Source organism: Flavobacterium sp. (assembly GCF_036405015.1).
GTDB lineage: Bacteria > Bacteroidota > Bacteroidia > Flavobacteriales > Flavobacteriaceae > Flavobacterium.
Map to the genome: position 1 here is coordinate 1 of NZ_DASWYK010000055.1, position 51,926 is coordinate 51,926.

Sequence of the window (51,926 nt, forward strand, 5' to 3'; positions counted from 1 at the left end):
TGCCGAAGTTTTAATTAACGAATTAGTCAAATATGATAAAATGTTCAATCTAATGATTTATCCCAATCGTTCTCACAGCATTTCTGAAGGAGAAGGAACAAGAAAACATCTTTTGGATACCTTTATCAAATACATAAAAGAAAAATCTCCTCCTGGAGCTAAATAATTATAAAATAGTAAAGCCTAATTATTCTGAAAAATAATTAGGCTTTTTTATTTCTGTTACAGATTAAAAGATTTTCACTGATTTATTTTAAACTTTCAAAAAAATCTGAACTTCTAAATTTTATTTCAAGCAATTTCTCAAAATACTAACTGGATGCTGCGCTTCACGTTTTGTTCCATCATAAATTTGATGACGACAGCTTGTTCCTGCTGCTGCGATTTTTACGTTTTCTGCAGTATTTCTCACTTTTGGAAATAAAGTATCTTCTCCCATTTGCATACTTACCTGATAATGTTCTTTTTCATAACCAAAAGAACCTGCCATTCCGCAACAACCTGAACTGTAAATAGTAACTGTATTGTTTTTAGGAAGATTCAGCATGGCAAAAGTCGCTTCAACAGAACTTAACGATTTTTGATGGCAATGTCCGTGAATTTTAATTTCTTTGGTTTCTTCTGAAAATGAATCTTGTTTTATTTTTCCGTCGATAATTTCTTTTTTGAAAAATTCTTCGATTGTAAATGCATTTTGAGCTAATTTTTCGGCCGCTTCTTTATTATCAGCCAAACGAAGGTATTCATCTCTAAAAGTCAAAATCGCTGAAGGTTCAATTCCAACCAAAGGTGCATTTGATAGCACCAAATCTTTAAAAATGTTGACGTTATGATTGGCAATTTTCTTTGCCTCTTCCAAAAATCCTTTTGAAAGATAGGTTCTTCCGCTTTCTTCATGGTCCACAACTAAAACCTGATAGCCTAATTTTGTCAATAATTCGACAGCATCAATTCCGATATTAACGTCGTAATAATTCGTGAATTCATCTACGAATAAATACAATCTTCCATTTGGAAAATATGTTGTTTCAGGTTTAAAATTCTGATACCATTTCCTAAAAGTCTTTTTCGCTAAAAGCGGCACCTGTCTTTCAGGAGCAATTCCCATTGATTTTTTCACCAATGCCTGATTCGAAATAAAATTTGTAATCGAAGGGAACTTGCTTCCCATTTTATTCAGTTTGGCGTTATTGGCAAAAATCTTATTTCGGGTTGAAAATCCGTTTGCTTTTTGGTATTGGTATAAAAATTCTGCTTTTAAAGTTGCGACGTCAACATTACTCGGACATTCGCTTGCACAGGCTTTACAGCTTACACACAATTCAAAAACTTCATATAATTCTTTCTGATCAAATTTGTTTTCTTTTTCAGAATACGTTAAATATTCTCGTAATGCATTGGCTCTCGCGCGAGTTGTTTCTTTTTCGTTTCTAGTGGCACGATAACTCGGGCACATTGCTCCTCCTGCAGATGGCAATTTTCTACAATCACCAGAACCGTTACATTTTTCAGCTGCACGTAAAATGCCTAAACTGTCTGAAAAATCCTGAAATGTTTTAATATCCGGTTCTACTCTTCCTGAAATTACACGATGATTTTCGTCCATTTTCAGTGCGTTTACAATCTTTCCGATATTCAAAACCGAATTTGGATCGAATGCTAATTTGATTCTTTTCAGCAATTCGTAATTCTTGTCTCCAATCATAAACGGAATAAATTCTCCGCGTACAATTCCGTCACCATGTTCACCACTTAATGAACCTCGATATTTTTTAACCAAATGCGCCACATCAGTCGCAATAGTTCTAAACAATTTCAAATCTGATGTTTTTTTCAAATTCAAAACCGGACGAAGGTGCAATTCTCCCGCACCAGCATGCGCATAATAAATCGCTTCTTGCCCGTGACTTAACATCATTGCCGAAAACTCTGCAATATAAGCTGGCAAGTCACTTAACTCAACCGCTGTATCTTCAATAGAATCTGCCGCTTTATCGTCGCCTACAATACTTCCTAAAAGTCCTAAACCTGCTTTTCTAAGTTCATTAGCTTTATCAATATCTGGACCGTAGATTTTTACACTTGCATAACCAAAATTATGTTTTTCTAAATCAGCAATTAAAGCATCGGCTTGTTTTTCGGCATCTTCTAATGTGTTTGAAGCCACTTCAAACAACATAATTGCTTTTGGCTCACCAACCAAAAAGAAACGGTTTTTAATGTGTTCCCGATTGGTTTTGGTACAATCTAAAATCGTGTCGTCGATCATTTCGCAAGTGTACAAATGATGTTTCATTGCAATCACAACAGATTCTAACGATTCTTGAATCGTATGATAATGCGCCACCACCATAATGTTGTGCACTGGAGGTAAATCGTCAACTTTTAATGTAATTTCGGTTGTAAAAGCTAAAGTTCCTTCACTTCCGCAAAGCAATTTTCCTATATTAATTGTAGGTTCTGTCCCGCCAAACAATTCTGATTTTAATAGAATATCAACAGCATAACCCGTATTTCTTCTGTGAATTTCTGGTTTTGGGAACTCTTTTATAATTTCGTCTTGATGTTCTTTTATCGAAAGTTCATCATAAACACTTTTATAAATTTTATTTTCTAAAGAATCTCCTTTGGTTTTTTCAATAAATTCTGCAGAAGTCAATTCGCCAAACGCAACTTCAGTTCCATCACTTAAAATCGTTTTTACCTCAACAATTTTATCACGTGTTACACCGTAACGAATCGAAGTAGTTCCTGAAGAATTGTTTCCCACCATTCCTCCAATCATAGCACGATTGGAAGTCGAAGTAACAGGAGAAAAGAAAACGCCATGAGGTTTCAAGAATAAATTTAATTCATCTCGAATTACACCAGGCTGTACCGTTACCGTTCTTTTTTCAGCATCATAACCCAATATTTTTGTAAAATGCTTCGATACATCAATTACCAGTCCGTCTCCTACTGCCTGCCCTGCTAATGAAGTTCCGGCAGTTCTTGGAGTAACCGAAATATTATGATCAGCCGCAAATCGAATTAACTTACTGATATCTGCAGTCGTCTTAGGCAAAGCCACAGCATTCGGCCGAATTCTGTATACCGAAGCATCGGTCGAATAAAGTGTTTTATGAAGATCATCATATAAAAGTGTTCCTTCTAATGATTCTGATAACTGCTGTAACTCTTGGTTTGACATTATATTCTAATTTGTTGTCTAAAACTGTTTTTATTTTCTTTTGATGAGATTACAAAATTACTGTAATTTCAATAGTTATATTCTAATATGTTTGATTAAAATAAAGCATTTGAAATAGCTTTTTAATCTTTTCAGATATTTTTAATACAGTAAATATTTCTGACGCATTATTTTAAAAGCTTTTAAATCCTTTTCCCAGCTTTTTCTAATTTCTTCTTCAGAAATTCCTGCTTCAATTTGCTGCTGTAGTTTTTCATTTCCTGCGCGAATAGCAAATTTTCTTTTATCAAAAAACTTAGACTTATCCGATGTTGTTTGATATGCTTTTATCAGCCATTTAATCTCCAGCCTGTTTATTCTTGGTATAGAAGACAAATCTTCACCATTACATTCTATACCATTGTACAAAGGATCTTTATCTCCAAAATTAGGTTTTGGAATAAACGAAAAATCACTTTTTGGAAGATATGGTGAACCATAAATTTGAAACTGTTTTTCAGTTCCGCGTCCCATACTGACGTTTGTACCTTCAAAAAGACATAAACTTACATACAAATTAATCGCCTGATCGTTTGGCAAATTGGGTGAAGGTCGAACAGGTAAACTATAAGAACTTTTTCTAGTATAATTTAAACATGGAATCACAGTCAATTTACATTGAATTCCGTCTTTCAGCCATTTTTGTCCGTTGATCATTTTTGCTTCTTCGCCCAAAGTCATTCCGTGAAGCAGTGGAGTTGGATGCATTCCGATACCGCTTTTAAAAGCAATATCCAAAACCGGACCGTCGACAATCGCAATATTAGGATTCGGACGATCCAAAACGATTAGTGGAACATTATTTTCCGCACAAGCTTCCATTATTCTATGCATTGTAGAAACATAAGTATACAATCGCGTTCCAACATCCTGTAAATCAAAAATCATAATATCAATTCCTTTCAATTGCTCTGGAGTTGGTTTATTGTTTTTCCCATAAAGTGAAACAATCTGCAAACCTGTTTTGGAATCAGTTTCATCAGATACATGTTCGCCTGCATCCGCTGTTCCTCGAAAGCCGTGTTCTGGAGCAAAAATGCTTTTTATTTTTACTTTTTGTTCGACTAAAAAATCGACTAGATGTTTTTCTTTGGTTATAATTCCAGTTTGATTGGTGACAATTCCAACGGTTTTTCCTTTTAGTAGAGGAAGATACTTTGCAGAATTCTCAGCTCCTGTTTTAATTTGCTGTGCAAAAGAAACTGCTGAAATCATCAAACAGATTATTATATTTTTCATGGTAATTATTTTTTTTTATTTTTTTTCCGCCACGAATTACTTCGTCTATTCGCTATCGCTCGGGTCACGAATTATTTTTTTTATAATCTGTGTGAAAAATAATGCGTAGAATTACACTAATTTATTTGAAATAATTTGTGAATTAAAGACAATGCATTGAATTAAAAATTCGTGGCAGAAAAAAAACTCTTAATATTTTTTAATTTCCTTCCAGATTTTAGCACTAAAATCATCTTTGTACATTAATCTGTTGGTTCTTGTTGGATTTACGCGATTTGTTAGAATAATAAGAAATCGGTTTGTTTTTCTATTCATAAAGAAAAAAGTTCCTGTAAAACCCGTATGTCCAAAATCGTCTTTTGTAAAAAACTCGTCTGGTTTTCTTTTGTCAAAACCTAAACCGCGATAAATGCCGCTTTTAGCTAAAGGCGAATCTGTAAACTCTTTTACGACATTGGCTTTTAGAATTTGTTTTCCTTTATAAGTCCCATTATTCATCAGCATTTTACAGATCACTGCAATTGATTCTGCGTTGGCAAATAAACCTGCATTTCCAGAAACACCTCCAAAAATAGCTGCCGCTTCATCGTGCACATAACCTTTAATAGTGTCCTTTCTGAAAAGATTATCTACTTCTGTTGGCATTACATTATCAACAGAAGTCCATTTTAACGGATTATAGCCAATTTTTGAAATACCTAATTCCGAATAAATTTCATTTGTAAACTGATCTAGTTTCTTTCCTGTTTTGGTTTCTATCATTTGTTTCACTAAAAGCAAATTCAAATCGCTATACAAATATTTCCCTCTCGGATTTTTATTCGCAGTTGCAATCCTCTCATAAACTGATGGATAAAATTCTGGATTCAGCCACATATTTTTATAAATCTGAATCCAATTTTCTTTTCGTTGAAAAGAAAGATATTTTGAATCGTAAACAATGTTTTTATTAACAAACATAACATCAAAAGGCTCAACATATTGCTCTGATTTTTCTTTGCTCAATAAAGGCGAATTATCTGGTGTAGAAAGTAAAGCTTGATAAAAAGTAATACTTGGTGTTAATCCAGAAGTATGCGTTAGCAATTCAAAAAGCGTTAAATCGGAAATTGCTGTGTTTTTGTACATCGGAACAATTTCGCCTACTTGATCTGTAAGTTTTAATTTCCCATTGCCAACTAAACGCATAGTTACCAATGTTGCTCCTAAAACCTTCGACATTGAAGCCAAATCAAAAACATCTTCTGATTTTACCAATTGCTTTTTAGTATAATCATGATAACCGTAGTTTTTAGAAATCAAATTAAAATCTCCTGTACCAACAATAATTTGCGCTCCAGGAAAAAAACCATTTTTAAGCGCATTCTGCATCATTGAATCAATGTACTTTTCGTTTTCTTTATTGTCACCATCAATATTTATTTTTTTAGACGAATGGAAACCCATTCCCAAAAAAACAAAAGAAATAAGGACAATACTGAATGTTATCTTTTTCATGATTTACGGATTAATTTTTAAGTCTTGTCCTGCCATTAAAGGCTCATTATTGGTTCCTGTAATTTTAATTCTAACGGCTTTTACAGGTTGTTTCGGATAAATTGATGCATTGCCGTAATCAAAATTATCGCCTTTTATATAATCTTTTCCATTGTATGAATACTCCACAAAACCATTATTAATGATAAATCTCGGATGATGCGGAATTCCAGTCAAAACATCTATTTTAGAAGAAGTTACAGGATTAGTAAAGGTATACAAAATCCAGTCTCCATCTTTGCATGCCACATCGGTACGTAAATAGGTTTCTTCATTATAATCTTCAAGATTCGCAATCGGGAACTTCGGGTTTTCTATCATAGAAGAAGTCACTTTAACTTCTGGTTCCTGATAAGGTGAACAATTGAATTTTACATTCGCAGCCGACTTTTTCTCTTCTTTATTTTCAACCGTAAAATCTAATCGATACGTGTTTTTTTCGTTGTAATTATCAATGACAAATCTTAAACGAGGTTTTGATTTTAGAGCTTTTTCATCTGAATACATTTGTAGTAATTTACCATTTTCAAAAAGTGAAACATTTTTAATTATTCCATTTGTTCCATCGTCAATTGAATTAAAAGTCAAATACCAGATTCCTTTTTTGTCAACGTGTTCTGAGATATTTTCTGAAATCGTTAAAACTTCTACTTTTGAAGTATTCCAATTGGCAACAGGTAATTTCTCTACTTTCACCGCTGGACTTGCAGAAGTTTCATTAAAGAAAACCCTAAACATATAATTTTCGTAATTTTTCGTCGAAATTGGTCCTGTGTACAAAGGCGATTGTCTCGTTGGCTCATTACCATCTTTATCAAATCGTATAACAGCATTTTCGTAAGGAGGAGTTACGGTAATAGTTCCATTTTTATAGATTGCCGTTGGAGGAAAATCTCTAAAAGCAATTCCCATATCAGCCAATCTTTGCAAATGGCTGTTCGTTAATCTTCCATAAAAATCGTCCCAGTTTTTATACTCTTTTTTAGACCAGCCAATCTCTGACAAAGCACAAATTCTCGGATAACTTTGATATTCCATAATTCTTGCTGGACGATCCAAATATTCACTCCACAAAGCACCTTGAACTCCTACTATGTTTTTCTGTTCTTCTGGTGTTAATTCAGCATCTGGAATTGGTTCAAATGAATAGGCACGTTTTGTATCGGTAATTGCCGCCCAACGATGACCCCGTTCTGTTTCGGTTTGCGCCATATCATAATAAGTAAATTGACCTGGCATCATAACTGTTTTAAATCCTTTTTTAGCAGATTCTATTCCGTAACTAATTCCTTGCCAAGCAGAAATCAGTGTATTGGGATCGATTTCTCCGCCTTTCAAAATTTCATTCCAGCCGTCTGTTTTTTTATGATATTTATCTACAATTTTTTGAACCCTTCTAAAGAAATAATTCTGAAGCTGAAAACTATCTGTAAAGCCTTCTTTTGCCATCAAAGCTTGACACTTTGGGCAATGTTCCCAATTGGCACGATTAACCTCATCTCCAGCAATATGAATGTATTCGAATGGAAACAATTCGGAAACTTCTTTAATAATTGAATCCAAAAGATCGTAATTTTCTTCACGTCCCACACACCAAACGTTTTTTACTTCTCCCTGAACACTTTTCAATTCCTGTGTGATAGTACAACCTACTTCTGGATATGAAGCTGTTACGGCACGTGAATGTCCCGGAATTTCAATTTCTGGCATAACAGATATTCCACGATCAGCTGCATAAGCCACTACTTCTTTAATATCTTCTTGTGTATAAAAACCTCCGTAACGCTTGTCTCCTGAACCATACGATGGAAGTAAAACTTCTCCTGGACCTCTCCAAGCGCCTTTTAAAGTTAAATCTGGCAATGATTTGATTTCGATTCTCCAACCGTTATCATCTGTTAAATGCCAGTGAAAAACATTCATTTTATGCGCAGCCAACCAATCAATATAATTTTTTACGGTTTGTTTGTCAAAGAATTGCCTCGAGCAATCGAGCATCATACCACGCCAATCAAAACGAGGATAATCTTCAATTTTCACAAACGGAACGGTTCCTTTTTTAACTTCTTTTGCAGAACAAATTTGTACTAAAGTCTGCAATCCGTTTAAAACTCCGTTGGTTGTTTTTCCTTTTACGAAAATTCCTTTTTCATTTATTTCTAATTGATAAGCTTCATTTGGAAGATCTAATTTCTTATCAACTAAAAATGAAATAGTATTTTTTCCTTGTTTTTTTCCAATCGAAACAATCGGGTTAATTCCTGTATTTTTTGAAAGACTTGTTGAAATATAATCAGTACTATTTTTTAGTTTTTTGTCTACAACAATTTTTAATATTGAAGGTAAAACCAATTGTCCTGCACTTTGCTGAACTGAAACGGGTTTTGGAATTAAATCTAATTTTTGAGCTTTTACAAAACTGATAGAACTTAGAAACAGGGCTAATAGAAGAATACTTTTTCTCATTTCTTTACATTTTTATTTTACTAAAAATTCTATCGGACTACTTTCTGTCTGGGTCTGACTCAAAGCGGTGAGCGCGTAAACATAGTTTTCCAAATCGGCATTTGGAACTTCTAGTTTTAAGGCTGTGGTTACATAATAAATATTTTCAGGATTTGAGAAATCGGTTATTTTTCTTTTTGGAAATCTGTAAATCACATATTTTTTGTCGTTAAATCCTGCTTTCCAAGTCAACACTGCGTTATTGCCTTTTTTAGCAATTACAGCATTTGTTGGCGGTTCTGGTTTTAATCTTGTAATTCTGTTAGCCTCAGGAGTTAAAGCGATATATTTGTATTCTTTTTGAATCAAAGGCTGCCTTAAAGTATCTCCTTTTTTCAGAAAAGTCGAAGCTGTAAAATGCATTGAACCCTCAATTTGAGGCATTTTACGAATCATTTCAATCTGTTTCACGATTTGATCAGGGCTTCTCCATTCTGGTTCTTTCGCAGAAGTCGAAATTTTGTAATCGCCATGACCAACATAAACATTTGCGCCGTATTTATGTTCTGCCCACCATTTTGCCAGAACTTCAAAATTGGCTCTGTCAAAACCAATGTGCCAGTATAATTGAGGCGTAACGTAGTCGATCCAGTTTTCTTTCTGCCATTTTAAAATATTGGCATATAAATCGTCGTAGTTTGTAGCTCCAGCAACGGTTTTAGAACCTTGAGAATCTTTCGCGATATTTCTCCAAACTCCAAAAGGCGAAATTCCGAACTCAACTTCTGGTTTATTGGCAACAATAGTATCTCTAATTTGTTTAATGATTAAATCGACATTGTCTCTTCGCCAATCGTCTTTGTCTTTGAATTGGCGTGGCTCTTTAGCGAAAGCTTTTTCATCTGGAAATTCTTGTCCAGCAATTTTATACGGATAAAAATAATCATCCATGTGAACGGCTTGAATATCGTATTTACGAACAATTTCACCTACAACAGAAGCAACAAAATCTCTGGTTTCTTGCAAACCTGGATTAAAATATCTCGTTTTTCCGTAAGTCAGAAAAAGGTCTGGTCTTTTAAAATATAAATGCTTTTTCGAAAGAACATCTCTAACCGTATCTTTCTGCACACGATACGGATTCAGCCAAACGTGTACATTCATACCTCGTTTTCCTGCTTCGTCAATCATCATTTGCAATGGATCAAAACCGGGCGCAACGCCTTGAGTTCCTGTTATCCAATGCGAAGCGGGTTCTTTTGTCGATTTGTAAAAAGCATCGGCTGTTGGACGAATTTGAAAAATTACAGTGTTCAAATTATATGAACGAAGATTGTCCAAAATAGTAATCATTTCGGCTTTCATTTCTTTGTCTGACAAACCTGGTTTAGATGGCCAGTCGATATTTTCTACTGTAGAAATCCAAGCGGCTCGCATTTCTCTTTTTGGAGACTGCTGACTGAAAATTTTGGTATGGATCAGCAAAAGCAGAATTATAATTTTTATACTTTTCATAGGTTACATTTCTTTGTTAGTTTTCTAAAATTTAACCGCAAAGAGCGCAATGATTTACGCTAAGTTTGCAAAGGTTTATACTTATATTTTGTCTCTTTTTCTCTAGCAGATTCTCCAGATTTAATTCATGGAAATTTGTGGAAAAAAATCATTTTAATCTTTTAATCTTCGGCTAAAAAAATACCTAACAGGTTTTAAAAAACCTGTTAGGCTAGGTAACCAACCTATTTTTATGTGCTACTTATTGTAAATAGCAACACACAATTATTTATTTATTTTTTCAGTAAAAAAATTATGAAAGAATAGTAATTGAAACTTTAAAGAGTTTTCCCAATACTTTAGATCATGTTTTCCTGGGCGTTCTATATAATCGTGATTGATTTTTAAGGCTAACATTTTAGCATGAAGCTCTCTGTTTACTTCCATAAAAAAATCATCCACACCACAATCTATAATTAATCTTAAATTGTTGTCTTTTACCAAATCAAGCATATTGGTAACGGTATTTTTATTCCAGTTTTCTGGGAATTCGGCAAATGTTCCTAGACGTTTTTTTATATCCCAATTCTCCGGAAAAGGTCTAAAATCGACACCACCGCTCATACTTCCGGCAGCACCAAATATATCCTGATGTTTAAAAGACAAATACAAAGCTCCATGTCCTCCCATACTTAATCCTGAAATAGCTCTATTTTCACGGTTGCCAATTGTCTTATATTTTTGGTCTATGTAAGGTACTAATTCATTGATGACATAAGTTTCGTATCTAAAGTTAGGATCTACTGGACTATCAAAATACCAGCTTGAATAATTGCCGTCTACACCTACTACAATAAAATTATATTGATCAACCTGATTTTTAAGTTCTCTAAAATCTTTTGCCCAAGAAGCATAATTACCGCTGTATCCGTGAAGCAGATACACAACTGGAAATTTTTTATCTTTCTTTTTATAACTTTCTGGAAATATGATACAGCTTTTGATATTCTTATTCATTGAAGAACTAAAGACCTGAATAGTATCGACAGTTGCAGCTTTGGCGCTAAAAAATAAGAAAGTTATATAAAATGTGTAGAGTATCTTTTTTTTAACTCTTCTGTTTTGCGAACTATTACTTTCGAAGATTTTTAAAAATTGCAGTAGAATGCTATTATGAGAAGAAGTAGTGCTTTTCATATAGTTTGGTTTAGTTTGAAAATAGTTTCAACAAATATATACAAAAAACAAATTGATTACATTATTTTGCGTTATTTAATAAAAATAAATATTAAAAACGCAAAAAAACGCAAAAACACATTTAAAACAACTTAATCTAGAGTATAAAAACACCTGATTTTCGATATTCTTCAAGACTTTCGTCGTTTGGATCTAGATTTGTAACGATAGTATCTAATTGTTTTAAATCGCAAACAACATGAGGCATTTTAGTATTTAATTTATCCGAAGAAAACATAGAAACAACTCTATCTGAAGCTTCTATCATAGCTTTTTTGACAATTGAAATCTCATAACCAATTTCTGTAAGCCCTTGTTTGATATTGATACTACTGGCTCCAATAAAACAAATATCTGCTTTAATTTTTGAGACTACCTGAATTACATCCATACCAATTGTTACCATTGCATTTTTCTGCATTTTACCTCCAATAAAGATCAAATCAATATTAGGATGTTGTGATAACTGCATTGCTATTGGAAGACTATAAGTGTATATCGTAGCTTTTAAATCGGCCGGAATTAACTTGGCAAAAACGAGATTTGTACTTCCTCCGCTCATTATAATCACCTGGTCATCACGCAATAAAGACAATGCTTTTGTAACAATTTGCTTTTTTTGTTCTTCTGCCGATATATAAATATTGAAAACATCTGCCGATTTTTCAGTTACTTGAACTGCACCGCCATAAACTTTCTCTAAAAGTTTTTTACTGTCCAATTCATTTAAATCTCTTCTAATAGTATCTTCTGATAAATCGAGAGCCAAAGCCAAATCGGTTGTGACAACTTTTTGTTCTTCAACAAGTTTAGTCATGATGTATTTATGTCTTTCGGCTTTCAGCATTTTCTTAAAAGTTAAAATTCAGGACAAATATATCAAATAATTCTATTTAAAATAAACAAGAACTACAAGGAATCGCAACAGTCTGCATGATTTGACTTCAAAATTAAAATCAGAAAAAATACACATGCAAAATTTGCGTTTTTTTGCGTTTTTTGATTGAATTTTTAAAAATATTTACAAAATAATGCATTTGTATGCAATAAATAAATATATTTGCTCAACAACCATTATAAAAAACCAAGTAATCATGAAAAAACTATTTCTTATTTCATTGTTGGTTTTGTTCATTCAAGTAACTTTTGGGCAAACAAAAACAATCACTGGAACCGTAAAAAACAAAGCAGACGGAATTCCAATTCCTGGAGTTAGTGTTCTAATTCAGGGAACATCCAATGGCACAACTACCGATTTTGATGGAAACTACAGTATTAGTATTGCTCCGGGCCGAAGTCTCGCTTTTAGCTACATGGGATATGAAACTTATGTTGTAAAAGTAGAAGGACAGCAAAAAATTAATGTAAGTCTCTCAGAAAGCACTTCTAAACTAGACGAAGTTGTCGTAGTAGGATTCTCTTCTCAGAAAAAAACAAACTTAACTGGTGCAGTTGCTTCAATTGATGTTGCCAAAACAATAGGAAGCCGACCTTTAACAGATGTTAGTAAAGCATTACAGGGAACCACACCTGGTGTAAATATTGCTTTTAACTCAGGAAATATCAACCGTGCCGCAAACATAAATATCCGTGGGGCTGGTACTATTAATGGTTCTGATGCTCCTTTAATATTAGTAGACGGAGTTCCAACAGATTTAGCCTTAATTAATCCGAATGATGTTGCAACAATGTCTGTTCTTAAAGATGCCGCTTCTGCTTCTATTTATGGAGCTCGTGCAGCATTCGGTGTGGTTCTTATTACTACCAAAGGAGGTAAAACAGGAGAAGGAAAAGTACGATTCTCTTATAGCGCAAACACTGCTTTCGTTAATCCGATTTCTACATTAAAATTCTTAGATCCAACTGATGAAATCCCTGGCTTAATTGCTGCAGGAACCCGTACAGATGGTTCTACTCCTGAGATATTTGGTCAGAATTATAATATCTTACTAGAGGGAATCAAAAACTGGAAACAGAAATACGCAAATAATCGTACCAGTCACGAAATGGTTTATGGTGAAGACTGGGAAATTAGAAATGGTACTCCCTATTTTTACAGAGTTTGGGATGCGAATAAAGAATTGTATGCAAAAGATGCACTTCAAGTCACCCATAACATTTCTGCTCAAGGAAATTTAGGAGAAAAAAGTTCTTTCTTCGCTTCATTTGGGTATACAAATCAAGATGGAATGCTGAGAGTAAATCAGGAAGAAAGACGAAGAATAAATATCAACTTAGGATTTACAACAAAACTAGCCGACTGGCTTACTGGTGATTTCAAAGTAATGACAATCAACAATAAGTATGATCAGCCATTTAACTATTATGGAGGTTCAGGAACAGACGATACAAGTTACGGAGGTTACTTTGGTTATGCACTTCGTTGGGGACAATATTTTCCAAATTTCGGAACGTATAGAGGATACAATTTCCGTACAGCAGGAGGATATATTTCAAATGCATCAAGAAATGAAAACGTTAAACGTAATACTAGGTTAAGCGGTAAATTTACAGCAGATATTACTAAAGATTTAAATCTTATTGCCGAAGTAAGCAGTGTAAATGAAACCTACAACCGAAAACAAAATGGTGGTAAGTTCTTAGCATGGGATAGCTGGTCTGCAATGCCTTATGATGCTACTACAATTCAAACCGCTACTCCTGCAACTCTTGAAGCAGGAAATGATTATGTAGCACAATCTAAATCTGAATCGGTTACCAATGTAGTGAACGTTTATGGTAATTATAAAAAACAATTCGGAAATCATAACTTAAAATTCTTAGCAGGTTTTAACTCTGAGTGGCAAAATTTCTCTCGTAATTACGCACGAAGAAATACACTTTTAGACAAATCAAAACCTGAATTCAATCTGGCAGTTGGAGAACAATTTGTTTCAGGGGCCACAAATACTTCTCTTAACCCTGCAGAAACAGAATACTCAATCGCCGGTTTCTTTGGCCGTATAAATTATGATTATAACGGAATCTATCTTTTAGAATTAAATGCTCGTTATGATGGTTCTTCAAGATTCCCTACAAACGAACAATGGGGATTTTTTCCATCTGCTTCTTTTGGATATAAAATCGTAAACGAAAAATTTATGGAAAATACACGTAGCTGGTTAACAGATCTTAAACTACGTGGTTCTATTGGAGCAATTGGAAATCAAAATGTAGGAAACAATGCTTTCTTATCTGTATTAAACTCAACAAATCCTTCATGGGTAAACAGTGGTTCTACTCTTCCGCCTTCTATGGGATTACCAACTAACGTTGATCCAACATTAACTTGGGAAAAAGTATATACTAAAGATGTTGGTATTGATATCAGAATTTTTGATATGCTTGGCGCTTCATTCGACTGGTACCAGCGTGACACGAAAGGAATGCTTGCTCCAGGAATAACACTCCCAGGTTCATTTGGTCAAAGTGCAGCTCAAACCAACTCAGGAAATATGAGAACCAGAGGATGGGAACTTTCATTAAATTTCAATAAACAATTAAGCGAAAATGCTTCGGTTTTTGTTGATGTAGCCTTATCAGATTACAAATCTGTAATTACAAAATGGAATAATAGCTCTAAATTATTAGCTGTGGTTACTCCTACTACTTATCCTTATTATGATGGTTATGAAATTGGCCAAATCTGGGGATTAACTAGTGACAGACTTCTTCAAGCTGATGACGTAATTACAAATAATGGTAAAACGGTAAATGGTGTTGACTACTCTAAAACTATGGGTGGTAACTTTAAATATGGTGCTGGAGACGTTCATTACTTAGATTTAGATGGTGACGGAGCCATTACTCGTGGCGCAGGAACTGCCGATGATCATGGAGATTTGAGAAAAATCGGTAACTCTACACCACGTTATAAATATGGTATAACATTAGGAGGAAAATATAGAGGCTTTGATGTTTCTGCTTTCTTCCAGGGAGTTGGAAAACGAGATTACTGGGCAGCTTCAGATGTTGTATTGCCTTTCTTCCGTGCACCTCAGCAAATGTATGAAAATCAAGCTGACTACTGGACACCACAAAATACAGGAGCTTACTGGCCAAACCCATACTATGGAAATGAAGCCAACACTTTTGGATCAGGTACTCAAGGCCAAAACAACTTTGTTACTTCTACAAGATATTTATTAGATATGTCATATTTCCGTCTTAAAAATTTCAGCCTTGGATATTCACTTCCAAAAGGTTTAGTAAGTAAAGCCGGATTAGAAAAAGTAAGATTGTATACTTCAGGAGAAAACCTAGTAACATGGAAAGACAAACGTCTTCCTGTTGACCCTGAAATTGATGAGACAGAAGTTTTCTGGGGAAGAGCTTATCCTTATACCAAAACATGGTCTTTTGGTGTTGAGCTTTCTTTCTAATACTAACAATACAAAACTTTAAAAATGAAAAAATCAAATATAAAATCGAAATTTCTGCTGTTTTTTGCTGCTACAATAGCTTCAATGAGTGCAGTGAGCTGCTCAGATTATCTAACAGATGATCCTGCAGATAAGTTTACAAACGACAACTTCTGGCAGTCTGAAGATAACGTAAAAACGTTTTCATGGGTAAACTATGATACTTTTTATGGTTACGGAAACGGAACTACGATTGGACTTTCATTCTTCTATTATCATGGAAGTGATTACAGAGTAGATGATAACTTAGCTGCTTTTACATTTTATCAAATGCCAATTACTGCGGCTACGACAATGCAATATTCTTGGAACGAATATTACACCCTAATCCGTCGTTGTAATCTGATGTTAGAAAAAGTACCAACCGTAAGTATGTCTCAGGAAAGAAAAAATCACTACTTAGGGGTAGCTAAATTTTTTAGAGCTTACACTTATTTTCGTTTAGTACAGAAATTTGGTAATGTTCCTTATACAGACAAGTTTTTATCACAGGCAGATGCTGAAGTTTATGCTCCAGCAATGCCTCGAGCAGAAATTATGGATAAAGTAATTGCAGAACTGCAAGAAGCTGCTGACTTAATGCTGGCTTCAGATGATAAAAATGTTACTGTGAACAAATATACTGCGTACGCTGCTTTGAGTAATGCTTGCCTTTATGAGGGAACTTACAGAAAATACCATTTAAATCAAGATGGAAGTGCTTACTTAAACAAAGCCAAAACTGCTTCATTAGCAATAATGAACAACCCAAGTTATAAATTAAATTCAGATTGGAAAAGCCTTTACAATTCTGTCGAATTACTAGGCAATACCGAAGTTATCCTTGCAAAACGTTATTTAACAAACGTACTAATGCATTCACTTCAAAACTATACCAATACCTCAACAATTCAGTATGGTTTGACAAAATGGGCTGCTGACAGTTATGTAACAACAAATGGATTACCTATTCAACAAGCAGGAAACACACAATATCTTGGTGACAATACGGTTACAAATACATTTACCAACAGAGATCCCCGTTTTGGAAAAACAGTGAACCCAGCCAACTACGGCTACAAAGGAAAACCTTTTGGTACAGCAGCTTTAGTTTCAATGTCTGGTTATATATTTGAATTGTACAACAATCCAGCAACCACTGGTCCAGATGTTACTACTGGAGGGCGTAACTATACTGATGCTCCTTTATTTACATTAAGCGAAGTATATCTAAATTACGCTGAAGCTTGTGCAGAACTTGGAAGTGCTACAAATGCAGATCTTGATTTATCTATCAACAAAGTTCGTATTCGTGCTGGAATTGCACCTTTAACAACTGATGGTACAAATGCTTCTGCTGGTGGTATACAAATTAACGATCCTAGACGAACTTCTTCTTTAGAACAACTTACAGGAACTGTAAATCCTCTAATATGGGAAGTACGTCGTGAACGTCAAATTGAATTTATGAGTTGGACAACTTTAAGACAAGCAGATATTTATCGTTGGAAAAAAGGCGATTATTTAGACACTTCTAAAAACATTGATGTAAATCTTGGAGCTAGAATTGGAACTCCTGTTGGCTCACAAACTGTTGTTGATGCAAATGGATATGTAAAAATATATCCGGCAAGTACTAGAAATTTTGAACCAAAACATTATCTATTAAATATCCCGACAAATGATATTGATTTATATAAAGCTCAAGGTGTAGAATTAAAACAAAACCCTGGCTGGTAATTCAAAACACAATAAACATTTGCTCTAATAATAAACTGCCTCTGAAACCTAATCAAAACAGAGGCAGTTATTTAAAAATCTTTTTTCTCAACACATAGCACTGAACAAAAATTGAGAAATAAAATTCCTTCTGAAAATTTCATTATTTTTCATCATCACATCAATCAAAAACATTAAACAGTAATCAAATAATAACTTAATTTTAGTAGTCAATTTTGCCTTAACTATTAACTGTAATTAAAATGATAAAATTCATCTCAAAAAGTGCCTTAATTGTAATTTCTTTGTTTTTTACAACTTTGTATTCCAATTCGTTTTCTACAGTTAGAAAATCGGGCACATCAGAAATTAATCCTCCTACAATAAAAACTGGAGCCGACAATTACGAGAAATATTTACCACTTTTAAAGGACAAAAAAATAGGAATTGTAACCAATCAAACTGGAATTTTGTCTAACAAAACTCATCTAGTTGATTTTTTATTAGAGAAAAAAATTGCAGTACAAACCATCTTTGCGCCAGAACACGGCTTTAGAGGAACAGCAGATGCTGGTGAACATGTCGTTGACGGAAAAGATCCTAAAACAGGCTTATCAATTATTTCTCTTTATGGAGATAATAAAAAACCAAAACCTGCACAATTAAACGGAATCGACATTATGATTTTCGATTTACAAGATGTTGGAGCACGTTTTTACACGTATATTTCTTCATTGCATTATGTAATGGAAGCTTGCGCAGAAAATAATGTCCCACTTATAATTTTAGACAGACCAAACCCAAACGGAAGCATTGTAGACGGTCCGCTTCTAGAAAAAGAATTTACAAGTTTTGTAGGCATGCACCCAATTCCACTGATGCATGGAATGACAATTGGCGAATATGGACAAATGATCAACGGAGAAAAATGGCTTAAAAATGGAGTTCAATGCAAATTAACCGTAATTCCTTGTTTGAATTATGATCGAAAAATGGCTTACAGCTTACTTGTAAAACCTTCTCCAAATTTACCAAACGATCAATCTATAAATCTGTACGCGAGTTTATGCCTTTTTGAAGGAACAAATGTGAGCATGGGACGAGGCACTGAAAAACAATTTCAAATTTATGGTTCTCCATACTTAACTAAAACCAATTTCAGTTTTACTCCAAAGCCAAATTTTGGGGCTAAGGATCCTTTATACAATGGAAAAGAATGTTTCGGTGAAGATTTAACAGCCTATCCGAAACTAAAACAATTAGAATTAAAATGGCTCATCAAAGCCTATCAAAATACAGCCGATAAATCTAAATTCTTTAATGCCTTTTTTACGAAACTGGCTGGAACAAAAAAATTACAACAGCAAATCGAATCTGGAGCTTCTGAAAAAGCAATTCGCGACAGCTGGAAAAAAGATATCGAAGCCTTTTATAAAATAAGAAAGCCCTATCTGCTTTATTAAGAAACACTTTTAAACCCCAACCAAAAACCCAAAAACTGACTATTTTTTTATAAAATAGAGATTTCCTATATCAAATATCGAAGTGAAAGATCAAACCAATCTTTCATTTATAAATCAAAAAAAGAAAAAAGATGAGAAATAAAAATCCTGAAACCGAACAAGAATCTTTGTACAAAGATCTGGATCAAATGACTGTAAACGAATTATTGACTAACATCAATAAAGAAGACCAAAAAGTACCGCAGATTATCGAGAAACAAATTCCGAAAATTGAAAAATTAGTCAAAGCAATTGTAAAGAAAATGCAGTTAGGTGGAAGATTATTTTACATTGGAGCTGGAACTTCTGGGCGTATCGGAATTTTAGATGCATCAGAATGTCCGCCAACTTTTGGAGTTCCTCACGACATGATTATCGGAATTATTGCAGGAGGAGATACTGCAATTAGAAAAGCGGTTGAAAATGCAGAAGATGATACAGAGCAAGCTTGGAAAGATTTAGCTAAATTTGAAATTTCAAGTTTAGATTTTATTATCGGAATTGCTGCTTCTGGAAATACACCTTATGTTTTGGGAGCTTTAAAAAAAGCCAAAGAACACAATATCAAAACAGGAAGTATTTCGTGCATCAGCAACGGGCTTATTGCGCAGGAAGCAGATTATCCGATTGAATTAATTGTTGGACCAGAATTCTTAACGGGAAGTACAAGAATGAAAGCAGGAACAGCTCAAAAACTGACTCTGAATATGATTTCTACCTCAGTAATGATTAAACTTGGAAAAGTAAAAGGCAACAAAATGGTTGACATGCAGTTGTCTAATGAAAAATTAGTAAAACGAGGCATCAAAATGATTATGGAAGAACTTGCAATTGAATATGATTTGGCCGAAGAATTACTCCAAAAACATAAAAGTGTACGCGCTGTATTGTTAGATCATAACAGCAAAAAATAACCAGATTTCTAAAACCAAACCAAAATGTCTTCTACCACAATTCTCATTTTCATCTTTGTTTATTTCGGACTTTTACTCTTTATTTCAAACGTAATTAGTAAAAAAGGCCAGGACAATGATTCTTTTTTCAAAGCCAATAAAAATTCTAAATGGTATTTAGTTGCTTTTGGAATGATCGGAACAGCGCTTTCCGGCGTTACCTTTATTTCTGTTCCTGGAGAAGTTGGTTCGCCAAACGGAGAACAATTCAAGTATTTTCAATTTGTTTTAGGAAATGCTATAGGATTTATCATTATTGCAAAAGTCCTACTTCCACTCTATTACAGAATGAATCTGACTTCGATTTACAGTTATATCGAGCACCGAATGGGAATTAGAAGTTACAAAACCGCTGCTTCTATATTTTTAGTCAGCAGAACGATTAGCTCGGCTTTTAGATTGTATTTGGTTGTGATTGTTTTACAACGTTATGTTTTCAATGATTTCAATATCCCTTTTCCAGTAACGGTACTTTTAGCTTTAGCGCTTATCTTTCTATACACTTTTAGAAGCGGTCTAAAAACCATTATTATTACCGATACTCTACAGACGTTTTTTTTAGTTAGTTCAGTGTTTATAACCATTTATTTTGTTTGTGATAGTCTAAATCTGACTGTCCTTGAGTCGGTTTCAACCATTCAGAAAAGTAATTATTCTAAAGTATTCTTCTTTGATGATTTCTTTACGAGCAAGTACCACTTTGTAAAGCAAATTCTAGGCGGAATGTTTGTTACCATTGCAATGGTTGGACTGGATCAAGATTTAATGCAAAAAAATCTAAGCTGTAAAAACATTGGCGAAGCACAAAAAAACATGTTCACTTTTACTGGAATTTTTGTCTTAATTAATATTATTTTCTTGAGTTTGGGTGCTTTATTGTACATCTACGCCTCAAAAAACAATGTTCAAATTCCGCTAGATTTAGCAACAGGAAAACCAAGAACCGATTTACTTTTTCCTGAAATTGCTTTAAATCATTTGTCAATTGTTCCAGCATTTGTTTTCCTTTTAGGAATTATCGCTGCCACTTTTGCTACAACCGATTCAGCTTTAACAGCACTAACAACTTCATTTTGTGTTGATTTCTTAGGAATGGATAAATCTGAAAATCTAGATAACAGCAAAAATGTCAAAATAAGACATTGGGTGCATTTTGCATTTTCAATCTTGTTGTTTTTGGTTATCATCATTTTAAATTCGTTTAATGATGCTTCTGTTGTAGCTTTAATTTTCAGAGCAGCCTCTTACACTTACGGACCTTTATTAGGATTATATGCTTTTGGATTGTTACAAAAATCAAGAATCGTAAATGACAAATTGATTCCGTTAATCTGTCTACTTTCGCCAATATTTACCTATTTCTTAAGCGAACATTCAGCACAATTATTCGGATATACTTTCGATAATGAATTAATTATTATTAACGGATTATTTACTTACATCGGAATTTATTTAACTAGCCAACGCACAGAAGAAAAAATCTCTTTTTAATTGCCCAACACTATTTCATGAAAAATGCCATTATAAAAATAGGTTTATTTACAGCTGTTCTTTTTTTAAGCGTCAATTGCGGTGTTTCAAAAAAGAGCAAAACTGCTGTCGAAACAAATCAGCCTATTTCTACAGAAAATAAAGAAGTTTACGTACCGAAAAGCAAAGCAGAAAAAAAGCCTTTTGTTCCAGATTGTGATGCCGAAAATCGTTGGGCTGACAGTATTTACAGCAAAATGACTCTAGATGAAAAATTAGGGCAATTATTTTTTGCAAATGCTTATTCGAATAAAGATTCTGTACATGTCAACAAAGTAAAAGAACTGGTTTCTAAATACAATATTGGCGGTTTAATTTTCTTTCAAGGCGGACCAGTTCGTCAGGCGAAATTAACCAACATTTACCAATCAAAAGCCAAAGTTCCATTGTTTATTGGTCTTGATGCCGAATGGGGATTAAGCATGCGTTTAGATTCGACTTACGCTTATCCTTGGAACATGACTTTGGGCGCCATTCAAGATTTAGATTGGATTGAAAAAGTCGGCAGACAAATGGGAAGCGAATGCAAAAGAATGGGAATTCATTTCAACTTTGCACCAGTTTTAGACATCAATACCAATCCTTTAAATCCAATTATTGGAAATCGTTCTTTTGGCGAAAGCAAAACAAATGTTGCCAATCGTGCTTCTGCAATAATGAAAGGCATTCAAAGTCAGGGCGTTTTGTGTACCGGAAAACATTTTCCAGGACATGGAGACACTGCGGTAGATTCTCATAAAGCACTTCCTACGGTTTCTTTTACAAAAGAACATTTGGATGAAGTTGAAATCTATCCTTACAAACAGCTTTTTGACGAAGGATTGGCTTCTGTAATGGTCGCGCATCTTAATATTCCAAGTTTGGAACCACGCGAAAATGTTCCTTCTTCTGCTTCTTATAATGTAGTAACTGAGTTATTGCAGAAACAATTAGGCTTTGAAGGTTTAATTTTTACGGATGGTTTAGGTATGAAAGGCGCAAGTAATTTTAAACCTGTAGGCGATCTTGAATTGGCTGTTTTACAAGCAGGAAATGACATTTTTTTATGTCCTGATGATGTGCCAGTTGCGATTGAAAAACTAAAAACGTTTTATGCAAAAGGAGATATTACAGAAGAACGTTTGGCTCATTCGGTTAAAAAAATCTTGCATTACAAATTCAAAGCAGGTTTAAACAAATACAAACCAATTGATTTAAAAAATTTACAAAAAGACTTAACCAGTCCTGATAAAGACGCGCTTCAATATAATTTATTTGAAAACGCTGCAACGGTTTTAAAAAATAAAAAAGACATTCTACCAATCAAAAATCTGAATCAGAAAATTGCCTACGTAAAACTGGGAGAAGATGTAAACAGTGCTTTTGTTTCGACTTTAAAAAAATATACCGAAGTAACAGAAGTTTCAAATACCAACATCGATTCTTTAAACAAAGCATTAAAAAAATTCGATTTGGTTATTTTGGGTTATCACAAAGTGAATAAAGCTTGGGAAAAGCACGATTTAAACTCAAACGAATTGTTTTTCTTGAATAAAATTGCTGCAAACAACAAGGCCATTTTAGATGTTTTTGCAAAACCTTATTCGCTACTTTCGATCAAAAATTTTGATGATTTGGAAGCATTGATGGTTTCTTACCAAAATTCGACGATTTCTCAAATTGTTTCTGCCGAAATTCTATTCGGAGCCAAACAAGCCAAAGGAAAACTTCCTGTTTCTATCAATGACAATTTCAAAGTTAATGAAGGAATCGATACCGAAAAAATCGATCGTTTAGGTTTTGAAACACCAGAAAATGTGGGAATGAGTTCAGCAATTCTTTCTAAAATTGATGCCATTGCCCAAAAAGCAATTGATGGAAAAATGGCACCAGGAATGCAGGTTTTAGTAGCGAGAAAAGGAAATGTTGTTTTTCAGAAATCGTATGGATATCAAACTTACGACAAGAAAGTAAAAGTTTCAAATACCGATTTATATGATGTGGCTTCGATTTCAAAAATGATTTCTACGCTTCCAAACGTAATGCAGCTATATGATAAAAACAAAGTCGAATTAGAAACCAAATTAGGGACAATGCTTCCAATGTTTGCCAAGTCGAATAAAAAAGATATTTCTTTTAAAGATCTTTTAAATCATTACGCTGGATTAATTGCTTGGAGTCCGTTTTACAAATCGACATTAGATGCCAAAGGTTTTCCGATGGAGAAATACTACCGAAAAATTCCAGAGAAAAATTTCACAACCAAAGTAGCCGATAGTCTTTTTATTCGAAATGATTACCATGACACGATCATGAAATTTATTGCCGATTCTCCTATTTCATTAAAAAAAGAATACAAATACAGTGATTTTACTTTTATCATTTTAAAAGAATATCTGGAAAGAGCGACTCATGAAAAATTGGAAGATTTAAGTCAGAAAAACTTTTTCAATTCTTTGGGAATGAATTACACAACCTACAATCCATTATTGAAATTTGATAAAAATGTAATTGCTCCAACTGAAATTGATACTTATTTTAGACATCAATTGATCCAAGGTTATGTTCACGACATGGCGGCCGCAATGGAAGGCGGAGTTTCAGGACACTCAGGAATTTTTTCGAACGCTATGGATGTGGCAAAAATGATGCAGCTTTTTCTTCAAAAAGGAAGTTATGGCGGCGAACGTTATTTTTCTGAAGCTACATTTGATACTTTTAACACTTGCTTTTATTGCGCTCAAGGCGTTGAAAGAGGTTTAGGTTTTGATAAAAGATTAGGAAAAGATGGTCCAACTTGCCAATGCGCTTCAGCGTCAAGTTTTGGTCATACTGGTTTTACTGGAAATATGGCTTGGGTCGATCCAGCAAACGAAACTGTTTATGTCTTTTTGTCGAACAGAACCTATCCTGAAGTAGGCGAAGAAGGAAATAAATTGGCAAAAGAAAAGATTCGTGAAGATATTCAGAAAATAATTTATGAATCTATAATCAAGTAAACTGTAGCTTTGTCAAAGTTTAAAACTTTGACAAAGTTCTGCACAAAAAAACGTATTTCATGAACAAAAATATAAACGCACTTTATAAAATTGCTCAAAAAGAAACGAAACGTATAATTGGATTAATGTCAGGAACTTCCCTTGACGGACTTGATATTGCCTTATGTGAAATTTCAGGATCTGGGACAAATACTGATGTGAAATTAGTTCAATTTGAAACCGTTACTTATTCAGAAGAAATTAAAACTGAAATCCGTAAAATTTTTGCGAAAAAAAACATCGAATTCCAGCATTTGGTTTTGCTTAACGAATGGATTGGCTTACTTCATGCGGAAATGATAAATGATGCTTTAAAAAAATGGAATATTCCTTCATCAGATATTGATTTAATTGCTTCTCACGGACAAACCGTTTTACATGCGCCAAAGTTTTTGCATCAGCAGGAAAAATTTCCAAATGCGACACTTCAAATTGGAGATGGCGATCATATTGCGGTAAAAACAGGAATTATCACTTTATCTGATTTTAGACAAAAACATGTTGCCGCTGGTGGAGAAGGCGCTCCATTGGCAGTTTATGGCGATTATTTTTTATTTGGAAAAGAAGGTGAAAACAGAATTATGCTCAACATTGGTGGTATTGCTAATTTTACATATTTGCCTGCTGCATTAAAAACAGAAGAAACTTTTGTAACCGATACCGGAACCGGAAACACCTTGATTGATCTTTTTGTGAAAAAATATTTTCCAGAAAAAAGCTATGATAAAGATGCCGAAATAGCCAAACAAGGAACTGTAAATCAGTTGTTATTGGATCATCTTAAAGATAATGCTTTTTTCAAAAAAGGATTTCCAAAAACAATCGGACAGGAATTATTTAATGCCGAATATGTTGAATTAGCACTTTCTAAAAGCAATTTTACCAATATTTCAGCACCAGATCTACTGGCTACTTTAACTCGTTTTAGTGCCGAAACTATTGCGGAAGCGATTCAATTTACAATTCAAAACAGCCAATACAAAATAGAAGATTTCAAAATCTATCTTTCTGGCGGAGGAGCAAACAATCCACTTTTAGTACAATGGCTGAAAGAATTGCTGCCTTGTCCTTTCTTCAAAAGCAATGATTTAGGAATTAACAGTGATGCCAAAGAAGCAATTCTTTTTGCTGTTTTAGCCAATGAAACTGTTGCTGGAGGAGATTTTAAATTCAATTCTGTAAAAATTCCTTCTGTAACTATGGGAAAAATTTCATTTCCTGATTAATATTAACTACCAACCACAAACCAAAACCATGACAAAAGAACGTTTAACCTCACTGGACGTATTTAGAGGATTTACTATTTTTCTAATGACAATAGTTAACAATCCTGGAAGCTGGTCTTCTATTTATCCACCATTAGAGCATGCAGAATGGCATGGTTGTACCCCAACCGATTTAGTTTTCCCTTTTTTCGTTTTTATAATGGGAACAGCAATACCTTTTGCCATGCCAGTTAAACATCTTGATGGTTCTGTTTTTAATAAAATTTTAGTTAGATCGCTGCGTATTTTCTGTTTAGGGTTTTCTTTAAACTTTTTCAGCAGAATTCATTTATTTGATCTAGAAGGATTACCACTTTTAGCAGTAAGACTCATTATTTTCTTCGGAATCGCCTATGCTCTTCTAGGAAATTTTAGTTTGAAGATCAAAACATATCTTGTTTTTGGAATCTTAGCCGTATTATTATTTTTAGCTTACAGCGGTTTAGAACACTTCGAAGAGGTTAGAATTCCGGGCGTTTTACAGCGAATTGCCATCGTTTATTTCTTTACATCGCTTTTATATTTAAAAACCAATTTAAAGACACAAATCATAACTGCTCTTTCAATTCTAGTTGGATATTATGTCATAATGGCTTTTGTTCCTGTTCCTGGAATCGGAGAAGCCAATTTTGAAAAAGGCACCAATTTGGCAGCTTGGCTCGATAATTTAGTTCTAAAAGGACATCTTTGGAGCGTTTCTAAAACCTGGGATCCAGAAGGAATTTTAAGTACGCTACCAGCCATAGCAACTGGAATCACCGGAATGTTTATAGGACAAATTTTAAATTTGTCTGTTGCTAAAATCGAAATTGTAAAAAAACTGGTAATTGCTGGAATTGTTCTCTTAATCTCTGGATTACTTTGGAATATTATTTTCCCAATCAACAAATCACTTTGGACAAGTTCTTATGTTTTGTACACAGGTGGTATTGCTACCTTATGCTTGACACTTCTATATTATGTTATTGATGTGGCAAATTATAAAAAGTGGGCCAAACTGTTTTTAATCTGGGGAGTAAATCCAATGATTGTTTTTTACTTTTCGGGAATAATTCCGAGGGTAATGAGTTCTATAAAAATGCAAAATCCAGAAATTGGAGGTGAAGAAATTGGCTTCCAAACCTATGTGTACCAGTTTGGAATTGTTCCTAATTTTGAAAATCCACTAAATGCATCCTTGGCTTATGCACTGGCTTATGCTCTATTTTGGTCAATTATCTTATGGATTTTATATAAAAGAAAACTGATATTCAAAGTTTAGTATTTCAAAAAGAATGGTATTATTATTGCGAAATTTAAATTTCCTTTAATCATCTAAAAAAACTACTTTTGGTTTTTGTTAAAAAACATTGAAATGCATAAAAATCAGTATTTAATATTCTCTTTTCTATTTATATTTTTCGTTTCGACGATTTCTGCACAGGAAAAAACAATGCATCCTAAAAATGAATTTAGAGGTGTTTGGATTGCTACCGTAGTAAATATTGACTGGCCAAAAACAAGTTTGGATAATGTTGAGAAAGAGAAAGCTGATTATATAGAAATTCTGGAAGCTTATAAAAAACTAAACTACAATGCCGTAATCGTTCAGGTTAGAAGTGTTGGTGATGCTATCTATCCTTCAGAATTTGCACCTTGGTCTCGTTTTTTAACTGGAAAAGAAGGTCTAGCTCCAAACCCATATTATGATGCTTTGGCTTGGATGATTGAACAAGCCCACAATCGCGGTTTTGAATTTCATGCGTGGTTAAATCCTTATCGTGCGACTTTTGATTTGAATAAAAATCTTTTAAGTTCTGGACATGATCTATTTAAACATCCGGAATGGATGATTGAATACGGCGGAAAATATTATTACGATCCTGCATTGCCAGAAGTTCAAGCACATTTAACAAAAGTGGTAAAAGAAGTGGTTGACAAATACGACATTGATGCCATTCATTTTGATGATTATTTTTATCCTTATGCTGTTCCTGGAAAAACATTTAATGATAATGCTTCTTACCAAAAATATGGTGCAGGTTTAAGCCGTGCCGATTGGCGTCGTGCAAATGTGAGCAACTTTGTACACACAATTTCTACTACTATAAAAGATAGCAAACCTTGGGTTCAGTTCGGAATAAGTCCATTTGGGGTTTGGCGAAATAAATCGCAGGATCCAAGAGGTTCTGAAACACAATCAACTTCAAATTATGACGATTTATATGCAGATCCAATGTTGTGGATGGATCAAAAATGGATTGATTATATTCTGCCTCAGTTGTATTGGAGTATGAATAATACAAGAGCTTCATATTCTAAATTGGTAAAATGGTGGTCTGAGAATTCTAATAATACTGCTGTTTATATTGGTCATGCCTCTTATAAAATTAGAGGAGATTCAGATAAAAGCTGGAATTTTATGACCGAAATTCCAACACAAGTTGATTATTTAAGAACTTTCAAAAATGTTTCTGGAAGTGCCTATTTCAGTTCAAAATGGTTCATGGGCAAAAACTTTGATGTAGTTCGTCATTTAGAAGAAAACCAGTATAAATATCCTGCTCTTCCTGCAGCAGTTCCGAATTTAAGACACGTCATTATCGATACGCCAAAAATATTGGAGTACAATAAAGATAGTATTAAATATAACTTTACATTCAAAAGTCCACTGAATACAAAGGTTCGCTATATGGTAGTTTATGGAGCGGATCACGTTTCAAAAATTGACATTAACGATGCCACTAAAATTGTTGAAAAAGTAACTATAAAAGAAGTAGATGGAAAAATCACTTTTGCAATAGCGGCAGGAAAATTAAACCTGTACAAAGCCTGTGCGGTAACTTTTATTGATTATTATGCCAACGAAAGCACTCCAACTGCCATAGATCTAAAAAAACCATTTAAAAACTATACACCTGCACAACCAAATGAAAATAGATAATAAACCTTGGTTCTGGATTCCGCTTCTAAATTTTGCATCTGGATTACCGTATGCCGTAATTATTTCGGTTTCGGTTTTAATGTACAAAAATCTCGGAATCAGCAATGAAGACATTGGTCTTTATACCAGTTTATTATATCTTCCTTGGGTTGTAAAACCACTTTGGAGTCCGTTTATTGAATTGACAGGAACTAAAAGAAAATGGTTTTTATCCATGCAATTGCTTATTTCGATTGCTTTTCTGTTAGTTGGATTTACAATCCCAACGAACGGTTTTTTTATGATGACACTTGCCATTTTCTGGGTTGCCGCTTTTGCTTCAGCTTCTAATGATATTGCGAGCGACGGCTTTTATTTATTGGTTTTACCAAAAGAACAACAATCTTTTTTCCTCGGAATCAGAAGTACTTTTTACAGATTATCAATGTTGGCCGGAAACGGATTAATAGTACTTTTTGCAGGATATTTGGAACATAAATATGGCGACAACACAAAAGCATGGTCATATACGATGATTTGCGTTGGGTTATTAATGACCTTTATCACAGTTTACAATTTCATTTTTACGCCAAAAAATGAAATCAATCCTACTGAAAACAAAGAAACTCATCATCAGAACTTCGGAACTATATTTATTAGTTTCTTCAAGAAAAAGCAAATTGCCATTGTTTTAATCTTCATTCTTATTTTTAGATTAGGAGAATCACAGCTATTAAAAATGCTAACTCCTTTTTTAATTGACCCTATTAAATATGAATTAGTAGAAACAAGTTCTGATTTAAATGAAAACAAAGCTTTAGAAATATTTAATACAAAAGTAAAAGCTGGCGTAAAACTTGAAAAATCAGAATTAGAGTTATTATATTCAAAATTACCTGTTGTAGTTGAAAACAGAAAGGGTAAAAAAGCTTTAAAAGAAACGTTGCCTAAAAAAAATGAAGAATACAAAAAAGTAAATGAAGCAAGAATTACTTTTATTGATGGATTGATTTCAAAAAATGGAAATCAGAAAACAATTCAAGTAGGCGGAATGGGATTAGATACCGAAGCTGTTGGAATCATCTACGGAACTTTTGGTGTTGCAGCTTTAACTTTAGGAGGAATCTTGGGAGGAATTGCCATTTCCAGACATGGTCTTACCAAATGGATGTTTCCAATGTTTTTGGCGATGCATTTACCTATAATCGGATTCATTTTATTAGCCTTTTTTCACCCAACATCAATTTATTATATTTATGCCGTTGTTATTTTGGAACAATTTGGTTACGGATTTGGCTTTACAGCATTTATGATGTATTTAATTCACGTTGCCGAGGGAGAATCAAAAACAGCACACTATGCACTTGCAACTGGATTTATGGCATTAGGAATGATGCTTCCAGGAATGTTAAGCGGTTATATTCAGAAATTTTTAGGCTATCAAAACTTCTTTATTTGGGTTTTAATAGCTACAATTCCAGGTCTTATTTTATCACGTTTTTTAATTTTCCCGAAAGATTTTGGGAAAAAATCATAAGAAGTTTAAACCCAAATCAAACTCTTACATATGGAAATCAATGAAAATTTGCAGGCCGAACGAAATCTGAAAGGAACTGAGTTCGAGAAAAATGGAAATCTTGAAAAAGCAATTGAATTGTATGAAGAAAATGTTGCAGAAGGCTTTAAAGGAAATCATCCTTACGATCGATTAGCAACGATCTACAAAAACGAAAATGATTTGGATAATGAAATCCGCGTTTTGGAAAAAGCAATTGTGGTTTATGAAGAAATCACTATTGAAGACCGATTGGAAGGATTGCCAAAACTTTTCCGTTTCAAAAACCGATTAGAAAAAGCCATTGAAACCAAAAAGCAATTGGCTAAACAAAAGAAAGCAAAGTTGAAATAAAACAATCTTTTTAAACACATAGAAACCTAGATTTTATTTTTGTGTGAAAAGAGTATAAAAGAGAAACTCATTTCTCAACACATAGTTAAACGCTGGTAGCTTTGTCAAAGTTTAAAACTTTGACAAAGCTTTGCGTAAAGATGTAGGAAACAAAAGCAATAAATCATGACTACCATAAAACGAACCAATTCAGACGATATTGATTTTATAAATCTGGTTGCTTTGTTAGATCAAGATTTAGCAATTAGGGATGGAGAAGATCATTCTTTTTATAATCAGTTTAATAAAATTGATAAAATAAAACATACAATCGTTTATTACGAAAATAGAATTCCTGTCGCTTGTGGCGCTTTTCGAGAAAAAGAATCTGGCACAACAGAAATAAAAAGAATGTATGTTCATCCAGATTATCGAAACAAAGGAATCGCTGCCGCTGTTTTGACTGCTCTTGAAATTTGGGCCAAAGAAATTGGCTATACTTATACCATTCTCGAAACAGGGAAAAAACAACCCGAAGCCATTCGCTTATATCAAAAATCAAATTATACCATCATTCCAAATTATCCTCCTTATGAAGAAGTAGATAATAGTGTTTGCATGAAAAAGACTTTATAATAATGAAAATCACAGCTGAAGCATTACGCCAAAAGATAGGACAATTTTTCTTTCCTGCAGTATTCATCAACGATACCGAAGAAAATATTCAGGAAACCGAAAGACTTATTAGAGAACACAATATTGGAGGATTAACCTTTTTCCACAGTCGTGCGAGCGCTGCAACGAATTACGAAAGCAAGAAAAAAGTTGTTTTCAACGATGACAGTTACAAAAAAATTAAAGTGCTAATTGCGCGTTATCAAAAAGCCGCTTCTACTCCACTTTTAATCAGTATTGATGCAGAATGGGGTTTGGCAATGCGTATTGAAAAAACTCCACAATATCCGTATGCGATTACACTTGGTGCTTTGCCAGAAAGCAAATCCAATTTAGTTTACGAAGTTGGAAAACAAATTGCTTTAGACTTAAAAGCAGCTGGAATTCAGTACAATTTATCGCCTTTGGCAGATATTAATAACAATCCGAACAATCCTGTTATTGGCTATCGTTCTTTTGGTGAAAACAAAGAAAAAGTAGCCGATTTTGCTGTTCAATACTTAAAAGGAATGTCAGAAGTTGGTGTTTTAGGGTGTTTGAAACATTTCCCTGGACACGGAAATACAAATGTCGATTCGCATTTAGGACTGCCTGTTTTAAAAGAAACTTTAGAAGAATTATTAGAAAACGAATTGTATCCTTTCATTAAAGGAATCGAAAATAATGTCGATTCGATTATGATTGGACATTTAGCAGTTCCGAGTTTAAATGACAGAAAAGATACTTCGGCAACGTTATCAAAAGCGGTTATCCAGGATCTTTTGCGTGACAAATTAGGTTATGATGGTTTAGTAATTTCTGATGCTTTAAACATGCACAGCGTTTCTAAACTATATGAAACAAAAGGCCAATTAGAATGGGAAGCTTTCAACGCTGGAAATGACGTTTTATGTTTTGCCGAAAATGTTCCTGAAGGAATTGAAGCGATTTATAAAAATGCTTCGCCAGACCGAATTTTCGAAAGTTATAACCGAATCATGAAAGCTAAAGAAAAAGCAGGAATTCTTTCTGGAAACACAGCAATTTCAGGCGAATTAAATTTTGAAAAAACATCCCAATTAAATCTAGAAATTGCTCAAAATGCCATTACCAAAATCATCGATAACGGAATTTCAGATTTAGCTCTTGAAGCTCAGAAAAACAACAAATTAGCGAAACTGAGTTTATATAAAAATACCGAAAATACATTCTTCAAAACTTTAAATACAAAATTACCATCACCAGAATTTGCTTTCGAAAGTTTAGAAACTTCGGACATTTCGGTTATTAAAAGTGAATTAGAAAATTTCGAAACCATCATCATTTCATTATTTGTTCCAAAAGCAAAACCGTTGAATAATTTCGAAGTAAATGATGAAGTTTTTGAACTCCTTTCAAATTTATTAGAAACCAAAAAATGCATTGTTTACGTTTTTGGAAATCCTTACGTTTTACCACTTATTCCGAATCTAAAAAAGGCTTTCGGATTAATTCAGGCGTATCAAGATTTTGAAGAATTTCAAAAAACGGCAGGAATTCAATTTTTAGAAAAAAATAGTTTTGCTGGTGTTTTACCCGTAAATATTGATATTCAATAAGTTAAAAACATAAATAGTCAAAATTTATCAAATTATAAATTTTTATAATCACATCTTATTGTAACTAGCTGTACTTATGCCCTACTTTTGCACCAGAAATAAATATTTAACGTAAAACGAAAATTATGTCTTTAGTAGGAAAAAAATTCCCAAGTATTGCAGTAGATGCTATCTCAGAAATGGGTGACAATTTAAAAATCAACATTTTTGAAGAAGCAGTAAACAACAATAAAAAAGTACTTTTATTTTGGTACCCAAAAGATTTTACTTTTGTATGTCCAACTGAATTACACGCCTTTCAAGCTGCATTACCAGAATTCGAAAAAAGAAATACTATCGTAATTGGTGCTTCTTGCGACACAAACGAAGTTCACTTTGCTTGGTTAAATACTCCAAAAAACAATGGTGGAATCGAAGGTGTTACTTACCCAATCTTAGCAGATACAAACCGTAACTTAGCTAACATTTTAGGTATTTTGGATATCGAATCTACAAGCTACAGCGAAGATACAGATTCAGTTATCATCGAAGGTTCAAACGTAACTTACAGAGCTACTTACCTAATCGACGAAACTGGAAAAATTTTCCACGAAAGTGTTAACGATATGCCATTAGGACGTAACGTAAACGAATACTTAAGAATGGTTGATGCTTATACTCACATCCAAACTAAAGGTGAAGTTTGTCCTGCAAACTGGGAAGCTGGTAAAGAAGCAATGTCTGCTGACAGAATCAGTACTGCTGAATACTTAAGCGCAAACTAATTTTTTATAAAGGTACAAAGGTTCAGAGCGACAAAGTGACAAAGTTTTTTTGTTGCTGTCTAAAAGGTTCCAAAACTTTATACTCTTGAACCTTTGCTACTTTAAATTTCTAAAAAAAACATACAGTAAAGTTTAAGCAACAAATCCTCTAGTTGCGACATTTGACGAAGCTCCAAAAACTTTGTCCCTTTGTCCCTTTGCCACTTTGAACCTTAAAAAATAAACAAATGTTAATCGACTTAAACGAAGATACGTTAGCAGATTTAGTTGCTAAAAACGAAAAAGTAGTAGTACAATATTCAGCTTCATGGTGTGGAAATTGCCGTATTATGAAACCAAAATTCAAAAAATTAGCAACAGAAAATGAAGCTATCACTTTTGTTTTGGTTGATGCAGAAAATTCTCCAGAATCAAGAAAACTAGCAAATGTAAGCAACTTGCCTACTTTCGCTACTTTCGTAAACGGACAATTAGTTGGCGAAACGCAGACCAACAAACAAGAAGTTTTAATCGACTTGGTAAACGCAATTGCGTAATTCATAATTAAAACTCCACAACATGAAATTACCAGTAATCAAACATTTAACACAATTCATCGAAGAAAACGATCAGGATTACATCATCGAAACGATCGAAGTTCTAGAAGCCATGACCGAAATTCCTTCTCTAAAAGACGAAGAATTAGACGTAATCGGCGAATTGATTTCAAATATGTACGGCGCCCTTGAAGTACAAAAATTAGTAGCTCAAGGAACCGATAAAAAAGAAGCTTTAAATACGTTCATGAAACGTGTTTTAGGTTCTATCGATAAATAAATCGCCCTCCTTCCCAAGAATAAACAAAAAACAAAGCTGAAAAAGCGTTTCTATTTTAGAAACGCTTTTTTTAGTTTTCAGTCGCAGTTTTCAGTCTAAGTCTTCATACAATCTTTGTCAAAGTTTAAAACTTTGACAAAGTTAAACGCCCAATCAAAGCAAATCTAAAATCTACATTTTAAAATCTAAAATATTCAGGGCGAGCCACCATCCCGATAAAAAGGGTAATTCTCTTTACGGTTACTCCCCTTTTTATCGGGATGCTGTCGGGCTATCCGCGCTACTTCGGTAGCTTGCTCCTATCCCTCTCGCGGGTAAACGGTTTTAATTATGTTTTCGGTTTTTAGTCGCAGTCGCGGTTTTCAGTCTCTGTTTTTCTCACACAATCTTCATCCCGACGGAGGAGGGATCTCCACAAGTAGCTCCACAATCTAAGTCGCCAATCTTTGTCGAATTTCTAACGGAGATCCCTCCTCCGTCGGGATGATAAACTTTGCGAATAGAACTTTGCCAAAGTTTAAAACTTTGACAAAGTTGAACATCAAAGCTTAAAAAATTCAAAGAACAATAATCTCTCAAAATTTCAGTTATCACTAAGAATAATTTTCTAAAATAAAATGCAAATTCTTAAATTTGCGACCACTCCAAAACCATCCTTAATCTCTCCTTAAACCGTTAACAAATACTTTTAGATTCAAATATTAATCCTTACTTTTGAACCTCATTAATTTTAAACAAAAAACATGGCATCTATCACATTAGGAGGAAATCCAGTTCATACATCAGGCGAATTGCCAGCAGTTGGATCACAATTAGCTGACTTCCAATTAGTACAAAACGATTTATCAGTAGCTTCATTAAGCACTTTTGCTGGTAAAAAATTAGTTTTAAACATCTTCCCAAGTGTTGATACAGGAACTTGTGCAACATCTGTTAGAACTTTCAACGCAAGCGCAAGCGGATTAGAAAACACAACCGTTTTATGTATTTCTAGAGATTTACCATTCGCTCAAAAACGTTTCTGCGGTGCTGAAGGTTTAGAAAATGTTGTAAACTTATCAGATTTCCAAACTGGTGCTTTCGGAAAAGCAAACGGACTAGAAATCGTTGACGGACCTTTAGCAGGTTTACACTCAAGAGCAATCATTGTTGTTGATGCTGACGGAAAAGTTCTTCACACAGAACAAGTTGCAGAAATTGCAAACGAACCAAATTACGAAGCAGCTTTAGCAGCACTATAATACACTCACTCTAATGGAGTTTCAAAAAGACAATACTTTTGTTTCTGGTCGTTTAAAAAGTGTAACTTATGCTTTTAAAGGGGCCATAAAATTGATTAAAACAGAACACAGCGTGATGGTTCAATTCTCTTTAGGAATTATCATGACCATTATGGGGTTCTATTTTCACATTTCACAAACCGAATGGCTATGTCAGACATTTGCCATCGGTTTGGTTTTAAGCATTGAAGGATTAAATACGGCAGTTGAAAAAATTGCCGATTTTATCCATCCTGATTACAGCAAACGAATCGGTTTTATTAAAGATATTGCTGCTGGAGCGGTATTTTTTGCCGCAATGACTGCAATAGCAATAGGCTTGATTATTTATATTCCAAAATTTATTTAGGCAAAGGAAAACGCAAGAATGGCAAAAAAAAAAGAAACTGTAGATAAAAAAAACGATAAACAGGAAGGAAATAAAAGATCTTTTAAGATGTCCAAACAACAAAGATTTGTTTTAGGCTGTCTTTTGGTACTTTTTTCTATTGCATTATTAGTGGCATTTATTTCTTTTTATGTTAACGGACAATGGCAAAATGATCAAAGCGTTGTAAGTCAGCTTGGTGATCGTACCGAAGTAGCCGAAAACTGGCTGGGAAAATTTGGAGCTTATCTTGCCGACTTGATTATCTACAAAGGTTTCGGACTTGCCTCTTTTATTTTTGTACGTCTATTTTTCCTTACAGGAATGTTTCTAGCTTTAGAACTTTCTACCCAAAAACTAAAAAACACTTGGTTTTGGGACATTTTTGCCATTATAATTGTCTCTGTTTTATTTGGTTTTTTCGCTACTTCTGCCCCTGAATTGGGCGGAACAATTGGTTACGAATTAAATTTATTCCTGCAAGATTATATTGGAAAAACAGGAACTTTATTGACACTTCTTTTTGGCCTAATTGTCTATCTGATTTTCAAAATCAAATTATCACCAGAAAAAATTCAATCGTATTTTGATTCTACCAAAAAAGATTTTAAATCAGAATTAGAAACCTTAAAACCTGCAGTAAATCAACCAGAAAGCGCTTATAATCTGGAAGAATTTGCGATAGAAGAACCCGAAAGCGATCCTGAATTAGACAATATTCATATCAAAACCGTTGACACTCAGTTCGAACTTAACAAAGAAGCTTTAAAACCAACCATTTCACACTCTTCTGAGATTGAATTAAATCCTGTTTTAAAGCCAATTACTCCAAAACAAGAACTGCCATTAGTTTCTCCAGATGAAGCTTTTGTGATTGAAAAAGCGGAAGAAGAAGATATTATCGAAGAAAACCTAGCTTCTCGCCTAGTTGCCGATTTCGGATTATTTGATCCAACTTTGGATTTATCAAATTACAAATTCCCAACCATCGATTTATTAAAAGAATATTCGACTGGCGGAATTACAATCAATCAAGAAGAACTAGAAGAAAACAAAAATAGAATTGTAGATACCCTTCGTAACTACAAAATTGAAATTGCACAAATCAAAGCAACCGTTGGTCCATCGGTTACTTTATATGAAATTGTGCCAGAAGCTGGGATCAGAATTTCTAAAATTAAAAGTTTAGAAGATGATATCGCTTTATCATTATCAGCATTAGGAATTCGTATTATTGCGCCAATTCCAGGAAAAGGTACTATCGGTATTGAGGTTCCGAACAAAAACCCAACTATGGTTTCTATGAAAAGCGTTATTGGAGCAGCAAAGTTCCAAGAAGCCGAAATGGAACTACCAATTGCATTAGGAAAAACCATTTCTAACGAAACTTTTGTTGTCGATTTAGCTAAAATGCCTCACTTATTGATGGCTGGTGCAACAGGACAAGGAAAATCTGTTGGTTTAAATGCAGTTTTAACTTCGCTTTTATACAAAAAACATCCCGCGGAAGTAAAATTTGTCTTGGTCGATCCAAAAAAAGTGGAGCTTACGCTTTTCAACAAAATAGAAAGACACTATTTAGCTAAACTTCCAGATACGGAAGATGCTATTATTACGGATAACGCAAAAGTTGTCAATACTTTAAATTCACTTTGTGTGGAAATGGATAATCGTTATTCTTTATTAAAAGATGCGATGGTTCGTAACATTAAAGAATACAACGAAAAATTCAAGTCTAGAAAATTAAATCCAGAAGCTGGACACCGCTTTTTACCTTATATCGTTTTGGTTGTCGATGAGTTCGCTGATTTGATTATGACGGCTGGAAAAGAAGTCGAAGTTCCGATTGCGCGTTTGGCACAATTGGCCCGCGCTATTGGTATTCACTTAATTATTGCTACACAAAGACCTTCTGTAAACGTTATTACAGGTTTGATTAAAGCCAATTTCCCTGCCAGAATTGCATTTAGAGTAACTTCAAAAATTGACTCACGAACTATTTTGGATACACAAGGTGCCGATCAACTTATTGGACGTGGAGATTTACTGTACACCAACGGAAACGATGTAATTCGTGTACAATGTGCCTTTATCGACACACCAGAAGTTGAAAAAATTACAGATTTTATTGGAGCACAAAAAGCATATGCTACAGCTTATTTGCTTCCAGAGTTCGTTGGAGAAGAAACTGGCATTAATCTTGATATAGATATTTCCGAAAGAGATACTTTATTTAGAGAAGCGGCAGAGATAATTGTCAATGCCCAACAGGGTTCTGCTTCTTTATTGCAGCGAAAATTAAAATTAGGATACAACAGAGCCGGTCGCTTAATCGATCAGCTGGAAGCAGCAGGAATTGTTGGTCCGTTTGAAGGCAGTAAAGCACGTAGTGTGAACATCTTAGATTTAAATGCTCTTGATCAATTTTTTAATAATGAACAAAATTAATCCAATCATGAAAGCAAAAATTCAAGAAATCAACAACAATTCTATCACAAACATGACTAAAAAGTGTTTTCAAATGGCAGTTATATTGCTTTTGAGCTTCACTTCTATTCAAGCTCAGGATAAAAAAGCGAAGGATTTATTGAACGAAGTAACTTCTAAAATAAAAAGCTACGACAATATTGTTATCGATTTCAAATATTCTTTGAATAATGCGAAAGAAAACATCAACCAGGACAGTAAAGGAAACGTAACGATGAAAGGCAATCAATATGTTTTGAATTTCATGGGTGTTACCAAAATTTTTGACGGTCAAAAAACATACACTATCGTTCCTGAAGACGAAGAAGTTACTATTTCTAAAGTAAATGAGAAAGATGATAACGCTATCACTCCTTCTAAAATGCTTACTTTTTTCAATTCTGGATACAAATACAATATGGATATTGTTCAAAATGTAAAAGGAAGAAAGATTCAATATATCAAATTAGTTCCAACAAGTGGAAAAGACCAAAGAAAAGAAATTCTTTTAGGGGTTGACGTTCAAACAAAGCACATCTACAATTTGATTGAAACTGGAAAAAACGGAACAAAAACAACTTTAACCGTTAATTCTTTTAAAACCAATCAACCTTTATCAAAAAATCAATTTACATTTGTAGCGAGTAAATACCCGAAATACTACATTAATAAATTAGATTAATCAGAAGGTTGAAAATTCTAGACAAATACTTATTAAAAACATTCTTACTTACATTTACTACTGTATTTGTAATCTTATTTTTCATATTCATACTGCAAACAGTATGGCTATTTATATCAGAACTAGCAGGAAAAGATCTCGACTTAATATTAGTCGTGAAGTTCCTGCTTTTTTCTATGCCTCGTATTATTCCACTTGTACTACCTCTATCGGTTTTACTGGCTTCTATCATGACTTTTGGAAATTTAGCCGAAAATTATGAGTTTGCAGCTATGAAGTCGTCTGGTATCTCTCTTCAGAGAGCTATGCGAGTTTTAATTGTGTTTATTTTCGTTTTAAGTATTGTTGCATTTTGGTTCGCTAATAATGTGATTCCATACGCAGAATACAAGTTCGTCAATTTTAGAAAAAACATTGCTCAAGCCAAACCTGCAATGGCAATTGTAGAAGGACAATTTAACGATGTTGGTTTTTACAATATTAAAGTTGTAAAAAAATCTGGAGAGAATGGAAACAAACTTACAGAAGTTACCATTCACGAAAAGCCTAACAATATGGGCGAAAACAAAACGGTTATTAAATCTAAAACAGGAGAATTAGTAAGTAGCGAAAAATCAAGTATTTTAAAACTTGTTTTGAATGATGGTTATTACTATCAGGATGTTACTCCAAAAAAATATGAAGATCGTGCCAAATTACCTTTCATTAAAGGAAAATTCAAAAAGCAGATTATCAATATAGATCTATCCGAATTAAACAAAGTTGATGAAAATAAAGAAAGTATAGCTGGAACAAATGCAATGCTTAATGTAAACGAATTGCGCTATACTTTAGATTCATTAAACAAAAATCTGGATAACGAGATTGTTTCTTTTTCTGAAAACATTAATCAGCGTGTCGGGATTAGAAAATACCCTGCTCCAGTACAAACAAAAACAAAGGAAAAGCAACTGCCAAATAATCTAATGTCAATGTATTCAAACAAAGACAAAGTAGATATCTTAAAAATGGCAGGAAGCAATGTTACCAGTAATATTTACTCAATCGAAACAACACAAAAAGACTTAAAAGACAAACAACGCGAAATCAACAAACATTTAAGTGCATTGTATGAAAAGTTTGTTATTGCATTTGCCTGTTTTTTAATGTTCTTTATTGGTGCCCCACTTGGTGCTATCATTAGAAAAGGAGGACTTGGGCTTCCAATTGTTTTTGCTGTTTTAATCTTTATTACTTTTCACTTTATCAACACTTTTGGAAAAAGATTATCGCAAGAAGGCGGAATGACTCCATTTATGGGATCATGGATGTCGTCTATTATTTTACTGCCTTTAGCAATTCTTCTGACCTATCGTGCAACAAACGATAACGGATTAATTAACTTTGATGCGATTACAACTCCAATTTCACAACTATTTCAAAAAATTTCCGAGCGGTTTTTACCAGCTCAAAAGCAACAATAATTATGTCAACAACAAAAATACAACTAAATACCATTGAAGAAGCTATAGAAGCTATTCGTCAAGGTAAAGTAATCATTGTAGTCGATGATGAAGATCGTGAAAATGAAGGTGATTTCTTGGCAGCAGCCGAAAAAGTAACACCAGAAATGATCAACTTTATGGCCACACACGGGCGTGGTTTAATCTGTACACCGCTAACCGAAAGCCGCTGTAAAGAACTTGATCTTCGTTCTATGGTAACGAATAATACAGATCATATGGAGACTGCCTTTACCGTTTCTGTTGATTTAAAAGGAAATGGAGTTACAACTGGAATTTCAGCAGCAGATCGCTCTAAAACAGTTGAATCTTTGATTGATCCAAATACAAAACCTCAAGATTTAGCTCGTCCAGGGCATATTTTCCCTTTAATTGCTAAACAAGGAGGTGTTTTAAGAAGAACTGGACACACAGAAGCTGCAATTGATTTTGCACGTTTGGCAGGATTTAAACCAGCAGGGGTAATCTGTGAAATCTTAAATGAAGATGGCACAATGTCTCGTTTACCAGAATTGATGCAAGTAGCTAAAAAATTTGATTTAAAATTAGTTTCTATCGAAGATTTGGTTGCGTATAGAATGCAGCATGACAGTTTAATTGTTAAAAAAGAAGATTTTGATATTGAAACTCGTTTTGGAACTTTTAGACTACGAGCTTACGAGCAAACAACTAACAAACAAATTCATATTGCCTTAACAAAAGGAACCTGGAATTTAGGAGAACCAATCTTAACAAGAATTCATTCTTCTCAGGTTAATAATGATTTACTAGGAACTTTAACCAACAATGCAGAACAACAGTTGGATGATATGTTTAAAGTAATTAATGAAAACGGAAAAGGCGCTGTTATTTTCATTAATCAAGATATGACTGCTGTTAATCTTTTAAATCGAATTTCAGAGCTTAAAACGCTTCAATCGCAAGGAACTCTAAAAGCCCCAAAAGTGATTATTGATAGTAAGGATTACGGAATTGGAGCTCAAATTCTTCATGATATTGATATTTCTAAGATCAGACTAGTTTCGAACACGGAGCAAACAAAACGTGTTGGTATGATTGGTTACGGGCTTGAAATTACAGAATATGTTAATTACTAATATGGGAACAGTAGAAGAAAGAATTCAAAAATCAGAAACACGAATTTTTAAAGCGGTTTTCCCAAGCACAACCAATCATTACGACACTTTATTTGGAGGGACAGCACTACATCTTATGGATGAAGTCGCTTTTATCTGTGCGACACGTTTTAGCCGTAAAAAAGTAGTTACGATCTCAACTGGTCAAATCGATTTTAAAAAAGCAATTCCGGCAGGAACTTTAATTGAATTGGTTGCAAAAGTAGATAGCGTCGGAAGAACCAGCTGTAAAATTCATGTTGATATTTTCATGGAACAGATGTATTCTGAACTTCGCGAAACAGTAGTTTCAGGTACTTTTTCGTTTGTTGCTGTTGATGAAAACAAGAAACCAACGCCAATTTTAGACGATTTGGATTAATTTTTCAAAAAATCTCATTTTCGGAATTATTGATAATTAGACACTTGTGAATTATTCCAAAAAAAGTTTAAAAATAATTTCAAAAAAAGTTTTGATAACCGAAAAACCGTCTTATATTTGCACCCGCAATCAGACAATGAGAGCAACATACTGGAGAAATGGCAGAGCGGTCGAATGCGGCAGTCTTGAAAACTGTTGACTGTAACAGGTCCGGGGGTTCGAATCCCTCTTTCTCCGCCAGATGAAGTTTCAGAAGAAACTTTAAAAATCAAAAGCCTTTAAACTCTAGTGTTTAAAGGCTTTTTCGATTTTACACACTTTTCAAAAAGCACATGTTTTATCAAAGAATGCTTACCTTATTAGTTACCCAGTTTTTTTTGAGGTAATTTTTCTCAAAAATGGGTAACTAAAAATAAAGAAATCCCTGGGAATTCCCTGCACAAATTTTTGGTAATACCTTGAGTGGAGCTGCAGGAATTTTTAGTCTCTATAAAGCTGAAATGGAAAGAAGAAAAAGAGGAACGATTAACTGCAAAGGTTATGCAGATGGTGCAATTGGTATTGCCGGAGGAGTTGTAGGTACAATGGCAACTTTTGGATTGGTTAGAAATCCAGCTGGTTAGGCTGTTCTAGCAACAGGTGCCGCCATTTATGGAATTTTGATTATTTGCTTATGATTTGTATATGTACGAAAATTAAAATAATATGATAAAAATTTATGATCAACTTTGTGTTGATGCAATCATTAAATCTAAAGAGACTAATAATGGTCAATGGAAATTTCAAACAATGTTATATTTGAGTTTGTTCTTAGGTGTAATAATTATGGCAGTAATCATCACCTTAAAAGCATTGCTTCCAGGAGGTCTGCATTACTCGATGTATCCGGAAAGTTATAAGTTAAAAAGATTTGACATCAAGATTGAAGCATTGACATTATATTTTGTACCAGCGCTTATTGTTAATTATTTCACACTGTTGTTTAATAAAAGATATGAGAAACTGTTATCAACCTACAAATCACAAAATGGTAAATATATGATAGGATTCATGGTGATCAGTTTACTTTCATTTCTGCTAAGTCTTTTTTTGTAACCAGCATTGAGGTCTTTAGTATTTAATTATTATTTGTCAATACTTTAAAAGGAACAGCCTTCGGATCATTTCAGATGATGCAATTACCAATGCATTACTGAAGAACCTGGCCGGAGGCAACTACGACAACTCCTTTAGCGAGAACATATATACTAAGACAATTGCCACTCCCGGCGTATATTTGGTAACAGTTTGGCTCAAATCCAGCCAATCAACCAATGTAACCACTTTCCTTAAAACCAACGGAACTGTTGTCAGCAATACTACGGTAACTGGAAGAATACAAATTACAAAGCTGTAGAATTTTAAACAAATAATTTAGAGGAGGAACGATAAAGAATCGTTCCTCTTTTTTTGTGGTCTTTTTTTCTTTACCGTCGCCAGATTCTTCTGAATATCCCTGCAAAAACATCATGACTATAATTAAAGGCAACAATTTTAAATATTCATATCTAGCCAGAACTTTTAAACAAAATTAATTACACAATTTATACATAAAACTATTTTTATTTGCATTCTTAAAGAAATGTGTAGTAGCGGGAAGCATTCAAATATCTAACCAGATTATTGAAGATTATTATATGATTATTACATTAGCTTCATAAATGAATATTTTAAAAATGACTATAAATCATTTGTTTCAAATCCTGTCAGACTCAAAATTATAGATAAGTTTAAGTCCATAATCCTTTTGATAATTTTTTTAGAATTAAATCAAATTTTGCAGTAAAATTATCATAGTCGTCACTTATTATTGCATTATTATTTCCTTACCATTAATGATTAAAATATTGTATCAAATAAGTCTTTAAATTTATCTGCTCTTTCAAGTAGCTCTCTATATTAACTTGAATAAAAATCATATTTATACAGCTTAAACGATAGAATCATAAGTGTTTTGTTTAGTTTAGCGCAAAATATCTTGATTTATTTATAAGAAATTTCAACATAAAACGTTACAATCAAAAAAAACATGAGGATTATATTTTTAATTTTTTTCGGCATAATAACAACTACCTTAAATGCACAAAAGCATTTTAAGGAAGAATCAAAAAAGGAGAATTCTATAAATAATTTATTTACTTCCTTATATAAGGACGGGCAATTTACAGGCTCTGTTTTAATAGCCGAAAAAGGTGATATTGTTTATAAAAAGAGCTTTGGTTTTGCAGATCGAAGTACTAAAGAAAAATTTACTTCCCAAACTCCCTGTTATATAGGATCATTATCTAAACAATTTACAGCAATGGGAATTGCAATACTAAAGGAAAGACAACAAATTAATTATGACAATTCTTTACGTCAATATTTTCCAGAATTACCTGAATTTTATCGTTCCGTTACTATTCTGCAAATGCTGCATCAAACATCTGGAATAGCAATCTTTAATGATTTTCCTGATATGACCGAAAATGATGTTCTCGAAATATTAAAAAAAGAAACAACACTACGCTTCACTCCAGGTTCAAAATTTGAATATTGTAATGCAAACTATACTCTCTTGGGATTAATTATTGAAAAAATAGCTGGTAAAAATCTAGATGATTTTTTAACAGAAAATATTTTTATCCCTGTTAATATGAAAAACACCTATGTAGACATCCCTTCAAAGAAACGAAGACGTGCTGTGGGGTATTATTTGTTTGGAGATTCTTATAATTATAGCACATATATTGGTGGAGCAGCCGCAATTGTTTCTACAGTCGATGATTTATACAAATGGGATCAAATGTTGTACTACCCATCAATTATTTCAAAGAAAACGCTTGATGAAATATTTACCCCCGATTCTTTTAATTGGAATAGTCCAGTATATGGCAAACAGTCTTATGGAATGGGATGGTTTATAAGTGATAACGATAGAATAGTACAACATGATGGTGGTTTTGCTGGTTTTCGTTCTTATATTGAAAGGCAAATCAACAATAAAATTACTATCATTTATATTAGCAATATACGACATGAATTAAAAGATGATATTCGAAATGCTATCCTTAATATTTTAAATAATAAACCATACACTGTTCCAAAGATTTCTGCAGCTAACAAAATTGTCGCTCAATCTAATCTCTTTGGAATGAAAAAAGCAATATCAAATTACAAAAACCTCCCCGATTCAGATAAAATTAAATATAATTTCAACGAAAGAGAATGCAATTCATTAGCCTATTATTTACTCCGAAATAATAGACAAAATGATGCTATACAATTATTTAAACTCAATACTGAGGAATTTCCACAATCAGCAAATGTTTACGATAGTTTGGGAGAAGCTTATTTACAAATCGGCGAAAAAACAAAAGCTATCGAAAGTTATAAAAAAGTACTTCAACTAGATCCCAATAATGGGAATGCAATTTATATGCTTAAAAAAATTGAAGAATAAGAATTTACAAATCTGAAAAAAAAAGCTTGAAACATCTTTTATTTTTTTGAGAAGCAAATAATTCTGTCAGCATTTATTTTTAAAGAATTATAAAAAAAACAATCTGATAGCTTCAATACGTAGGCAATGTTAACACAGATTTGTAATCTGTGCCTGTAAAAAGGTTAAAAGAAAAAGCTTCAGATTTCTCTGAAGATTTTTCTTAGTAGCCCCAAAAGGACAATTCTCGAACCATTTTGCCAACGATTTAAAAATTTTGAGTCCACTTAAATAAGTTGTTAGAACTTCAATTTTAGAGTTTTTTAATTAATCTATGTGCAAAAACTGGTCAATTTGACTACTGAATTTTGGATAGATATAAAGAAGTTGATTAAGCTGAAATTTCTATGTAACTAATTTCAAAAAATAAGATCGCTAAGTTTGCGCTATTTCGGTAATTACTCCATTGTATCATTGTGTAATAATCTAATAACATGACTTCCTAATTCTGTCAATTTTACTACATTTCTACTATCATAAGTTATTAAATTATTTTCTTGCAATGCCTGCAATAGTTCAGCGTTTTTGGACGAAAGTGGCACCTTAATTTCATAATTTATTATTCCATTAACTTGAAATATATTCAAGAATTCCTCAGCTTCTGCAACAGTAAGTTTGTTATATATATTATTAATTTCTTCAGCTAGTTTATTTTTATTAATATCGTCGGTTATTTTACTAGGATAAATATGACTAGTAGGTAAGTTTAATAATAAATTATTGTTTTCCATTCTCAATTCTTTAATCAAATCATTTAATTCGCTTTCTTTTTCTTGAGAAAGTTTACTATTTTGATTCCATCTATCATTATCTAACTTGTTTTGTTTAACATGCTTTTCAATTTCTTCAGTAAGACTTTCAATTTTGCTTTGCAAATTTGTTATCTCGCTTGTTCCTGCTTTTTCATCTGCAATTTCACGGAGTAATTTTGCATTTGATTTTCGCTTTTCTAATCTTGCAGTTTCTAAGTTGTCTTTTTTATCTTGGTTACTTTTTGTGTAGTAACCCAATATATAATCAATTCCTAAATTAATATATGGTAATACAACAACATAAAACAACGCTATAACAATAGGCCATACAAAATTTTCTGTTGAGCAATACGAAATCTCAATATATTTTATTCTAACGATAATTGATAAATCCGAATACAGTAGTACTAAAAAAGCTTTCCAGTTAAATAGTATAAATGATAGAGCAAATGATCCTACAAACGGACTTTTTACTCTGTCTTTGTAACTTTCAAATGTACTTTGAATAAATTCTTTTACGGTTTCCATATTTTTGTTTTTGGTTTAGCAAACATAAATAGATTTTTGCCTTTTTCTAGCATTGTATAATCTGTTAGAGTTTTTATTTAAATGATTTGTAGTTTGCCATCATTCCTAAAGCAGGAATTACGAAAAAAAATAAGACTATAAGGCTCACAATAATGCTACAGAAGAAACGAAAAATATAATTAGCGATAATATCTGAAGCTTTTACTTTGGAGCTTTGCGGTACAGAATTTGAACCTTTTTTTAGATTATTTAAAAATTTTGAATGATGTCTAATTGGAAGATAATATCATTTACTCACCCGCTTTTTTCTTTCAATTATATTGTGCGCAACTTCAGCAAATTTATGTAGCACATTTCGTATTAATAATATTTCATCATCACTATATGAAAGTCCATTTTTGTTTAAGATCTTTTTGCATTTTGTAATTGATATCATAATTATTTAGTTTTTTATGTTGTAGTTTTTTTATGTTGTTATTATATTCAAACTAAGTATTTTTTTTTATAATTTTAAAAAAAAAATATTCGTAGATGGAATTAGATATAAATTTGGTTATTGCCATAATTGGTGCTGTAGTTACTTTTACGGGATATTATGTAACACGATATCTTGAGAGAAAAAAAGAAATTGAGTTTCAGATTAGAAATAAGAAAATACCTATTTATGAAGAATTTTTTGAATTCTACTTCAAAGTTGTATTTAGCTCTAAAAATGGAGAAAATATGAATCAAGATGAAATGACAGCATTCTTCCAAAAATTTAACCAGAAAGCGATCATTTGGTTTCCAGATGAAATATTAAAATCCTATAGTGATTGGAAAAATGAATTAGCAATTTTTTCAGAATACTGAAACAAGAAGATTTAATGAAACTATTTAGAAAAGATATTGGTCATAAAAATAATCTAATTGAAAAAGGAATGATTTCTTCCCTGTACATTAATGATCTTAATACCTATTTTTAATTAATTATACCATTAAATATGCAATCTTCAAATAGGAGTTGCTGAAAAAACTTGATTGTTAAGTTATCTATCAAATAAATGTTATAATTTAATAAAACCCTCATTCAGTTTCCGCCATCTAGCTATAACCAACTCTCCGAAAATAGCATTTTCAAGTTTTAAGTTTAAAAAAATAGAAAAGAATTGGAACGCAAATCGAAAGACGGAAAAACTTTCGTAATTGTAATAGATAATTGAAATGTCAAATGGGGCATGCTCAGCGAGATTGTCGTAACCCACCCTAACAGCTACTACAATGCATTTGGGTAATTGGCTTAATTGAAAAAAATGGGATTGTATTAGAATGATTTGGCAAATCCGATAATAGGGCTTAATTTCGTCCCAAACCCGCTATAGTACCAGAACGTTGATGGCAAGACAAACTTAAAAAACGGAAAATGAATGAAATACAATTTAACATTCAGCAAGAATTTAGAGAAAAACAAGAGAAATACGTTTATTATCTTATCGCAATTTCTGTATCAGCAATTGGTTTTTCAGTTTATAAGACTGAAAATCACGAATTAAACATCGCTCTAATTCCATTAGCTATTGCTGTGATTTGCTGGAGTATAAGTATTTTTTTAGGACTCAAATTTTTAAAATATGTAATTAGTACATTATATGCAAACAACGGTTATTTTGACATAATCAAAGGCAAACATCCTGATCTTGGTAATCATCCTGAATTAATTAAAGCTGGAGTTGAAGGTTTTAAAGAAGCAATGCAGATAAATAGTAAACGGATGAAAATATATTTTAATTGGCAAGGTTATCTATTCTATTCTGGAATAATGTTTTTTCTGATTTGGCATATTCTAGAAATGTATTTACGAACTTCATGTTAAATGTCTTTGCCACCAACACACGCTACAAGCAATTTGGGCATTTGGCTTAATGAAAAAATTGGTTTGTATTTGGAAGATTGGCAAATCCGAAAATGGGGTTTAATTTAGCCCTAAACTGCTCGTAGAGCGAGAACGTACTAGGTAATCATAAAAACGAACCAATGAAAAAAATACTGCTTTTTATCTTAATTATCATTTCGTGCATTAGTTGTAAAAATTCTCAAAATGATTCAAGCCAAATCGAAAATGAAATTCCACAAATTCCAACTCAAATAAGCGAGTTTAATATGGACCAAATAAAACAAATTCATCAATATATAAATGTAGATAGATGGAATAATAATGGTGCGATTGGAATGAGGTTTGGGACAAACTATAATGAACTTGCAGAAAAGCTCAACATTCCTGTATCTAAATTAAAAGAAATTGACGTTTACTATCACTATGAAGTATTGAAAATATTGGATAAAAAGATAAAATTTCAATTTGAAAATCATAAAAATTTTAAACCCGATTATTACTGCTCTGTAGAATCAACAGCTTTCTGCGGAATCAATACACTGCGAGGTAATATTTTAGTTTATGGGCAAAAGAACACAACAGATTTCAAACTTGAATCTGAAAAAATTGCTAAAGCGTTAATAAATGAAATTCCTGATTGGATAACAGGTTATAAATTAAATTTTACTCGTTATAAAGATCCAAATCTCGAAACCGAAGGAGATGTTGATATAGGTTTTTTGTGGATAAAAGGACAAGACATTCAGATTATGAAAAGTAGCACAGGGTTGTATGGATATGAAAAACCAGAAAGCAATACTTTTTGGCATAATGCTGAATGGAATAATAAAAAGAAAATTCCTTATCCGAATTTATAAAAAAGAATCACTACCAACAGCAAACGCTACAAGCAAGCTGGGCATTTGGCAAAATTCAAAAAAGATGGTTTTGTATTTGAAAAATAGTTTTAAACAAAAGTTTTGGTTTTCTTAATCCCAGCCTGCATATAACGCGAGAACGTTAGATCTAACTTTTAAACTTTAAAAAAAAGAGACGAATTTAAAAATGATATTAACTAAATCATCTATGCAGAAAAAACAAAATCCTTGATGAGATTCGAACCAAAATTACTTGCAAACATTGACACTTTATACAATTAAAGAAATTACCAAGGGTTTTCGAACCATAAAAAAGCCAGCAAAATATCCGCTTTGCTGGCTTTCATTTTTTTATAGTAGCCCAACGAGACAATTCTCGAACCATTTTCAAAATGATTTGAAAAAAATAAGTGTCAAACAATATTAAATTTTTTGGTTCAAATCTTGTCACGGTCACTATAAATTTTGAAAGCCTGCAAATTGTATATTTTGCAGGTTTTTTTTATGATTCGAAATTTGCAGGATTTTTTTAGTTTTGAAAAGGCCTTCATTTACAGGGAATTTTGATTCGAAGCCCATCATGGATCTGTAAAGATTTACGATTCTTTTTTAGTATATAAAGCATGTAATATAATTCCCGTAATATTTTTTCTTTTTTCATTCTGGTAAAACGACGCATAGTATTCTGGTATTACGACAGGAGTTGGGATAAGATAAAGCCTATTTTCGTATTTGCTAAATCATAAAAAAATATCATTTCATTAAGCCAATTGCTCCAATCTGTTGTAGTAGCTGTTAGCGGATCGTTGTTTTTAACAATCGCTATCTATTTCAATTTTGTTGTAAGCAATCCATCGTTTCAGATTTCCAACCATTCTTTTCAAATGGTCTTCATTCAAGAATATATTTGTCCAATATTCAAATCTGTCACATTGAATACTAATGTAGTATGTCATAATTGCTAAACAAGCAAAAGGCAAAAACTTTTTTTCTTCGGCAGTAATTTCTGTTACAGTTTCGTAACCTTTTAAAAAGCTTTGTGCTTTTATCTGGTATTCTTCTTCGTTCAAATTAGTTGCAAGTAGCTGAAAAAGAAAATAAGAAATGTCAAAACATAGATAACCGTTGCCACAAAAGTCAAAGTCAAAAAATGTTATTTCTTTTTCATCGTCAATGTGCAAATTGTCAAACCAAACGTCAAGATGAACACTTCCATATCTCATTTTTTGATTCTCAATACTGCCGATTTTTAGCATTAAAAATGCAGATAGTTTTTCTAAAAATTCAATTTCATTAATATTTTTATTAAAGAATTTTTTTATTCTAAGAATAGGTATGACAAGCAAGTTATCAGTATTGTAAGATATTCTATTTAGTTTGAAATTTTCTGTAGATAGATGAACTTTTGCTAATGCTTGTCCAATTAGAAAACTTGTTTGATGTGAAAACTTAGCTGTCTTTGCTCCTTTGGCATATGAGAATAAAACACCAAATCTTTTTCCTTCAGGTGCTTCAATTTCTTGAATGTATTCGTTGAATTTATCTGCAATTGGATAAGCAACTTGTCGGTCGGTTCCCTTTAAGTGAAGTAAAAGTCTCAACTCTTCTTCAATTTCTAATTTTGTACGCCAATTACATGTGTATACTCTAAAAACGTATTTCATTTCGTCATCGTGAACAATGTATAAATGGTTCATTGCGACTCGAAATATGCTACATTCAGTATTCTCGCTCACTTCATATTTTTGTCGAATAAGTTTTCCAAGATCATTCGGTGATAATGTGCTATTTATTGTTGGAAATTTATCTGTCATCAATTCTTAGTTTCTTTGTTTTTTTGGGCTTTACAATGAAGATTAGCTAATTAAACTTAATAGATTATTCAAATATATATTAATAAGCTTGTAAATCAACAAAAAGTATAAATTTCGCTGATTTTGATACATTGATAAATATGAATACGAAAACTAACCACTATTTGAATTAAAAAAAAAATCACACGATTAAGCATAATTTAAAATCTTCAAATCCTCTAGCAAGCGGTTCGAATTCTGTACCGTCAAGGTCACATTTAATAACAATAGTCTACCTATTATAAAATTTGTAGATTTTTCAATTTCTAGTGATCTTGACGGTACGGAATTCGAACCATTTAATGACAGATTTGAAAATTTTAAATGATGTTTAATTTTTTGATTAGACGTTAATATTAATATTGATTAATCATGTTTGTGCTGATTCAATAAAGCGGTAAGTCCTCTGAAATTTATAACCATGTCAACACGAAAAGCATTCAACGAATTAAAAGTTCTTTTGTTTATTTATAAGTTTATTATTATATATTTGAAAGGAAATAAAACTGACGTTTGTCAGACATATCTACCCACTTTAGAGTTGATAAGTCTGATGATGTCA

The 51,926-nt window shown here is 33.0% G+C and carries 39 protein-coding genes and 1 tRNA gene; 30 read left to right on the forward strand and 10 right to left on the reverse strand.

Translation table 11 applies throughout. The features are described 5' to 3' along the window. Positions 1-286: 286 nt before the first annotated feature. The 7 genes from VGE71_RS04310 to VGE71_RS04340 form a co-directional block, all read right to left on the reverse strand. Entirely contained in the window at positions 287-3,190 is a 2,904-nt protein-coding gene (locus tag VGE71_RS04310) for an FAD-binding and (Fe-S)-binding domain-containing protein (protein WP_414656165.1), read from the reverse strand. A gap of 141 nt (positions 3,191-3,331) precedes the next feature. Next, positions 3,332-4,468 carry a DUF1343 domain-containing protein gene (locus VGE71_RS04315; RefSeq protein ID WP_331137194.1) on the reverse strand — a complete coding sequence of 379 codons (1,137 nt, stop codon included), beginning with the start codon at positions 4,466-4,468 and terminating at the stop codon, positions 3,332-3,334. A gap of 189 nt (positions 4,469-4,657) precedes the next feature. Then, positions 4,658-5,965: a serine hydrolase domain-containing protein gene (locus VGE71_RS04320; protein ID WP_331137195.1), complete on the reverse strand. Its 1,308-nt coding sequence runs from the start codon at positions 5,963-5,965 to the stop codon at positions 4,658-4,660. Between the two features lie 3 nt (positions 5,966-5,968). Further along, a complete protein-coding gene (locus VGE71_RS04325) occupies positions 5,969-8,470 on the reverse strand; it encodes a beta-N-acetylhexosaminidase (protein ID WP_331137196.1) in 2,502 nt (833 codons plus the stop codon). A 12-nt stretch (positions 8,471-8,482) separates the two neighbouring features. Next, positions 8,483-9,964 carry a glycoside hydrolase family 10 protein gene (locus VGE71_RS04330; RefSeq protein WP_331137197.1) on the reverse strand — a complete coding sequence of 494 codons (1,482 nt, stop codon included), beginning with the start codon at positions 9,962-9,964 and terminating at the stop codon, positions 8,483-8,485. A gap of 264 nt (positions 9,965-10,228) precedes the next feature. Further along, a complete protein-coding gene (locus VGE71_RS04335) occupies positions 10,229-11,140 on the reverse strand; it encodes an alpha/beta hydrolase family protein (RefSeq protein ID WP_331137198.1) in 912 nt (303 codons plus the stop codon). A 136-nt stretch (positions 11,141-11,276) separates the two neighbouring features. After that, a complete protein-coding gene (locus VGE71_RS04340; RefSeq protein ID WP_331137199.1) occupies positions 11,277-12,026 on the reverse strand; it encodes a DeoR/GlpR family DNA-binding transcription regulator in 750 nt (249 codons plus the stop codon). A gap of 247 nt (positions 12,027-12,273) precedes the next feature. Between VGE71_RS04340 and VGE71_RS04345 the strand changes: the two genes are divergently transcribed. The 26 genes from VGE71_RS04345 (at position 12,274) to VGE71_RS04470 (ending at position 43,076) form a co-directional block, all read left to right on the forward strand. After that, a complete protein-coding gene (locus tag VGE71_RS04345; RefSeq protein ID WP_331137200.1) occupies positions 12,274-15,561 on the forward strand; it encodes a TonB-dependent receptor in 3,288 nt (1,095 codons plus the stop codon). 24 nt (positions 15,562-15,585) lie between these two features. Further along, the gene (locus VGE71_RS04350; RefSeq protein WP_331137201.1) at positions 15,586-17,319 is read left to right on the forward strand and encodes a RagB/SusD family nutrient uptake outer membrane protein; all 1,734 of its coding nucleotides are present in this window, start codon (positions 15,586-15,588) and stop codon (positions 17,317-17,319) included. A 242-nt stretch (positions 17,320-17,561) separates the two neighbouring features. Further along, complete coding sequence (locus tag VGE71_RS04355) at positions 17,562-18,761, forward strand: DUF1343 domain-containing protein (RefSeq protein WP_331137202.1); 1,200 nt, start codon at positions 17,562-17,564, stop codon at positions 18,759-18,761. Between the two features lie 131 nt (positions 18,762-18,892). Continuing rightward, entirely contained in the window at positions 18,893-19,714 is an 822-nt protein-coding gene (murQ, locus tag VGE71_RS04360) for an N-acetylmuramic acid 6-phosphate etherase (protein WP_331137203.1), read from the forward strand. A 24-nt stretch (positions 19,715-19,738) separates the two neighbouring features. Continuing rightward, positions 19,739-21,244: a sodium:solute symporter gene (locus VGE71_RS04365; protein WP_331137204.1), complete on the forward strand. Its 1,506-nt coding sequence runs from the start codon at positions 19,739-19,741 to the stop codon at positions 21,242-21,244. 17 nt (positions 21,245-21,261) lie between these two features. Then, positions 21,262-24,261, forward strand: a complete 3,000-nt coding sequence (locus VGE71_RS04370) for a glycoside hydrolase family 3 N-terminal domain-containing protein (RefSeq protein WP_331137205.1) — start codon at positions 21,262-21,264, stop codon at positions 24,259-24,261. A gap of 59 nt (positions 24,262-24,320) precedes the next feature. Then, on the forward strand, positions 24,321-25,526 hold the full coding sequence (locus tag VGE71_RS04375; RefSeq protein WP_331137206.1) for an anhydro-N-acetylmuramic acid kinase: 1,206 nt from the start codon (positions 24,321-24,323) through the stop codon (positions 25,524-25,526). Between the two features lie 28 nt (positions 25,527-25,554). Next, positions 25,555-26,826 carry an acyltransferase family protein gene (locus VGE71_RS04380; protein WP_331137207.1) on the forward strand — a complete coding sequence of 424 codons (1,272 nt, stop codon included), beginning with the start codon at positions 25,555-25,557 and terminating at the stop codon, positions 26,824-26,826. 93 nt (positions 26,827-26,919) lie between these two features. Continuing rightward, positions 26,920-28,488, forward strand: a complete 1,569-nt coding sequence (locus VGE71_RS04385) for a glycoside hydrolase family 10 protein (RefSeq protein ID WP_331137208.1) — start codon at positions 26,920-26,922, stop codon at positions 28,486-28,488. Then, positions 28,475-30,004, forward strand: coding sequence for an MFS transporter (locus VGE71_RS04390; RefSeq protein ID WP_331137209.1), 1,530 nt, complete (start codon positions 28,475-28,477; stop codon positions 30,002-30,004). Before VGE71_RS04385 ends, VGE71_RS04390 begins: the two co-directional genes overlap by 14 nt. Positions 30,005-30,034: 30 nt before the next feature. After that, positions 30,035-30,376, forward strand: a complete 342-nt coding sequence (locus tag VGE71_RS04395; protein WP_144214974.1) for a hypothetical protein — start codon at positions 30,035-30,037, stop codon at positions 30,374-30,376. 165 nt (positions 30,377-30,541) lie between these two features. After that, positions 30,542-30,991 carry a GNAT family N-acetyltransferase gene (locus VGE71_RS04400; protein ID WP_331137210.1) on the forward strand — a complete coding sequence of 150 codons (450 nt, stop codon included), beginning with the start codon at positions 30,542-30,544 and terminating at the stop codon, positions 30,989-30,991. 2 nt (positions 30,992-30,993) lie between these two features. Beyond that, positions 30,994-32,607, forward strand: a complete 1,614-nt coding sequence (locus VGE71_RS04405; RefSeq protein WP_331137211.1) for a glycoside hydrolase family 3 protein — start codon at positions 30,994-30,996, stop codon at positions 32,605-32,607. Between the two features lie 125 nt (positions 32,608-32,732). After that, complete coding sequence (locus tag VGE71_RS04410) at positions 32,733-33,371, forward strand: peroxiredoxin (RefSeq protein WP_012024184.1); 639 nt, start codon at positions 32,733-32,735, stop codon at positions 33,369-33,371. Between the two features lie 227 nt (positions 33,372-33,598). Beyond that, positions 33,599-33,907: a thioredoxin family protein gene (locus VGE71_RS04415; protein WP_007805605.1), complete on the forward strand. Its 309-nt coding sequence runs from the start codon at positions 33,599-33,601 to the stop codon at positions 33,905-33,907. 22 nt (positions 33,908-33,929) lie between these two features. Continuing rightward, positions 33,930-34,187 carry a DUF6952 family protein gene (locus VGE71_RS04420; protein WP_008462029.1) on the forward strand — a complete coding sequence of 86 codons (258 nt, stop codon included), beginning with the start codon at positions 33,930-33,932 and terminating at the stop codon, positions 34,185-34,187. Positions 34,188-34,930: 743 nt separating this feature from the next. Then, positions 34,931-35,428, forward strand: coding sequence for a thiol peroxidase (tpx, locus tag VGE71_RS04425; protein ID WP_331137212.1), 498 nt, complete (start codon positions 34,931-34,933; stop codon positions 35,426-35,428). Positions 35,429-35,441: 13 nt separating this feature from the next. Further along, positions 35,442-35,816: a diacylglycerol kinase family protein gene (locus VGE71_RS04430; RefSeq protein WP_331137213.1), complete on the forward strand. Its 375-nt coding sequence runs from the start codon at positions 35,442-35,444 to the stop codon at positions 35,814-35,816. Between the two features lie 18 nt (positions 35,817-35,834). Beyond that, the gene (locus VGE71_RS04435) at positions 35,835-38,282 is read left to right on the forward strand and encodes a DNA translocase FtsK (protein ID WP_331137214.1); all 2,448 of its coding nucleotides are present in this window, start codon (positions 35,835-35,837) and stop codon (positions 38,280-38,282) included. Between the two features lie 7 nt (positions 38,283-38,289). Continuing rightward, positions 38,290-38,982 (forward strand): LolA family protein, encoded by a 693-nt coding sequence (locus VGE71_RS04440; RefSeq protein WP_144214979.1) that lies wholly within the window; start codon positions 38,290-38,292, stop codon positions 38,980-38,982. Between the two features lie 8 nt (positions 38,983-38,990). Then, positions 38,991-40,445 (forward strand): LptF/LptG family permease, encoded by a 1,455-nt coding sequence (locus VGE71_RS04445; RefSeq protein ID WP_331137215.1) that lies wholly within the window; start codon positions 38,991-38,993, stop codon positions 40,443-40,445. A 2-nt stretch (positions 40,446-40,447) separates the two neighbouring features. Continuing rightward, the gene (ribB, locus tag VGE71_RS04450) at positions 40,448-41,581 is read left to right on the forward strand and encodes a 3,4-dihydroxy-2-butanone-4-phosphate synthase (protein ID WP_331137216.1); all 1,134 of its coding nucleotides are present in this window, start codon (positions 40,448-40,450) and stop codon (positions 41,579-41,581) included. 1 nt (position 41,582) lies between these two features. Continuing rightward, on the forward strand, positions 41,583-41,981 hold the full coding sequence (locus VGE71_RS04455; protein ID WP_125721663.1) for an acyl-CoA thioesterase: 399 nt from the start codon (positions 41,583-41,585) through the stop codon (positions 41,979-41,981). 152 nt (positions 41,982-42,133) lie between these two features. Continuing rightward, positions 42,134-42,221 (forward strand) — tRNA-Ser (locus VGE71_RS04460). A 260-nt stretch (positions 42,222-42,481) separates the two neighbouring features. Beyond that, positions 42,482-42,604 (forward strand): hypothetical protein, encoded by a 123-nt coding sequence (locus VGE71_RS04465; protein ID WP_331137217.1) that lies wholly within the window; start codon positions 42,482-42,484, stop codon positions 42,602-42,604. 202 nt (positions 42,605-42,806) lie between these two features. Continuing rightward, on the forward strand, positions 42,807-43,076 hold the full coding sequence (locus VGE71_RS04470; protein ID WP_331137218.1) for a hypothetical protein: 270 nt from the start codon (positions 42,807-42,809) through the stop codon (positions 43,074-43,076). 211 nt (positions 43,077-43,287) lie between these two features. Here the strand turns inward: VGE71_RS04470 and VGE71_RS04475 are convergent, their stop codons facing one another. Continuing rightward, positions 43,288-43,509, reverse strand: coding sequence for a hypothetical protein (locus tag VGE71_RS04475; protein WP_331137219.1), 222 nt, complete (start codon positions 43,507-43,509; stop codon positions 43,288-43,290). Positions 43,510-44,049: 540 nt separating this feature from the next. Here VGE71_RS04475 and VGE71_RS04480 point away from each other — a divergent pair. Continuing rightward, positions 44,050-45,462, forward strand: a complete 1,413-nt coding sequence (locus VGE71_RS04480) for a serine hydrolase (RefSeq protein ID WP_331137220.1) — start codon at positions 44,050-44,052, stop codon at positions 45,460-45,462. Between the two features lie 437 nt (positions 45,463-45,899). Here the strand turns inward: VGE71_RS04480 and VGE71_RS04485 are convergent, their stop codons facing one another. Then, positions 45,900-46,781 carry a hypothetical protein gene (locus tag VGE71_RS04485; protein WP_331137221.1) on the reverse strand — a complete coding sequence of 294 codons (882 nt, stop codon included), beginning with the start codon at positions 46,779-46,781 and terminating at the stop codon, positions 45,900-45,902. Positions 46,782-47,312: 531 nt separating this feature from the next. Between VGE71_RS04485 and VGE71_RS04490 the strand changes: the two genes are divergently transcribed. The 3 genes from VGE71_RS04490 to VGE71_RS04500 all read left to right on the forward strand — a co-directional run bounded on the left by VGE71_RS04490 (position 47,313) and on the right by VGE71_RS04500 (position 49,511). After that, positions 47,313-47,633 carry a hypothetical protein gene (locus VGE71_RS04490; RefSeq protein ID WP_331137222.1) on the forward strand — a complete coding sequence of 107 codons (321 nt, stop codon included), beginning with the start codon at positions 47,313-47,315 and terminating at the stop codon, positions 47,631-47,633. Between the two features lie 550 nt (positions 47,634-48,183). Next, on the forward strand, positions 48,184-48,633 hold the full coding sequence (locus tag VGE71_RS04495; RefSeq protein WP_331137223.1) for a hypothetical protein: 450 nt from the start codon (positions 48,184-48,186) through the stop codon (positions 48,631-48,633). Positions 48,634-48,794: 161 nt separating this feature from the next. Next, entirely contained in the window at positions 48,795-49,511 is a 717-nt protein-coding gene (locus VGE71_RS04500) for a hypothetical protein (protein WP_331137224.1), read from the forward strand. Between the two features lie 812 nt (positions 49,512-50,323). Here VGE71_RS04500 and VGE71_RS04505 read toward each other — a convergent pair. Continuing rightward, positions 50,324-51,325, reverse strand: coding sequence for a phosphotransferase (locus VGE71_RS04505; protein WP_331137225.1), 1,002 nt, complete (start codon positions 51,323-51,325; stop codon positions 50,324-50,326). Positions 51,326-51,926: the final 601 nt, after the last annotated feature.

Bases quoted from the DNA above. Each gene is read 5' to 3' on its own strand.
- VGE71_RS04310 (WP_414656165.1), bottom strand. From the start codon at position 3,190: ATGTCAAACCAAGAGTTACAGCAGTTATCAGAATCATTAGAAGGAACA.
- VGE71_RS04315 (WP_331137194.1), bottom strand. From the start codon at position 4,468: ATGAAAAATATAATAATCTGTTTGATGATTTCAGCAGTTTCTTTTGCA.
- VGE71_RS04320 (WP_331137195.1), bottom strand. From the start codon at position 5,965: ATGAAAAAGATAACATTCAGTATTGTCCTTATTTCTTTTGTTTTTTTG.
- VGE71_RS04325 (WP_331137196.1), bottom strand. From the start codon at position 8,470: ATGAGAAAAAGTATTCTTCTATTAGCCCTGTTTCTAAGTTCTATCAGT.
- VGE71_RS04330 (WP_331137197.1), bottom strand. From the start codon at position 9,964: ATGAAAAGTATAAAAATTATAATTCTGCTTTTGCTGATCCATACCAAA.
- VGE71_RS04335 (WP_331137198.1), bottom strand. From the start codon at position 11,140: ATGAAAAGCACTACTTCTTCTCATAATAGCATTCTACTGCAATTTTTA.
- VGE71_RS04340 (WP_331137199.1), bottom strand. From the start codon at position 12,026: ATGCTGAAAGCCGAAAGACATAAATACATCATGACTAAACTTGTTGAA.
- VGE71_RS04345 (WP_331137200.1), top strand. From the start codon at position 12,274: ATGAAAAAACTATTTCTTATTTCATTGTTGGTTTTGTTCATTCAAGTA.
- VGE71_RS04350 (WP_331137201.1), top strand. From the start codon at position 15,586: ATGAAAAAATCAAATATAAAATCGAAATTTCTGCTGTTTTTTGCTGCT.
- VGE71_RS04355 (WP_331137202.1), top strand. From the start codon at position 17,562: ATGATAAAATTCATCTCAAAAAGTGCCTTAATTGTAATTTCTTTGTTT.
- murQ (WP_331137203.1), top strand. From the start codon at position 18,893: ATGAGAAATAAAAATCCTGAAACCGAACAAGAATCTTTGTACAAAGAT.
- VGE71_RS04365 (WP_331137204.1), top strand. From the start codon at position 19,739: ATGTCTTCTACCACAATTCTCATTTTCATCTTTGTTTATTTCGGACTT.
- VGE71_RS04370 (WP_331137205.1), top strand. From the start codon at position 21,262: ATGAAAAATGCCATTATAAAAATAGGTTTATTTACAGCTGTTCTTTTT.
- VGE71_RS04375 (WP_331137206.1), top strand. From the start codon at position 24,321: ATGAACAAAAATATAAACGCACTTTATAAAATTGCTCAAAAAGAAACG.
- VGE71_RS04380 (WP_331137207.1), top strand. From the start codon at position 25,555: ATGACAAAAGAACGTTTAACCTCACTGGACGTATTTAGAGGATTTACT.
- VGE71_RS04385 (WP_331137208.1), top strand. From the start codon at position 26,920: ATGCATAAAAATCAGTATTTAATATTCTCTTTTCTATTTATATTTTTC.
- VGE71_RS04390 (WP_331137209.1), top strand. From the start codon at position 28,475: ATGAAAATAGATAATAAACCTTGGTTCTGGATTCCGCTTCTAAATTTT.
- VGE71_RS04395 (WP_144214974.1), top strand. From the start codon at position 30,035: ATGGAAATCAATGAAAATTTGCAGGCCGAACGAAATCTGAAAGGAACT.
- VGE71_RS04400 (WP_331137210.1), top strand. From the start codon at position 30,542: ATGACTACCATAAAACGAACCAATTCAGACGATATTGATTTTATAAAT.
- VGE71_RS04405 (WP_331137211.1), top strand. From the start codon at position 30,994: ATGAAAATCACAGCTGAAGCATTACGCCAAAAGATAGGACAATTTTTC.
- VGE71_RS04410 (WP_012024184.1), top strand. From the start codon at position 32,733: ATGTCTTTAGTAGGAAAAAAATTCCCAAGTATTGCAGTAGATGCTATC.
- VGE71_RS04415 (WP_007805605.1), top strand. From the start codon at position 33,599: ATGTTAATCGACTTAAACGAAGATACGTTAGCAGATTTAGTTGCTAAA.
- VGE71_RS04420 (WP_008462029.1), top strand. From the start codon at position 33,930: ATGAAATTACCAGTAATCAAACATTTAACACAATTCATCGAAGAAAAC.
- tpx (WP_331137212.1), top strand. From the start codon at position 34,931: ATGGCATCTATCACATTAGGAGGAAATCCAGTTCATACATCAGGCGAA.
- VGE71_RS04430 (WP_331137213.1), top strand. From the start codon at position 35,442: ATGGAGTTTCAAAAAGACAATACTTTTGTTTCTGGTCGTTTAAAAAGT.
- VGE71_RS04435 (WP_331137214.1), top strand. From the start codon at position 35,835: ATGGCAAAAAAAAAAGAAACTGTAGATAAAAAAAACGATAAACAGGAA.
- VGE71_RS04440 (WP_144214979.1), top strand. From the start codon at position 38,290: ATGAAAGCAAAAATTCAAGAAATCAACAACAATTCTATCACAAACATG.
- ribB (WP_331137216.1), top strand. From the start codon at position 40,448: ATGTCAACAACAAAAATACAACTAAATACCATTGAAGAAGCTATAGAA.
- VGE71_RS04455 (WP_125721663.1), top strand. From the start codon at position 41,583: ATGGGAACAGTAGAAGAAAGAATTCAAAAATCAGAAACACGAATTTTT.
- VGE71_RS04465 (WP_331137217.1), top strand. From the start codon at position 42,482: ATGGAAAGAAGAAAAAGAGGAACGATTAACTGCAAAGGTTATGCAGAT.
- VGE71_RS04470 (WP_331137218.1), top strand. From the start codon at position 42,807: ATGGCAGTAATCATCACCTTAAAAGCATTGCTTCCAGGAGGTCTGCAT.
- VGE71_RS04480 (WP_331137220.1), top strand. From the start codon at position 44,050: ATGAGGATTATATTTTTAATTTTTTTCGGCATAATAACAACTACCTTA.
- VGE71_RS04485 (WP_331137221.1), bottom strand. From the start codon at position 46,781: ATGGAAACCGTAAAAGAATTTATTCAAAGTACATTTGAAAGTTACAAA.
- VGE71_RS04490 (WP_331137222.1), top strand. From the start codon at position 47,313: ATGGAATTAGATATAAATTTGGTTATTGCCATAATTGGTGCTGTAGTT.
- VGE71_RS04495 (WP_331137223.1), top strand. From the start codon at position 48,184: ATGAATGAAATACAATTTAACATTCAGCAAGAATTTAGAGAAAAACAA.
- VGE71_RS04500 (WP_331137224.1), top strand. From the start codon at position 48,795: ATGAAAAAAATACTGCTTTTTATCTTAATTATCATTTCGTGCATTAGT.
- VGE71_RS04505 (WP_331137225.1), bottom strand. From the start codon at position 51,325: ATGACAGATAAATTTCCAACAATAAATAGCACATTATCACCGAATGAT.